Annotated in this window: 48 protein-coding genes and 1 pseudogene; 41 read left to right on the top strand and 8 right to left on the bottom strand. The window is 53.8% G+C overall.

The window, feature by feature from the left end; translation table 11 throughout:
• Positions 1-1,439: 1,439 nt before the first annotated feature.
• Positions 1,440-2,369, bottom strand: coding sequence for a RepB family plasmid replication initiator protein (locus VH86_RS03765; protein WP_034822338.1), 930 nt, complete (start codon positions 2,367-2,369; stop codon positions 1,440-1,442).
• A 480-nt stretch (positions 2,370-2,849) separates the two neighbouring features.
• Here VH86_RS03765 and VH86_RS03760 point away from each other — a divergent pair, with 480 nt between their 5' ends.
• The 4 genes from VH86_RS03760 to VH86_RS03745 all read left to right on the top strand — a co-directional run bounded on the left by VH86_RS03760 (position 2,850) and on the right by VH86_RS03745 (position 7,679).
• Entirely contained in the window at positions 2,850-4,226 is a 1,377-nt protein-coding gene (locus VH86_RS03760) for an aldehyde dehydrogenase family protein (RefSeq protein WP_045831931.1), read from the top strand.
• Positions 4,227-4,397: 171 nt separating this feature from the next.
• Complete coding sequence (locus tag VH86_RS03755; protein WP_045831930.1) at positions 4,398-5,672, top strand: nucleoside permease; 1,275 nt, start codon at positions 4,398-4,400, stop codon at positions 5,670-5,672.
• Positions 5,673-5,683: 11 nt separating this feature from the next.
• Entirely contained in the window at positions 5,684-6,715 is a 1,032-nt protein-coding gene (locus VH86_RS03750) for an ADP-ribosylglycohydrolase family protein (RefSeq protein WP_045831936.1), read from the top strand.
• Positions 6,699-7,679, top strand: a complete 981-nt coding sequence (locus VH86_RS03745) for a PfkB family carbohydrate kinase (RefSeq protein WP_045831929.1) — start codon at positions 6,699-6,701, stop codon at positions 7,677-7,679. The genes VH86_RS03750 and VH86_RS03745 overlap by 17 nt, the downstream gene beginning before the upstream one ends.
• Here the strand turns inward: VH86_RS03745 and VH86_RS03740 are convergent.
• The gene (locus VH86_RS03740; RefSeq protein ID WP_045831928.1) at positions 7,666-8,406 is read right to left on the bottom strand and encodes a GntR family transcriptional regulator; all 741 of its coding nucleotides are present in this window, start codon (positions 8,404-8,406) and stop codon (positions 7,666-7,668) included. The two genes, VH86_RS03745 and VH86_RS03740, sit on opposite strands and share 14 nt — an antisense overlap.
• Positions 8,407-8,604: 198 nt before the next feature.
• Between VH86_RS03740 and VH86_RS03735 the strand changes: the two genes are divergently transcribed.
• The gene (locus VH86_RS03735) at positions 8,605-8,994 is read left to right on the top strand and encodes a type II toxin-antitoxin system RelE/ParE family toxin (RefSeq protein WP_045816787.1); all 390 of its coding nucleotides are present in this window, start codon (positions 8,605-8,607) and stop codon (positions 8,992-8,994) included.
• Positions 8,987-9,304, top strand: coding sequence for a DNA-binding transcriptional regulator (locus VH86_RS03730; protein WP_045831927.1), 318 nt, complete (start codon positions 8,987-8,989; stop codon positions 9,302-9,304). The genes VH86_RS03735 and VH86_RS03730 overlap by 8 nt, the downstream gene beginning before the upstream one ends.
• Before the next feature lie 42 nt (positions 9,305-9,346).
• Here VH86_RS03730 and VH86_RS03725 read toward each other — a convergent pair whose 3' ends face one another.
• The gene (locus tag VH86_RS03725) at positions 9,347-9,532 is read right to left on the bottom strand and encodes a tautomerase family protein (RefSeq protein ID WP_034822328.1); all 186 of its coding nucleotides are present in this window, start codon (positions 9,530-9,532) and stop codon (positions 9,347-9,349) included.
• A 190-nt stretch (positions 9,533-9,722) separates the two neighbouring features.
• Between VH86_RS03725 and VH86_RS03720 the strand changes: the two genes are divergently transcribed.
• The 4 genes and pseudogenes from VH86_RS03720 (at position 9,723) to VH86_RS03705 (ending at position 14,360) form a co-directional block, all read left to right on the top strand.
• A complete protein-coding gene (locus VH86_RS03720) occupies positions 9,723-11,249 on the top strand; it encodes an ABC transporter substrate-binding protein (RefSeq protein ID WP_045831926.1) in 1,527 nt (508 codons plus the stop codon).
• A 2-nt stretch (positions 11,250-11,251) separates the two neighbouring features.
• A complete protein-coding gene (locus VH86_RS03715; RefSeq protein ID WP_045831925.1) occupies positions 11,252-12,184 on the top strand; it encodes an ABC transporter permease in 933 nt (310 codons plus the stop codon).
• Complete coding sequence (locus VH86_RS03710) at positions 12,181-12,963, top strand: ABC transporter permease (RefSeq protein WP_045831924.1); 783 nt, start codon at positions 12,181-12,183, stop codon at positions 12,961-12,963. The genes VH86_RS03715 and VH86_RS03710 overlap by 4 nt, the downstream gene beginning before the upstream one ends.
• Positions 12,960-14,360: pseudogene (locus tag VH86_RS03705) on the top strand (ABC transporter ATP-binding protein). Before VH86_RS03710 ends, VH86_RS03705 begins: the two are co-directional and overlap by 4 nt.
• On the opposite strand, the gene VH86_RS03700 reads toward VH86_RS03705, so the two are convergent.
• Together VH86_RS03700 and VH86_RS03695 are read right to left on the bottom strand one after the other, a co-directional pair.
• Positions 14,357-14,878 carry a GNAT family N-acetyltransferase gene (locus VH86_RS03700; protein WP_045831935.1) on the bottom strand — a complete coding sequence of 174 codons (522 nt, stop codon included), beginning with the start codon at positions 14,876-14,878 and terminating at the stop codon, positions 14,357-14,359. The pseudogene VH86_RS03705 and the gene VH86_RS03700 sit on opposite strands and share 4 nt — an antisense overlap.
• A gap of 133 nt (positions 14,879-15,011) precedes the next feature.
• The gene (locus VH86_RS03695) at positions 15,012-15,560 is read right to left on the bottom strand and encodes a helix-turn-helix domain-containing protein (RefSeq protein WP_045831923.1); all 549 of its coding nucleotides are present in this window, start codon (positions 15,558-15,560) and stop codon (positions 15,012-15,014) included.
• A gap of 102 nt (positions 15,561-15,662) precedes the next feature.
• On the opposite strand from VH86_RS03695, the gene VH86_RS03690 reads away from it, so the two are divergent.
• The 12 genes from VH86_RS03690 (at position 15,663) to VH86_RS03635 (ending at position 26,601) form a co-directional block, all read left to right on the top strand.
• Positions 15,663-16,337, top strand: coding sequence for an AzlC family ABC transporter permease (locus VH86_RS03690; RefSeq protein ID WP_045831922.1), 675 nt, complete (start codon positions 15,663-15,665; stop codon positions 16,335-16,337).
• Positions 16,327-16,647 (top strand): AzlD domain-containing protein, encoded by a 321-nt coding sequence (locus VH86_RS03685; protein ID WP_045831921.1) that lies wholly within the window; start codon positions 16,327-16,329, stop codon positions 16,645-16,647. The genes VH86_RS03690 and VH86_RS03685 overlap by 11 nt, the downstream gene beginning before the upstream one ends.
• Before the next feature lie 74 nt (positions 16,648-16,721).
• Positions 16,722-17,192 (top strand): GNAT family N-acetyltransferase, encoded by a 471-nt coding sequence (locus tag VH86_RS03680; protein WP_045831920.1) that lies wholly within the window; start codon positions 16,722-16,724, stop codon positions 17,190-17,192.
• Between the two features lie 34 nt (positions 17,193-17,226).
• Complete coding sequence (gene corA / locus VH86_RS03675; RefSeq protein WP_045816797.1) at positions 17,227-18,195, top strand: magnesium/cobalt transporter CorA; 969 nt, start codon at positions 17,227-17,229, stop codon at positions 18,193-18,195.
• 308 nt (positions 18,196-18,503) lie between these two features.
• Positions 18,504-19,928 (top strand): amidase, encoded by a 1,425-nt coding sequence (locus VH86_RS03670; RefSeq protein ID WP_231647092.1) that lies wholly within the window; start codon positions 18,504-18,506, stop codon positions 19,926-19,928.
• 65 nt (positions 19,929-19,993) lie between these two features.
• Positions 19,994-20,791 carry a DeoR/GlpR family DNA-binding transcription regulator gene (locus tag VH86_RS03665; protein ID WP_045831919.1) on the top strand — a complete coding sequence of 266 codons (798 nt, stop codon included), beginning with the start codon at positions 19,994-19,996 and terminating at the stop codon, positions 20,789-20,791.
• Entirely contained in the window at positions 20,730-22,013 is a 1,284-nt protein-coding gene (locus VH86_RS03660) for a Zn-dependent hydrolase (protein WP_045831918.1), read from the top strand. Before VH86_RS03665 ends, VH86_RS03660 begins: the two co-directional genes overlap by 62 nt.
• On the top strand, positions 22,007-22,942 hold the full coding sequence (locus tag VH86_RS03655; RefSeq protein ID WP_045831917.1) for a phosphotransferase: 936 nt from the start codon (positions 22,007-22,009) through the stop codon (positions 22,940-22,942). The genes VH86_RS03660 and VH86_RS03655 overlap by 7 nt, the downstream gene beginning before the upstream one ends.
• Positions 22,939-23,877, top strand: coding sequence for a choline kinase family protein (locus VH86_RS03650; RefSeq protein WP_045816773.1), 939 nt, complete (start codon positions 22,939-22,941; stop codon positions 23,875-23,877). Before VH86_RS03655 ends, VH86_RS03650 begins: the two co-directional genes overlap by 4 nt.
• A 172-nt stretch (positions 23,878-24,049) precedes the next feature.
• A complete protein-coding gene (locus VH86_RS03645; RefSeq protein ID WP_034822302.1) occupies positions 24,050-24,319 on the top strand; it encodes a hypothetical protein in 270 nt (89 codons plus the stop codon).
• Positions 24,316-25,842 carry a sodium:solute symporter gene (locus tag VH86_RS03640; RefSeq protein ID WP_045816772.1) on the top strand — a complete coding sequence of 509 codons (1,527 nt, stop codon included), beginning with the start codon at positions 24,316-24,318 and terminating at the stop codon, positions 25,840-25,842. Before VH86_RS03645 ends, VH86_RS03640 begins: the two co-directional genes overlap by 4 nt.
• Positions 25,843-25,905: 63 nt before the next feature.
• Complete coding sequence (locus VH86_RS03635) at positions 25,906-26,601, top strand: DJ-1/PfpI family protein (protein WP_045816771.1); 696 nt, start codon at positions 25,906-25,908, stop codon at positions 26,599-26,601.
• A gap of 120 nt (positions 26,602-26,721) precedes the next feature.
• Here VH86_RS03635 and VH86_RS03630 read toward each other — a convergent pair whose 3' ends face one another.
• Positions 26,722-27,453 carry an SDR family oxidoreductase gene (locus VH86_RS03630; protein WP_045831916.1) on the bottom strand — a complete coding sequence of 244 codons (732 nt, stop codon included), beginning with the start codon at positions 27,451-27,453 and terminating at the stop codon, positions 26,722-26,724.
• A gap of 160 nt (positions 27,454-27,613) precedes the next feature.
• Here VH86_RS03630 and VH86_RS03625 point away from each other — a divergent pair, with 160 nt between their 5' ends.
• On the top strand, positions 27,614-28,546 hold the full coding sequence (locus VH86_RS03625; protein ID WP_045816769.1) for an AraC family transcriptional regulator: 933 nt from the start codon (positions 27,614-27,616) through the stop codon (positions 28,544-28,546).
• Between the two features lies 1 nt (position 28,547).
• Here VH86_RS03625 and VH86_RS26260 read toward each other — a convergent pair whose 3' ends face one another.
• Both VH86_RS26260 and VH86_RS03620 read right to left on the bottom strand, forming a co-directional pair.
• On the bottom strand, positions 28,548-28,679 hold the full coding sequence (locus VH86_RS26260) for a hypothetical protein (protein WP_255352456.1): 132 nt from the start codon (positions 28,677-28,679) through the stop codon (positions 28,548-28,550).
• Positions 28,680-28,871: 192 nt separating this feature from the next.
• Positions 28,872-29,576 (bottom strand): SDR family oxidoreductase, encoded by a 705-nt coding sequence (locus tag VH86_RS03620; RefSeq protein ID WP_045831915.1) that lies wholly within the window; start codon positions 29,574-29,576, stop codon positions 28,872-28,874.
• Positions 29,577-29,682: 106 nt separating this feature from the next.
• Between VH86_RS03620 and VH86_RS03615 the strand changes: the two genes are divergently transcribed.
• From VH86_RS03615 to VH86_RS03525, 18 genes are all read left to right on the top strand, one after another.
• A complete protein-coding gene (locus tag VH86_RS03615) occupies positions 29,683-30,570 on the top strand; it encodes a LysR substrate-binding domain-containing protein (protein WP_045831914.1) in 888 nt (295 codons plus the stop codon).
• 275 nt (positions 30,571-30,845) lie between these two features.
• Positions 30,846-32,033: a M20 family metallopeptidase gene (locus tag VH86_RS03610; protein ID WP_082082821.1), complete on the top strand. Its 1,188-nt coding sequence runs from the start codon at positions 30,846-30,848 to the stop codon at positions 32,031-32,033.
• Positions 32,034-32,054: 21 nt separating this feature from the next.
• Positions 32,055-32,903 (top strand): transporter substrate-binding domain-containing protein, encoded by an 849-nt coding sequence (locus tag VH86_RS03605; protein WP_231647090.1) that lies wholly within the window; start codon positions 32,055-32,057, stop codon positions 32,901-32,903.
• A gap of 12 nt (positions 32,904-32,915) precedes the next feature.
• Positions 32,916-33,635 carry an ABC transporter permease gene (locus tag VH86_RS03600; protein ID WP_045831913.1) on the top strand — a complete coding sequence of 240 codons (720 nt, stop codon included), beginning with the start codon at positions 32,916-32,918 and terminating at the stop codon, positions 33,633-33,635.
• Positions 33,636-33,644: 9 nt separating this feature from the next.
• Complete coding sequence (locus VH86_RS03595) at positions 33,645-34,331, top strand: ABC transporter permease (RefSeq protein ID WP_045816765.1); 687 nt, start codon at positions 33,645-33,647, stop codon at positions 34,329-34,331.
• Complete coding sequence (locus VH86_RS03590; protein ID WP_045831912.1) at positions 34,328-35,104, top strand: ABC transporter ATP-binding protein; 777 nt, start codon at positions 34,328-34,330, stop codon at positions 35,102-35,104. Before VH86_RS03595 ends, VH86_RS03590 begins: the two co-directional genes overlap by 4 nt.
• Positions 35,105-35,524: 420 nt before the next feature.
• Positions 35,525-36,022, top strand: a complete 498-nt coding sequence (gene tssB / locus VH86_RS03585; protein WP_045831911.1) for a type VI secretion system contractile sheath small subunit — start codon at positions 35,525-35,527, stop codon at positions 36,020-36,022.
• A 29-nt stretch (positions 36,023-36,051) separates the two neighbouring features.
• Positions 36,052-37,599, top strand: a complete 1,548-nt coding sequence (tssC, locus tag VH86_RS03580) for a type VI secretion system contractile sheath large subunit (protein WP_045831910.1) — start codon at positions 36,052-36,054, stop codon at positions 37,597-37,599.
• A 14-nt stretch (positions 37,600-37,613) separates the two neighbouring features.
• Entirely contained in the window at positions 37,614-38,951 is a 1,338-nt protein-coding gene (gene tssK / locus VH86_RS03575; protein WP_045831909.1) for a type VI secretion system baseplate subunit TssK, read from the top strand.
• Positions 38,948-39,598, top strand: coding sequence for a type VI secretion system protein TssL, short form (gene tssL / locus VH86_RS03570; RefSeq protein WP_045831908.1), 651 nt, complete (start codon positions 38,948-38,950; stop codon positions 39,596-39,598). Before tssK ends, tssL begins: the two co-directional genes overlap by 4 nt.
• Positions 39,598-41,259, top strand: coding sequence for an OmpA family protein (locus VH86_RS03565; protein ID WP_082082820.1), 1,662 nt, complete (start codon positions 39,598-39,600; stop codon positions 41,257-41,259). The genes tssL and VH86_RS03565 overlap by 1 nt, the downstream gene beginning before the upstream one ends.
• A gap of 4 nt (positions 41,260-41,263) precedes the next feature.
• On the top strand, positions 41,264-41,755 hold the full coding sequence (gene hcp, locus VH86_RS03560; protein ID WP_045816759.1) for a type VI secretion system effector Hcp: 492 nt from the start codon (positions 41,264-41,266) through the stop codon (positions 41,753-41,755).
• A 153-nt stretch (positions 41,756-41,908) separates the two neighbouring features.
• On the top strand, positions 41,909-44,548 hold the full coding sequence (gene tssH / locus VH86_RS03555) for a type VI secretion system ATPase TssH (protein ID WP_045831907.1): 2,640 nt from the start codon (positions 41,909-41,911) through the stop codon (positions 44,546-44,548).
• Positions 44,535-45,092: a hypothetical protein gene (locus VH86_RS03550; protein ID WP_045831906.1), complete on the top strand. Its 558-nt coding sequence runs from the start codon at positions 44,535-44,537 to the stop codon at positions 45,090-45,092. Before tssH ends, VH86_RS03550 begins: the two co-directional genes overlap by 14 nt.
• A gap of 35 nt (positions 45,093-45,127) precedes the next feature.
• Complete coding sequence (locus VH86_RS03545; RefSeq protein ID WP_156150552.1) at positions 45,128-45,532, top strand: putative T6SS immunity periplasmic lipoprotein; 405 nt, start codon at positions 45,128-45,130, stop codon at positions 45,530-45,532.
• 322 nt (positions 45,533-45,854) lie between these two features.
• Positions 45,855-46,313, top strand: coding sequence for a putative T6SS immunity periplasmic lipoprotein (locus VH86_RS03535; RefSeq protein ID WP_045831903.1), 459 nt, complete (start codon positions 45,855-45,857; stop codon positions 46,311-46,313).
• Between the two features lie 492 nt (positions 46,314-46,805).
• Positions 46,806-47,222, top strand: a complete 417-nt coding sequence (locus VH86_RS25870; RefSeq protein ID WP_045831902.1) for a putative T6SS immunity periplasmic lipoprotein — start codon at positions 46,806-46,808, stop codon at positions 47,220-47,222.
• A 119-nt stretch (positions 47,223-47,341) separates the two neighbouring features.
• Positions 47,342-47,910: contractile injection system protein, VgrG/Pvc8 family (locus tag VH86_RS03525; RefSeq protein ID WP_255352455.1), on the top strand; the 569-nt coding region annotated here is incomplete at its 3' end.

Raw genomic sequence — 47,910 nt, 5'->3', positions numbered from 1 at the left:
AGAACGTTCACTGTAATCAGTAAAGGAGTCAGGAGTCAGGAGTCAGGAGTCAGGAGTCAGGAGTCAGGAGTCAAGAGTCAGGAGTCAGGGATGTAAATACGGGCTGGAATGACTGTCAACATTCACTGTAATCAGTAACCCAATTTGCGTTTTTAGTTGTGATTTAAGGTTTGCGAATGCGGGTTTGCTGTTTGTGGGTGAGTGGGTGAGTGGGTGAGTGAGTGAGTGAGTGAGTGAGTGAGTGAGTGAGTGACGCTAAATCATCGGTGGCTTATGGCTGCCTGTACGTGGGTGAAAGCGGGTAGATACTCAGCGTTCAGCCATGGCAAGTGCGCGATAGCGGGTAAGCAGTAACTGGCGAGTTCTGGCGGGTACCCATGCTCTACAGGCGATATTGAAGAGTCTTCATCAAGTAAGGGCCAGAGCAAGAACGACTGGAGAGGCGTGCTCGGTGATATATGACCAATGGCAAATGACCAATTAAAGATAAGAAGAGAAGAGAGAAGAGAGAAGAGAGAAGAGAGAAGAGAGAAGAGCATTTTAGCTGCTCTTACTGGTGGAGTGTCCGGTTTGAACGGGGGTTATTACATGCTCCCATTGCCGGCTCACCCCGATACGCAATGTTTGTCTTTAAACTCCAACGTTCACTGTAATCAGCAAAGCAGGCGAAGACCGTCCTCCTGCCCCCCCCCTAATCCCGAGTCGTAACATTCACTGTAATCAGTAACTGCTGCTCGCTGGCAAAGTCATTTTCGTTCACTGTAATCAGTAAAGCGATCCTCAGTGACCATAACGATCAGGCAGAAAATGTATCGGAAGAGGGAAGGGCTGCTGAGCATTCACTGTAATCAGTGACAGCGTGACGCGCATGATTGAAGCCTCAAATCCATCCCCCAACCGCATTGGCATAACGTTCACTGCAATCTGCAATAAAGGGAAAAATTCACTGTAATCAGTGAAGGTGACCAACCCTGTCACTTTCACTGTTTATTTGTACAGACAATATACTGATTACAGTGAACGAATGCCGATCATTAAATATTACCTATAATATTCAGATGGTTATATTAAATCATTCACTATAATCTGTTTTCACCGCATCACCACCATTCACTGTAATCAGCATCCAAATGCGCTATGGCTAATGTTCACTGTAATCAGCAAACCCACTGCAAAAGAGGGCGTGCGAGTGTTAAACACCCACCTGGTAAGTACTCACTATCATATTTAAGCCCAATAAATCGTCGAATCTGATAACACCCTAAGTGGATGCAAGACTAACGTGTAGCTGAATACTGTTTACAGTGAACGTTACTGATTACAGTGAATACATGATGGGATGCAGATTACAGTGAACAGTGTGGAGAAGAAGTGTGTCACTTTTGGCGATTAAGTGACACACTCAAGGGAAGGGGGCTGATTACAGTGAACGTGAAAAATCAGTCTTCAAACTCAATATCATCGAGGGAATCAATGCTCTCAAGATTGCTGATACCGTCCAGCTTCGGCGTTCTGCTATGGATAATAAAGAACACAGAACGTCCACGCTTCACCTCTGAGTAGTCGAGGTAGCCAATCTCCTTAAGCTGCTCCATCGCGCGTCGGACCACGTGGTTTTGCGTGGTCGTCTTAGAGCCTAAGTTTAAACGCATGCGCAGACGCGCCAGCGATATAGGTGCAGGATTGGTTGGCAGGCTTTCCAGGTAGGTATATAACGCCTGAGCCGATTCCTTACGTTTGAGCCGTGAAATAGCACGCAGCTGTAGCAAAACTTTATGGTCAAAGTTATACAGCTCAAACAGTTTAGGATCGGCCTGAATGCGCACCAGATCCTTTTCACGATCGTAATACGCCGACTGCACAAGGTGGGTATGATACGCTTTGCCATTACCTTCAAAGGACAACGTATTGGTTGCGATGCGTCTTAAAGAGGCATCTAAACGCTTACGTAAGGCCGCTGACGAGTTTGCCGATGGGATCCCGCACATTTTCACGAAATCAATAAACGGCAGCGTCACGGTGTCGCCCTTTGAGGGATAACGCGAGAAAGACTGAATGATGCCAGCCCAGGTTTTGAAATCATTATCCATATCCAGCCTTGCGCCAGTAATGGTAATCTTTTCATAGCCTTCCGCTTTAACTAACGAAAGGTTCTTGAGCTCTTTAGTGGCGTCCGTTGAAGCCATCGCGCCCGATTTACCACGCGCAGTAGACTTTAGTGTCGGAACGAACAGACCCAGGCGCATCAACGCGACCGGTTGTACGGTGTTATTTTTATTAGGATGAAGCTGGATAACCTCACCGCTGTTTTTTGTCACCGACAGAAAAGGTTCTAGTAACGCCTTGTTTTCACTCTCTTTATCTGCCATAGCCTGAGATCTTCATTCTGTGGATGAAAAGGATCGATTTCTGATTACAGTGAACATTAACACTGTTTATAGTGAACATTCTACAGTCTATAGTGAATATTATGCTGATTGTAGTGAACGTTTTTCTGATTATAGTGAACACGATCACCTTCTCAGGCCTTGTGGGGTGCGGCTTGCAGCGATCGGGGATCTCTTAGGATCTCTTTAAGATCTCTCTATGATCTTTCTTTTAGATCTATTCACTGTATAACTGCATAACCCTATGAAGATTCAGCTTCTACCCTCAAAAACTGTCAGAAAATACAGGTCAGTAAGATTGATCCCACCAATGGCGAAAAAACATTAATTCTCTGCGAAGAAGATCCGCTTATTTCATCAGAAGAGAACAACTTCCTCATTATTATTCATTTTTCATCAACCTTCACCGAGCGTAAGGTGAAACTCATATTCATCCCCTACAACTCATGACGAAGGCATCTTATGACTGACAACGTTATTTCACGTAACCCAACCACTGGCGAAATCATCGCATCCTATCCATTGCAGAATGCCGCTGAGCTCGAAGCTGCGTTACAGAGTAGCGCCGATGCATTCGCACAATGGCGAGCCACCAGCATGGCGCAGCGCGTCATCGTATTACGCCAGTTAGCAGAACAGATCCGCCAGCGTCAGGATCAACTCGCCACCATGGCAACCCTGGAAATGGGTAAACCCATTGCACAGGCTCGTGCTGAAGTCCTTAAATGCGCAAATCTTTGTGACTGGTACGCTGAGCAGGGCCCAGCCATGTTGGCAGACAAGCCCACGCTGGTGGAAAATCAGCAAGCCTGGCAATCGTTTCGTCCATTAGGCGTGATTCTTGCGGTAATGCCGTGGAACTTCCCTTACTGGCAGGTGCTGCGCGGTGCAGTCAGCATGTTACTGGCAGGCAACACGTATGTGCTCAAACACGCGCCAAGCGTCATGGGTTCAGCCAATCTGATGACAGAGCTGTTTGATGCAACCGATCTGCCAAAAGGTGGCTTCACAGTGATTAACGTCGATAACGATGGCGTTTCGGCTGCAATTAAGGATCCGCGTATTGCGGCTGTTGCGGTGACAGGTAGTGTGCGGGCGGGCGGTGCTATTGCAGCACAAGCCGGTGCGGTATTGAAAAAAACCGTGCTGGAACTCGGCGGCGCAGATCCTTTTATTGTTCTGGCAGATGCCGATCTGGATGCAGCAGTAGCTTCAGCGGTCACTGGGCGCTACCAGAACACCGGACAGGTCTGTATGGCAGCCAAACGGTTCATCATTGAAGAAAGTGTCGCAGAAGCGTTTGAGGCGCGTTTTAGCGCTGCTGTGCAAGCATTAAAGATCGGTGATCCTCTGAGCGAAGAAACTTATATCGGTCCAATGGCGCGTTATGACCTGCGTGATGAATTGGATCAGCAAGTACAGCAGACCCTGAAGCAGGGAGCTCGCCTGGTCATCGGTGGCCACAAGATCGATGGTGTCGGTAACTACTATGCCCCAACGATCCTTGCTGACGTGACACCAGACATGACCGCTTTCCAGCAGGAGATCTTTGGCCCCGTGGCAGCGATTACCGTGGCACGTAATGCACAGCATGCTTTAGAGCTGGCGAATAACAGCGAATTTGGTTTGAGCGCTACCGTGTGGAGCGGTAACGAAGCGATAGCCAATGAGCTGGCAGAGAAGCTAGAAACGGGCGCAGTCTTTATCAATGGCAACGGTGCTTCCGACCCTCGCGTGGCCATTGGTGGCGTGAAGAAAAGCGGCTACGGTCGTGAACTTTCCAGCTTTGGTGTTCACGAATTCTGTAATATCCAGACCGTCTGGAAAAACCGTCGTTAAGACTTTTAGGGCGTGCGCTGCACGCCCTTATTCCTCGTATTTCATCCCGCCTTACTGTTAATTCCCCGTTAAAATTGTTGTGGAGTAGCTCAAAGAATCCGCTAATGGTATTATAAAGGTATTGTTAGTGGTGTTAGATTGGCCTCACCTACACCGGGGAGTCCTTTTTAAATGAAAACAACAATCCCAAAATTATCCTTCATGATGTTTCTTGAGTGGTTTATCTGGGGCGCATGGTTTGTACCGCTCTGGGCTTTTCTCAGCAAAAATGGTTTTTCGCCCGTTGAGATCGCCTGGTGCTATGCCTGCACGTCGATAGCCGCCATCCTGTCGCCGATCCTCGTTGGATCTTTGGCAGACCGCTTCTTCCAGGCACAAAAGGTATTGTCGCTGCTGATGATCGTCGGTTCCATTCTGATGTATTTTGCGGCACAGCAGACGCACTTCAGTGGTTTCTTCCCACTGCTGTTGTTGTATGCGCTCACCTACATGCCAACCATTGCGCTAACGAACAGCATTGCCTTTTCACATGTTGGCGATGTTGAACGTGATTATCCACGCGTGCGCGTGATGGGTACTTTAGGCTGGATTGCGTCAGGGATCGCCTGTGGTTTCTTGCCACCGTTAATGGGCTTTGGCGATATTTCAGCAAGTAATGTCCCGCTACTAATCACAGCTGCCAGTTCACTGTTGCTGGGGATCTTTTCGCTGATGCTGCCAGCCACTGAGCCGAAGAGCACTGGGAAATTCAGTCTGCGTGTGGCGCTGGGGCTGGATGCACTGCATCTCCTGAAAGATCGCAGTTTCCTGGTGTTCTTTGTTTGTTCCTTCCTGTTCAGTATGCCGCTGGCGTTTTACTACATCTTTGCCGAAGGCTATCTGACGGAAGTGGGCCTGCCGCACGCCACCGGTTGGATGACGCTGGGACAGGTATCGGAAATCTTCTTCCTGTTGGCATTGCCGTTCTTTATCAAGCGTTTTGGTATCGGCAAGGTGTTGCTGCTTGGCTTAACCACCGCAGCGTTGCGCTACATATTCTTCGTGTTCGGCGGAGATCAAAATGCCCTGACGATTGGCCTGTTGTTTATGGGCATCCTGTTGCACGGCGTCAGCTATGACTTCTACTTCATCACCGCTTATATCTACGTTGACAAAAAAGCACCGGTCGCGATGCGCAACGCGGCACAGGGCCTGATCACGCTCGCATGCCAGGGTATTGGCAGCTTACTGGGCTATCGTCTCGGCGGATATTTGATGCAGGAGATGTTCGCTTACGACCAGCCACGCAATGGCCAGACGTTCAACTGGGCGGGCATGTGGATGTTCGGCAGCGTGATGATCATCATTATCACTATCGCCTTCATCGTGCTGTTCCGCGATGGCAAAAAACGCAGTGAAGAATTAACCGCTTTCGAGCAATCAGCCACCGCTGATAGCCATAAATAAGAGATGTAATGATGACAATGACACTCCAGGAAAAACGGATTTTAGGCGCTTTTTATGGTCAGGCTCTGGGCGATGCGATGGGTATGCCATCGGAATTGTGGCCGCGCAGTCGCGTTAAGCAGCATTTTGGTTGGATTGATGGTTTTCTACCGGGACCTGCCGAAAACAATGCGGCCTGCTATTTTGGCCGCGCAGCATTTACTGACGATACGTCGATGGCGCTGGCGCTGGCCAATGCGATAGTCACCCATGATGGCGATATAAACGCCGAGACTATTGGAGCCAATATCCTGCGTTGGGCGGAGGAGTTTGATGCCTTTAACAAAAACGTGTTAGGGCCCACATCAAAGATAGCCCTGAATGCACTGAAAATGGGTACGCCAGTGACGCAACTGGATAACAACGGCATGACCAATGGTGCGGCAATGCGCGTTTCGCCACTCGGTTGTCTTTTGCCAGCCAAAGATCTGGACGCTTTTATTGACGCTGTCGCACTGGCTTCCAGTCCTACGCACAAATCTGATGTCGCTATCGCGGGGGCAACGGTGATTGCCTGGGCCGTCTCACGTGCTATTGACGGAGCAAGCTGGACATCCATCCGCGATGAGCTGCCTGCGATTGCACGCGCTGCGCAGGAAAAACGCATCACGACCTTCAGCGCTTCCATGGCCGCGCGTGTTGAGTTGGGGCTGAGCGTTGTGGCACAGGGCAGAGGTGTGGAATCAACGATGCAGCAAATTTATGATTTGGTGGGCACCGGGACGGCCACTATCGAATCGGTCCCGGCGGCTATTGCAATGGTTGAGTTGGCTAACACTGACCCGAATCGCTGCGCCATTCTGTGTGCCAATCTGGGGGGCGATACCGATACTATCGGCGCGATGGCTGTCGCCATTTGCGGTGCGCTGCATGGCATTGATGGGATTGATTCACAGCTCAAAGCGGAGCTGGATGCTGCCAACGCGCTTGATTTCACGCGCTACAGCAGCGCTTTTGTGCAGTTTCGTCAGCTGCGTGAGGCCGCTTATGCTGACGCCAGATGACCTGAATCGGTTGGAAGGCCGTTTGCCCGTTTGCGTCATTGGTGCAGCTGTGGTTGATGTGATTGCCGATGCGTATTCATTACCGCATCGGGGAAGTGACATTGAACTCCACCAGCAGGGCGTTAATGTGGGCGGATGTGCGTTGAATGTGGCGATCGCGTTGCATCGACTGGGCATTCCTTCCACCAATGCGCTGCCACTGGGTAACGGTATTTGGGCCAATATTGTGCGGCAGAAGCTGACGGAATATGGCATTACCAGCGTGATGGAAACCAGCAAAGGAGATAATGGCTGGTGTCTGGCACTGGTGGAGCCAGACGGCGAGCGCACGTTTCTGTCTGTTAGCGGTGTCGAAAATCTGTGGGATGCCGAACTGCTGGGCACATTGCCACAAGCCGCACACCGTTGGATCTACCTTTCTGGCTATCAACTCACCAGTAAAAGCGGCGATGTGCTGATTGAGTGGCTTGAGCAGCAGGCTCAGACCTATCATATGCTGGTGGATTTCGGTCCGCGTTTGGCTGATATCGGTGAGCGCCAATTTGCCCGCGTGATGGCGCTAAAACCACTGATTACAGTGAACAGACAGGAAGCGGAATTACTTTGGCAGGAGCGGTTAAATCAACATGAATCCTTCGATGCCCGCCACTTAATGAAGCAATGGCAACAACGCTTTGGATCGCCGCTGGTGGTGCGTTTGGACAGTGATGGCGCAGGTTATGTTGATGCGGACTCTCAGGGCTGGATCCCTGCTCTGGCGACGAAAGTGGTTGACACGATTGGCGCCGGTGACAGCCATGCGGGGGGACTTTTAGCGGGGCTCGCTTCAGGTTGGTCGCTGGCCGAGAGCGTGGCGTTGGGCAATGTTGTCGCGTCTTATGTGGTGTCGCAACGTGGAGGTGATTGCGCACCGGAACGCGCCACGCTGCAGGTATATTGGCAGCAAAGGCTCATTCAGCAATAAAGACGTACATATCGCTGCGACAGTAGCTGATGCTGTACTCCAGCGGATTGCCTTGAGCGTCAAGTGCCAGCTGTTTGATCACCAGCACAGGGACATTGGCGGGCAGAGCAATCTGCTGCTGGAGCGCCTCATCAGGCATGCGGGCACTCACTCTACTTTGCGACTTAACGGGTAAAATCTGATTCTTGTTAAAGTAATCATACAAAGAAATCCCAATATCATCGGCATCCGCAATAAAGCGTGCCGGCACCCAGGATTCTTCCACGGAGACCGCTTGCTGGTCGACATAACGAATACGCTTGAGCAAGTAGACCTCGCTATCTTTGCTTAATCCCAGTTTTTCACCGATCTCCGCGCTGCAAAGAATTTTGCTCTTATTAATCCACACCGTATCCGGCTTTTTACCGCGTAAAACGGCCTGCTGTGACAAACCTTTGGGCTCTTTCAGCGAATACTCAAACTGGCTACAAATCTGTGTACCGTAACCACGTGAACGGAATACCACTCCCTCTTTTTCCAGCTCATCCATTGCTTTACGCACCGTAATGCGCGAGATGCCTAGCAACTGGCTGAAATCTCGTTCACTGGGCAGGATCTCTTCATGCAGCAGAATACCATCGCGCACTGCTTCTTTGATGCCGGTGGCAAAGCGTTTGTACAACGGCGTGCGGCTCTCTTCAGCCAGTGTGGTGGTAAGCCGCGAAAACAGCGGATTCTGTTCAGTCATAGCGGGCTGAGACACTCAATAGGGTTAATCAAGGGAAGATATGATACTGAATTTTGACCGTTCGCGTAGAGACTTTAACCGCATGTTATTGCGGTTATTAGCACATAGGTTCAATCAATTCTTTCGCTTATAATTTGACCTGACCCGTAACGAAGACTATAGTCTTGCTTACGGATTTTTTAAGGCAGGGAGGGGTAAATGGGCATTTACCTGACGCCAGAATTTCAGGAAGAGAGACGTCATGCACGCATCAACGATAAAATTCTGTGTAAAGCTGCTAAGTCGATTTTTGCGGGATTATATGGCGACCCATTAGGACGTTACACGTTCAAAAAACGACTTGGGTTGCCCGGCGTGGGGGCATCTGACGGCGCGCGTAGTATTGTTTTCTTCAATTATGGCAACAACATTTATTTCTTTGATATGTACTTGAAAAGTCAGTTGTCAAAGAAGAAAGGCAAAGAACTGGAAGATGATGAAATTGATGTTTATTGCCGTATCGCTCGGGATTTTATTGCGATGTCAGATGAGAAGGTCAGGGAATTGATTAAGCTAAAAGAATTGATCGAGGTAACTTGTGATGACTGATCGCTTGAAGAAACTCCATGAAATGGCGCAGCGCTACAACAAACTAGGTGTCGTTCAGGACGAGACGGTTGCTGAAATCAGTGCGGCGATCGAAGCACGTAATATCCCTCCTGTGCGCGATATGTCTGGGATTGAGATTAAAGCGGTACGCTTAAGATGGAAGATGTCGCAGGCTGCTTTAGCTATGACCACCGGCATGTCAGTTGAGAGTGTTTCAAAGTGGGAACGTAACGAAAGTAAACCCAATAAAGCGGCTTTACGTATCCTCAACACCATTGAGGATAAAGGCCCAGCGGTTTTCATCCTTTAAAACATAAAAGCCCATCCGGGCTTTTATGCATCAAATCTTCAATCACCGCTCATCAAACGGCACGCCGCCTTTGGATTTGTGATGCTTAGGTGTTTCGATGATTGAGACCGTCACCGAATTGGCATCAATCTCAAACGAGTCTGCGACTGCGGCAGTGACTGCTTTCAACAACTTCTTCTTCTGCTCAACCGTGCGGCCTTCCGCAGCATAAACAACGATCTCTGGCATTTCTGTTTCTCCTACAGGGTTCAGATTCGGTTTCAGCATAACCCAGTCACGCCCGAGCATGCAGCGCCAATTTGTCATAAACACCCCCGCAACCGTTTATCCCTGCAGGCGATCTGTGTTTAAATGTGTATTGTTATGTTATAACGTAATTTCTCTGGGTTTTTTGTAGCGGTATTTTTCGGAAACTATAATGAAATCAATGAAAAAAATGCTGATCGCCACGGCGCTCGGCCTGGCTTCGTGCGCCTCATTCGCGGCGCAGCATCAGGAAAACACGGTGCGCATTGCCGCTCCGTTTGAAATTAAAGGAGCCGATCCGGCGCTTTCTGGCGACATTCTCCTGCGTATGGATGTGGTGGAAACGCTGGTGGAAGTGAACGAACGCGGTGAGCCCATCCCAGCATTAGCTAAAAGTTGGCAGGTATCGGAAGACGGTTTGCGCTGGCAATTACAGCTGCGCGAGAACGTGCATTTTCATGATGGTTCGCGACTCGATGCGGAAGCGGTGGTGAAATCACTTAATACGGCACGCAGTAAAGCGGGATTATTGGACAAGACACCGATCAGTGAGATCAGAGGGGCAGGGCAAGTGGTGACCATCACACTGCGCGAGCCTTTCACCCCGTTGCTTTCCGTTCTGGCGGAAAGCCGCTCCCAAATTTTGGCGTTATCCAGTTGGGATGCACAGGGCAACATCACACGCATCATCGGCTCTGGACCGTTTATGCTGACGGCATTTCAACCGCCGCAGTCGTTAGCGGTGCAACGTTTTGAAGAGTACTGGGGAGAGAAACCGCATATCGCCGCTGCCAGTTATCTCTCTTCTGGCCGGGCAGAAACCCGCGCGCTATTAGCAGAAAGCGGTGATGCGGATTATGTGTTCAATCTTGATGCGGCCAGCCGTCAGCGTCTGGCACGCAAGCCGACGCTGCAGCTTCCCGCCATTCCAGTGCCGCGCACGCTCATGCTGAAGCTTAATCTGGGGGATCCCCTGTTAGCGGAACAGCCGGTGCGCGAAGCGATTAGCATGGCCATTGATCGCAATGCGTTGGCGATGGCGGTGTTGCGTTATCCAGGTGCTGCCAGCCAGTTGTTCCCGCCAAACATGGGCGAATGGCATAACGCGACGCTGCAACCATTGGCCTATCAGCCCGATTTGGCCGTTACCCTGCTGCAAAAAGCCGGCTGGCAATCAGGATCAGACGGAGTGCTAACGCGCAACGGCCAGCGTTTCAGCCTGACACTGCTGACCTTCCCGGATCGCCCGGAACTGCCGTTGATGGCAATGGTTATCCAGCAACAGCTGCGCAAAGTCGGTATTGAAGTGAAGATCAACTCAACTAATGCCAGCGAAATTCCCGCCCAGCATCACAGCGGGAAATTACAAATGGCGCTGTTCTCACGTAATTTCGCCCTGACACCCGATCCTACCGGCACCTTGCTGCAAGATTATGCCGAGAAAGGTGGTGACTGGGGGGCGATGAACTGGCATCCAACAGGATTCAGTGACGCACTGCATACTCTGACGCAATCCACCGATGCGCCCGCGCGTGCCCAAGCTCGAACGCTCATCACTACGGCACTGCAACAGGATCTCCCGGTGATTCCCATCGCCTGGTATCAACAATCTGCAGCGATCAACAGTCAGTTGCAAAACGTCGCGCTCGATCCGTTTGAGCGTCATTTCGGCCTGCGCCAACTGCGTTGGGAGCCGTGAGGATGAGACAATTATGCTGGCGTCTAATGCAGGCGTTTTTTGTGATGCTCTCAGTGGGCTTACTCACCTGGTTTCTGGTGCGGTCATTGCCCGGTGACATGGCGTGGCGCATTGCCAGCGGTCGCTACGGCTATGACCGGGTTGATGCCGATGCTGTCGCACGCGTACAGCAGGAGTTAAGCGGGGCTGCTGAGCAAGGCAGTGCGTTACTGCACTGGTTGTTGGACCTGCTGCAATTTAACTTTGGCCGTTCACTGGTCTCCGGCGAACCGGTGATGGATGAACTGCGCTGGCAACTGAGTCAGACGCTGGCGTTAGCCGGGGCATCCTTGCTGCTGGCGCTGGCTATCACACTGCCGTTGGGTATCTGGGCCGGTTGCCACGCCAATGGCAAACTGGATCGTCTGCTGTTTTGGCTGTCATCACTGCTTAAGTCGGTGCCGCATTTTGCGCTGGGTATGCTGCTGATTGTGCTGTTCGCGCTGCAACTCGACTGGCTGCCGAGTGCGGGACACGGTGAATTACGGCATTTCCTGTTACCGGCGATGACGCTGGCCTTGTCGCTGAGCGCGGTGGGCGTACGCGTGGTGCGTGAAGCCACCTGGCAGGTGGTGAATGCGGGCTATTACCAGTGGGGGGCGCAAAAAGGTCTGACACCCGCCATCTTGCTGCAACGTCACGGTCTACGTAACCTCGGCACCCCGGTACTCACCTGGTTTGGCATGCAGTTTGTCTGGCTGGTGGAAGGCGTGGTGGTGGTGGAAACGTTGTTTGCCTGGCCGGGCATTGGTCATGCATTAGTTCATGCCATCTTTGCCCGCGATGTGCCGGTGATTCAGGCCAGTGCGATGACGCTCGGCCTGCTGTTTGTCCTGCTGAATATGCTGGTAGATGCAGGTTGTCATCTGCTTGATCCGCGAGGGACGCGCCCATGAAATTGACTTCACGCCACGTCGGTGGGTTGTTGCTGGCTCTACTGCTGAGCTACGCCTTTTTGCTGCCTCTGTTTCATCATGGTGATCCTCTGCAACAAGAACTGCTCAACATGTTACAGCCTCCCAGCCAGGCCAATTTACTAGGTTTCGATCACCTGGGGCGTGACATGCTACCGCGCCTGAGTGCGGCGTTGCGCCTGTCACTGGGCCTGGCAGCGCTGTGCGTGATCAGTGCAATGCTGGTCGGAGTGCTGGCAGGTGTCCTCAGCGCGCTCTATGGCGGTGTGATCGACCGTGTAGTCAGTATGCTGGGGGATATGTGCCTGGCGCTGCCAGGGCTACTGCTGGTGTTGTTACTCGCCGCAATTGCACCTGACTCGCCGCAGATGTTGTGGTTAGGGATCTCATTGGTGCTTTGGGTGGAATTCTTCCGCGTCACGCGTGCCACCTTGCGTCCTATTGTGCATTCGCCGGGCATGCAGGCCGCCAGCATGCTGGGTTTCAACCCAATCTATTGTTTTCGTCGTCATCTGTGGCCAGCCCTCGCACCGGTGCTGCTCACGCTTGCGCTGTTCTCGTTCAGCAGCGCCATTATGGCGGTATCGGCGCTTGGATTTATCAGCGTGGGTGTCCGTCCACCCACACCGGAGCTAGGCCTGATGATGACCGAGCTGCTGCCCTTTGCCTGGGAAGCCCCGTGGTTGCTGCTGCAGCCTGTCGTCACCCTGTTTTTATTGCTGATTAGCCTCAACCTGATGATGAAAAAGGAGCGTGTATGAAAGGATTACAGGCCATCGGCATTACGATAACAACGGCGGATGCCACGCTGGTGGAACCCGTCGATTTTCAGCTGCAACCTGGCCAGCCGCTCACCTTATTGGGTGAGACAGGCTCAGGAAAAAGCCTGTTGGCGCAAGCGGTGATGGGAATCTTGCCGAAGGCCTTGCAGGCTAGCGGAACTTTAATTATTAACGGTCAACGTTATCAGTTACCGCAGGATCGCGATGCGTTACGCAGCTTATGGGGAAGCACCCTGGCCTCCCTGCCACAAGAACCCTGGCTGGCGCTGGATCCCACCATGGCAATTCAGCAGCAGGTCGCGGAAGGTTATCGCTATATCCGAGGACATTCAGCGCCGCGTAGTGTGGCAGCTGCGCAGGATGACCTCACACAATTAGGGTTACAGGCTGCGGCACAGAAATTCCCGTGGCAATTATCCGGCGGCATGGCACAGCGCGCGGCATTTGCCGCCGCGCGCGCAGGCGGTGCAGAAATCCTGATAGCAGATGAACCGACCAAGGGGTTGGATGCCTCCCGACGCGATGACGTTTCTGCATTGCTGCGTCGTGAAGTGGCGGAAGGTGGGACGTTGCTGACCATCACTCACGATATCGCGCTAGCACGTCAGCTGGGCGGAAATGTCATCGTCATGCACAAAGGCAAAGTGATCGAGCAAGGCCAAGCACAGCTAGTGCTGCACACCCCGCAGCAGGGTTATACCCGCGAATTGCTGGCCGCCGATCCCGTTGCCTGGCCGCAACGGCAAACCACGGTGATCCGCAGCAAACCCGTGGTGAGTGCGCAGGGTATAAAACTGCAGCGCGGCGGAAATACGTTGGGCGTGCCAGAGAATTTCGTCCTGCATGCTGGGGAAATGGTCGGTTTACATGGTGCCAGCGGCAGTGGGAAAAGCAGCTTTGGCGACGTATTGCTGGGGTTACTCACACCGCAACAGGGCAGCATCACACGTCATGTTGCGGCGAGTGCGTTGAAGTATCAGAAGATCTATCAGGATCCCTCGGCGCTGTTTCCCCCCACACGCACGCTGTCACAAAGCCTGGAGGATGTGCTGCGCCGTCATTGCATTGAACGGTCAAAACGCGACAGGCTAATGGAGCAATTGGCTTTAGATCCTTCATAGCTCACGCGCTGCCCGGATTCGCTCTCGGGCGGCGAATTACAGCGCTTTTCTCTGCTACGCGTCATGCTGCTTGAACCGGTTTTCCTGTTCGCTGATGAGCCGACATCGCGACTCGATCCGCTGGTACAGCAGCAAACCCTGCAGCTGATCACCCAGATGGCGCGTCAGCAGCAGTGCGGCGTGCTGCTGGTGAGTCACGATCGCGAACTGCTGGAGAAGGGGACAGATCGCGTGATCGCGATGCAGGCGGCTTAACGCTCTGGCGGCTGGCTATCACCGACACCCAGTGAGCGCTGCATCACGACGGTGTCGAGCCAGCGGCCATGTTTGAAGCCCACCGATTTCATCACACCGGTGTGCTCAAAGCCGAGCGCCCGGTGTAAACCCAGCGATCCCTGATTGGCGCTATCCCCGACGATGGCGATGATCTGACGAAAACCAGCTGCTTCTGCCAGCGCAATCGCTTTTTGCAATAACGCCCGTCCTACGCCACGTCCGGTTTGCTCGCAGTCGAGATAAATCGAATCCTCCAGCGTAAAGCGATAGGCATAGCGTGGTCGATAAGGCGCCAGATAACAGTAACCCAGCACCTGTTCATCCTCCTGCGCCACCAGCCAGAAGCCACCGCGCTGCTGGACATCCTTGATACGGTTTAGCATTTCACTTTCGCTGGGAGGCTCTGTCTCAAAGGTGGCGGTGCCGTGTAACACATGCCAGGCATAGATTTTTTGAATGGCGGCGGCGTGGTGCGGTCGGGCGGGAATAATATCCATATGTTCCTGATAATCGGCTAGCGAAAAACACAGCATGCCACTGCGCTGCGTGGCGATCATCGGGTTTTATCAGAGGAAATTATTATGGGTAACGGCTCCCCGCCCGAGTGGGCGAGGGTATACGGGACCGTTGCTAGTTTTGCTCGGAAAGCTGCACCGCCATGGTATTCGCTTCCAGCGCTTCGAAGATGTGCGGTTCATCGGCCGGATAGCAGATGTAGTCACCGGGATGCAACTCAACGGGCGCATCAGTCGGGCCGACTAATGCGCGGCCCTGAGCAATGATAATGTGCTCTACGGAACCCGGTGGATGCGGATGCGAGGCGCGCGGTGCGCCTGGCTGGCTGGTGATCAGGTAGAGATCGCGGCGTCCACCCGGCGGGCAGCTGGCCAGAAGTGCTGCCTGATAATCCGCTAATTCAGCTGACACCATCATGCCCTCGCCGCGACGGATCACTTGTAAACGCTTCACTTCCGGCTCCATCAAACGGGCGAAAGGAATATTCAGCGCCACGCACAATGACCATAGCGTCTCAATGCTGGGATTGCCGTTGCCCGCTTCCAACTGGGATAGCGTGGATTTCGCGATACCGGCGCGACGAGCGACTTCGGTTAACGAGAGTCCGGCACGCTGACGTTCACGCACTAATCCAGCAGAGATAAGATCGATAGGCGGCGTCACAATTACTCCTGTTCTTTATATCGAACGTTTTGTTCATCTTGTAAAACACTCAGGGTGCGTTCATTATAACGGCTTTCCTGTTCGATATGAGATCAAATTGTGATGCGTCTGGGTGCAGTTCCGCTTGATCGCGGCATATTAAAAGCGATTTTTCTGGTATGTCTGGCCGACGGTATTGTTGGACTCTCTTACGGTTCGCTGGCAGCGGCAGATGGTTTTCCGCTGTGGGTGCCGATCGCGCTCTCCACGATGGTGTTGGCAGGCGCATCTGAATTTCTCTTTATCGGTATTGTAGCTGGGGGTGGGAGCCCGCTTACGGCAGCGGCGGCAGGTTTGCTGGTCAATGCGCGTCACTTACCGTTTGGTATTGCGGTGAAAGATCTGGTCGGGCAGGGCGGACGCAGTTTGCTGGGTTGCCATATCATGAATGATGAAAGCGTGGTGTTTGGCATTTCGCAAAAGACGCACTCTCAGCGACGTGCCGCATATTGGGTATGTGGTTTGGGCATTTTTGCAATCTGGCCACTCAGCGTGGTGTGCGGCGCGTTTATCGGGCGCTTCATCCCCGACGTCTCAGCGATGGGTCTCGATGCGGTTTTTCCCGCTATTTTGATCGCACTGATCTTTCCCGCCCTGCGCCAACGTCGCACGCGTATTCCGGCTACGCTCGGCACCGCATTGTCAGTGCTCGCCACGCCGTTTGTTCCGGCGGGAATGCCGGTATTGTTCTCGTTACTGGGTTTACTTAGCTGGCGGGAGCGCAAAAATGCACAATAATCTCGTGATCGCCGGTATCGCGCTGCTGGCCGTTGGCACTTACGTGATGCGCTTTGCGGGCTACCGTTTGGGAAGTCGTATGCAGATGTCGGATTCCGTGCGCAATATGCTCTCGGATGCTGCGACGGTGCTGTTGCTGGCGGTTGCCGTCACCACGGCATTATTTGAAGGGAACCATTTTGCGGGTATCGCGCGGATAGCCGGCGTGTTATTTGCTGTGTTTCTCGCCTGGCGTCGTACGCCGCTGATTTTGGTGATAATTGGCGCGGCCACAATGACCGCCTTGCTGCGTTATCTTGGCGTGCCCTGAACCAAAAAGAACACACGCGCGGCAAGCGTTTTGCTACTGTGGGATATCCGTCATCATCGCACAGAGAAAAATCCATGACACCGCGCTTAGCTCATCCACATGAAGCAGCCGACTTGTGGCGCATCCGCAATCTCGCGATTCGCTATGGCTGCCAGTCAGTTTATCCGCCTGAAGTGATTGCTGCATGGACGCCTGATGCGTTGCCGTCAGGTTACTTTGAGGCGATCAAGGGTAATCCCTTCTTCGTGATTGACGATCCTGAACTGGGTGTCGCAGCCACGGGTTTTCTTGATCTCAAAAGCGGCAGCGTAGAAGCGATATTTACCCTGCCAGCGTGCAACGGCAAAGGCTATGCCAGCGCCATTATGATCGCGATTATCGCGGAAGCCCGCAAGCGCGGTTTCCGTCAACTGACCCTGGCCGCAACCCCCAATGCCAGCGGTTTTTATCTGCGGCATGGCTTTAGCACCGTGCGTGAGGCCTTGTATCCTTCCGCATTAGCCAAAGCCGATCTCCCCTGCGTCGAAATGATACTGACACTATGATTAAGTAAGTGAAAACAACATGGACAGCGCCAAAATGGTGATTAATTGCGTGGCCTATCGCCACGGAAAACGTGAAGAGCATGTCGATGTCGCCGACATTAGCGAAGTACTCAAAGACGAGAGTGCGTTTATCTGGCTGGGTTTGAATCAGCCTGAACCGGCTTTTATGCAGACGTTGCAGGAAGAGTTCGGCTTACATGAGTTAGCCATTGAGGATGCGCTGGTAGCCCATCAGCGCCCGAAGATTGAGCAGTATGGTGAATCGGTTTTTATCGTGGTGAAAACGGCACATCTTGATGATCAGCAGCGTATCAGCTTTGGTGAAACCCACTTTTTCCTCGGTAAAAACTTCCTGATCACCGTGCGTCACGGATCATCAGAAGGCTATGCGGCGATTCGCGCCAGAGCAGAAAAAAACCACACCATGTTGTGCCAGGGACCGGGTTACGCGTTTTACTGCATCCTCGACTTTATCGTCGACCACTACAGCAAAATCACCGAATCACTCAGCGAACGCATTGGTACGCTGGAAGAGGGCATGTTTACCACGCGCTTTGACAGTAAAACCCTCGAAGATGTCTATCATCTGCGGCGCGAACTGCTGGCGCTGCGTAATGCCGCGATGCCGGTGACTGAAATCTGCGCCCAGCTGGCGCGTTTTCACGAAGACATTATCCCGAAGAATTTGCGCGCCTACCTGCGTGACGTCCAGGATCATGCTCACCATGTGATGATCGATGCCGAAGACATGCGCGAAATGCTGACCAGTGCGATGCAGGTTAATCTGGCGCTGGTGTCGGTTCAGCAGAGTGAGGTGAATAAGAAGCTGGCTGGCTGGGGTGCGGTGCTGATCGTCCCGACCATTGTCTTCAGTATGTACGGCATGAACTTCTCTGATATGCCCGAACTAAAAACCCACTTCGGCTACCCTGCGGTGCTGGTTGTCACGTTGGCGATTTGTGGCGTGATGTGGTCACGACTGAAAAAAGCGGGCTGGTTGTAATCTTTTTATCAGATGACTTTATTATCACTGCGCTGGTGATAGCGGCGCAGTGAGTTGAGATTTCCTTTCCGCATATTTCCCCGAGCGAATTTCCAGCATCTGAGTCGCTGCGCGTGTTGTCACGCAAAACCTTCACCGAATTGCCATGGATTCGTCATCTTGCTGCTTTTTCCATCATCATCTTTTCCTATAATAACGGCAGATTAAATACAACATATCCCACATTAACCACATAACCCGGTCTTGCTTCATTCGCCAACAGTTGCCACTATCGCTTCATAGTGATGCCAGAAACACAGGGTGTAACAATGGCGAAAGACCCGGCTTTATCTCATTCAATGCCTGATGTCATTAATGCGGCGCAACAGATACGTTGCGGCGAGGTGAGCAGCGAAACGCTGGTGGGAAATTGCCTTAAGCAAATCAAAACCCACAATCCCACATTGAATGCCTTTGGCGATGTTTACGATGAGCAGGCGTTGGAAGAGGCTATAAGCTGCGACCGCGAACGTCAGTCAGGCAAGATTCGTGGCCCACTGCACGGTGTGCCGTTCGGCGTGAAAGATTTGTTCTCAACGGCAGGCTTGCGCACGACCAAAGGATCACTGACCTCACTGGATAACGTGCCAGAAAGTGACGCCCCCATTATTGAGCGACTGAAGGCGGCGGGAGCAATCATTGTCGGTAAAACCGCAACCACCGAGTTTGGCTGGACCGGATCAAGCTATTCACGGGTATTTGGCCATGGGCGCAATCCGTGGAACCCGGCGCTAACCAGTGGTGGATCCAGTTCGGGATCGGCAATCAGTGTTGCGGCGCGCATGGTGCCTGCGGCGCTGGGCTCTGACGGTGGTGGCTCGGTGCGTATTCCCGGTGCATATTGCGGCATTTTCGCCCTTAAAGCCTCGCTGGGACGCATCCCGACCTGGCCGTGGTCTGCGACTGAAATGCTCAGCCATGCCGGACCGATGACGCGCACCGTTCGTGATAGCGCGCTGCTGTTTGATCTGCTTTCGGGACCGGATGCGCGCGACCACCAGGCGCTGCCAGCCAAAAGTGAATCCTGGCTGGCACGCTGCGACCAGCCGCTGCCTTCACTGCGTGTGCATTACAGTCCAACGCTGTTCAACACCCCGGTCGACGAGCAGATTGCGCGTTGCGTTGAACAGGCGGTAGAGCAGATTGCTCATTCTTTGCCAGTGACGCTAATGGCACGCCCGCTGGACTGGTCATCACCGTTCGATGCGTTTGACACCTTATGGAGCGGCGGGCGCGGTGTGGCTTATGGCGCCGCACTGCAGCAGCAGCTTGACCAGCTCGATCCGGGCTTTGCCGCGCTGATTGAACGCGCGCAAAGCCTGAATCTGGCCGACTACCTGGCGGCACAAAAACAGCGTGCGGCCTTTGCCGGACAGGTACACGCCTTGTTTGACAGCGTGGATCTACTGATCACGCCTACGCTGCCGGTTCTGCCGTTCGCGGCCGATCGCCATGTGCCGGAAAATCAGTCGCCGGGCGATAGCGGAGTAGAGTGGGCGCGCTGGACACCTTTCACCTGGCCATTCAATTTGAGTGGTAATCCGGCGGCGACGATTCCCTGTGGTTTTACCCCGCAGGGGTTGCCGGTGGGTTTGCAGGTGATTGGCCGACGTTATGCGGAAGGCGACGTTTTGCAGTTCTGCGCGGCGCTCGAAGCGCTGATGCCGTGGGATCAACATCAACCTTCTCTGTAGGGCGCGGCCTTGAGACCGCCCTAAAGGTATACTGCGGTTTTGGTCGATCAAAACAGAAGGTAAGCATGATTAATCAGCCACGACTGGATGAAATAAAACGGATTTTACACCACGAAAAGCGGGTACGCGTGACGGAGCTGGCGCAGAAATTCGTGGTATCAGAAGAGACGATTCGACGCGATCTTAAATATCTGGAAGAGCAAAGCGTATTACGGCGCGTGCACGGCGGTGCCATTTTACCGGTGCCCAGCGAAGAGCAGCCGTTACAGATCCGCAGCCGTATCAAGCCACGTGCTAAAGCGCGAATCGGTCAGCTGGCAAGCGAATTGGTGGAAGAGGGGATGGCGCTGTTTCTGGATACCGGCACCTCAACGCTGGCACTGGCGCAGCAGCTGACCCGCTTCTCACGTTTGAAGGTCGTCACTAACTCAATGGATATCGCCGCGCTGCTGACGCAGCAAAGCGACAACGCTGTCACGCTAACACCAGGGCGCGTTCGGCGAAATGATAACGCACTCATTGGCCCCCATACGCTGGAGTTCGCACGTCAATTCCACTACGACATTGCCTTTATGGGCATAGGTGCAGTGGATCGGGACAACGGTTTTATGGATTACGAAGAGCCTGAGGCGTTATTAAGGCGCGTGCTGAGCACGCACTGTCGCCAGAGTGTGATTCTGGCAGATGAAGGCAAATTTGGACTGCGAACCTTTGTGAACACGCTGTCGTTTAGCGCGGTCGACATCTTAGTGACCAATGCGCGACCTGCGGCAGCTTTTGTAGCGAGTCTGGAGAGTGCCCATGTCAACATCCTCCATCCCGGCAATGCCGCGGATGACACCGCAAGATTATCAGGCGTTTGATGCGCTGTTCGCCCTCAGCAGCAGCATCGGTGCGACACCCGCAGGCGGCTTACATCGCCTGACGGCGTCCGCTGCGGATAAGCAAATGCGCGATGCCTTTTGTACCTGGCTGACGCAACAGGGTTTTCACGTTCACGTGGATGAAATTGGCAATATCTTTGGCTTGATGACGCTTTGTGAAGGCGCGCCGTGGGTGCTGTGCGGTTCGCATCTGGATAGCCAACCGCAGGGAGGACGCTTCGATGGCGCCTACGGCGTCACCGGTGCAGCGGTGACCATTGCAACCTTGGCTCGCCAGCTGCGCGACCAGGCGCACACCGCGCAGCGTAATCTGGCGGTGGTGAACTGGACCAATGAGGAAGGGGCGCGCTTTCAACCCAGTCTGACCGGTAGTTCGGTGTTCACCGGCGCACTCTCGCTGGAGCAGGCGCTCGCATGCCGTGATGGCGAAGGCATCTCGCTGGAAACAGCGTTACAAAGTATTGGCTATTGCGGAACGGCGTTAGCGGATCTGCCGGTGGCGGCCTATTGCGAACTGCATGTTGAGCAAGGTCCACATCTTGAGTTGCAGCAGAAGCAGATTGGTGTGGTGACAGAAACCTGGGCGGCGCTGAAGTGGCAGGTGACGTTTCGCGGCGAGCAAAACCATACTGGCCCCGCCTTAATGGAGCGTCGGCGGGACGCGCTGTTGGCGGCCGCGCACACCATTGTGGCGGTGCGTGCCGAGGCCGAACGTTGTGGCGACGCGCTGCACAGCTCAGTGGGTCGCCTGGAAACTGCGCCTAATTCGCCGAATGTCGTGACTTCTGAGGCCACCTTATTTATAGAGTTTCGTTCTGCTGATGAAGCACTGTTGAGCCAATTGCGCGACAGCTTCAGCCAGCAAATGCAATCGATTGCGCAGTTAACCGCAACGGATGTCAGTCTCGACAGATCGCAGTATCGTCCACGGCAGCAGTTACATTCGGCACTCAGTGAACTGGCCTTAGCACAGGCGGAAAACCTTGGGTTGAAGGCGATGCCGATGCGTTCGGTGGCCGGTCACGATGCGATAAGCATGAGCTATCACTGCCCAACTGCATTGCTGTTTGTGCCTAGCGTGGGCGGTCTCTCGCACAATGAACGTGAATTCACCGCCGTCGCCGACCTGCATCGCGGTCTCGATCTGCTGATGGCGCTGCTGAGTGAGCTATGCCTGAACGGGGAGGGTGCCCTATGTTGATACGTTTGCAGCAAGCGCTGGCGGATTGGCAGCCAACGCAATCCTTTGATATTCAGCCCGGTACCGCTGGCGTGGCGTCGCCGCATCGGCTGGCGACGGAATGGGCCGGATTTCGCTTGCAGTCGGCGGGCCAGGGTTATTACGCCAAGGTGCTGTTCGATGATCAGAAAGCCTTGATCGATTTCCAGCGCAGTGCCGAAATCAGCCGTCAGGCGGGCGAGTTGGGCATCGCGCCCGCGCTGTGCCACGCCGATCCGCACACTGGCGTACTGATCTTTGCGGCGCTGGATGACGGTTTCCGCTGGGCGCGACTGGATGCGTTACGCGATCCGCATCACTTTGCCAGCCTGACGTGCACGCTGGATAAACTACACCACTCTGGTTTGCCACTGCCCTCACACAGTCGCCAACAGGATATGTTGCAGCTACGTCTGCAAGTGGAAACGCATGGTGTGCAATTGCCAGAGGAGCTGCAGTGGATGGGGGAATGTGTCGATCTGGCGTGGGAGGCCCTCAGCGCCGCATCGTTTACACCCGTGTTGATCCACGGCGATAACATTGCCAGCAACTGGATGGTCAACGCTCAGGGTGAATGGCGCTTACTGGACTTTGACTACGCTGCACGGGGCGATGCCTGGCACGATATCGCCACGCTCATCCACGAACAATTGCCTACCGACGACCGCTGGCGTGATGCTATTCGGGCGTGGCGCGGGGACTGCAGCGAGGCCGATGTGGCGCGTTGCCGCTTGTATGCGCTGGTTGATGACTATCACTGGACGCTATGGGGCATGCTGAACGGCGCCACCAGCTCGCGCGGTCTGGAGTTTGCCAAGCTTGGTCAGTGGATGCTGTTACGTTGCCGTCAAAGCCTGAGCGATCCCCGTTTTGAACGTTGGTTAAACCTGACTGCGGAGCAGGCAAAATGAGCAAATCTCTGGGTGAAGCACAAAGCTGGCAGGAACAGCGGGTCGAACAAGCCATCACGGCGATGCCGGAATGGCAGGGCAGGGCGGTGCAGTATCGTCCAGTGAGCGGCGGTATTTCTAACGCCAACTGGCATGTCGCAGTAGAAGGCGCGCCTTGTGCTTATTTCGTCAAAATTCCCGGCGAAGGCACCGAACGCTTTATCAATCGTGACACCGCACATGAAGCGAGCCTGAAAGCCGCGCAAACCGGCTACGGCGTGCCGGTGGTGGCGTATCTGCGCGATCTGGGTGTGGAAGTGTTTGAGTTCATTGATGGCTGGCGCGCATCGTCTAATCTCGATTTTCAGCAATCTGCGATTCGCCATCGTGCGTTGCAGGGCTTGAAAAGCTTCAACGACCAGCCGTTGCTCAAGCAGAACAAAACCGTATTCGACATGCTAAACGAACACATTGAGCAGGTCAGTGCACTCAATGTCGCGTTCTCTGCCGATGCCGCCTGGTTGCACAAACAGGCACAGCGCGCGCAGCAGGCGTTAGAAGCAGCGGGAATAGATTTGGTGCCATGCATGAATGACACTTTGGCCGGTAATTTTATGCTTAACGCGCAGAATGATATTCGCTTGGTTGATTTTGAATATGCATCAAATAATGATCGCTGTTATGAGTTAGCGCTATGGTTTGGTGAAATGTTTTTCACTCCGAAAATTGAACAGGAATTACTGGAGGACTATTTCGGCAAAGTGGATGCCGCATTATTTGCGCGCGTGCAAGTCCATAAATACCTGGCCGATATGAAATGGTCAACCTGGGCCATTATTCAACATCATGTGGCTGATATCGATTTTGATTTTTCGAAATATGGTGCCTGGAAACATTTACGGGCGCGCAGCGTGCTAAATCATCCCGATTGGGAAAACTGGCTGCGCGCATTGTAAGTTCAACCCAGAGTCCTTAACTCCTTGTTCGTCAGGTTATAACATTATCGGTCCGTTGTACCTTCGGGCAGCGCTTTTGCTTTTTATCGTTGAGGTTACACCAAAGGGGAAATGCTGATATTCAGCAGGTAAAGGAGTGCGCACACCGTCAAGTAATATTGAGGAGGTTATTATGAGTTCGATGGTCATGGCGCAGCAATTACGCGCCCGCATAAGTATTAAAAATAAAATATTCGCCCTATACCTGTTGGCATTATTGCTGCTGGCACTTTGTCCACCGCTTTATTTAAGCGTTAGCGGGAGTAGTGCATTATTGCTGGGAATACCTCTGCCGATCGTTTATTGGCTCGCGATTGCGGTATTCCTCGGTGTGGGATTATGGGTTATGTATCTGGCGGAATGCGCGTTTGGCGAAATTCCGGATGATGAGGAAGTCGCATGAAAATCAACGCAGCAGAACCCCATTATTTAATTACCTTTGGCATGATTGGCCTGTTTTTGGCAATCATGATTGCCGTGCTGTACGCCACCAATCGTAAAAGCACCTCCTTTTCCGATTACGCCGTCGGTGGCCGTTCTTATGGGCCGTGGTATATCGCCATGAGTTATACCAACTCGTGGTGGCCGGGGGCGACCTTCACCGCTTTCTTCTCACTGTCGGTGAGCGGGGTCATCGGCTTCTACGGTGCGGTGTACTCGACGCTCGGCGTGACGGCCATGTATCTGATGGCGCGCCGCGCGTGGAAATGGGGCCAGCACTTTAACCTGACCACGCAACCCGATCTGCTCGGCATGCGTTTTAATAGCCCGGCGGTAAAGCGTGTGGCGTCAATTATCGGCATCATCTGTGTATTTCCGTGGGTGGTGATGGGCATTCAGGCGTTGGCGTTGTTGGTGGAATTTGCCAGCTTTGGTCGTTGGGGTGTCACCACCTGCCTGATCGCTGGCGTATTGTTGATTTTGGTGCGTCAGTACTGGACCGTCAGCATGGGCATGCGTGGGTTGATCATGACGGATATGTATCAGGGCATCATCGCCTATGGTTTGGGCGCGCTGGTGTGCGTGGTGCTGCTGTTTGGTGGCGATCATGGTTTCGGCCAACTGGCGACATTGCCGCCCGCAATGCTACAGATTCCGGGCGCGGAAGGTTCGCACTATGGTCCATGGTATATGTTCAGCCTGATCTTCACTGGCGTGATTGGGTCAATGTGCTGGCCAATGAGCTTCCAGCGTATTTATACCGCCAGCGGCATCCGTGCTGTGAAGAAAGGCACCCTGCTGACGATTCTGCTGGTGGGCGGTTTCTATGCCATTCTGATGCTGTTTGCCACGGCAGTCAGCCAGGATCCTAACGTACAGGCGAATCCACAAAATGGCTTCTTCACTGCGCTGTTTGATCAAGGCGGTCCGTGGTTGCTGGCACTGGCGCTGGTGATTGTTCTTGCTGCCAGTATTGGTCATGTTGATGGTTGCGTGCAGGTGTGCGGTACCCAGTTCGCCAACGATCTGGCGACCTGGAATAAACCGCGTAGCGATCGTCAACTAACGGTGCTGGCGAAGTCGGGCATGGTGGTGTTTATCGTGGCTGCGGCGCTGCTGGCATACTTCACCTTCAACTATTCCCGTTTACAGCTGCTGGCACAGATCTCTTATCAGGGGATCATTCAGCTGGCTGTGCCGCTGTTCTTTGGCATCTTTAGCCGTTTTGGAAACAAACAAGGCGCGCTGATGGGCATGATGACCGGGATTATCATCGCTATCGTGCTCACCGTGTTCTTCCCGGATGACATCCCGGCGCTCGGCTCGCTCACCAGCGGCATTGTTGGTCTGGCGGGTAACGTGGCAGTGTTTGTGGTGTGTGGTGTGCTGATCCCGGTTGACGACAAGGAGAAAGCCCGTGTCGAAGCGTTGTTCGCGCTGGCTGATGGCGTGAAAGCGCCGGTGGCAAAACCGCTGATGAACTAACCGGTTGCATTCCTTTTCGTATCAAGGCCATGATAACGCTCTGACCCCTAATCGGAGCCTATCATGGCCGTCTCTTCGCCGTTCAATATTGGTCTGCTGCTGTTCCCCGATCTCACCCAACTCGATCTCACCGGTCCGTGGGAAGTCTTTGCCCGCATGCCCGGCGTGAGTAACTTTCTTATCTGGAAAGACCGGCAACCGGTGATGTCCGACCGTGGTTTAGCCATCCTGCCGACGACAACGTTTTCCGAGTGTCCGCCGCTCGATCTGATCTGCATTCCTGGCGGTCCGGGACAAATTGCGCTGATGGAGGATGAAGAGACGCTGGATTTTGTGCGGCAGAAGGCACAACAGGCGCAATGGGTGACCTCGGTTTGTACCGGTTCACTGGTGCTGGGGGCCGCCGGTTTGTTACAGGGATATCGTGCCACTTCGCATTGGGGATCGCTGGATCAGCTCAGCCTGTTGGGCGCAACGCCCGTGGCTGAACGCGTGGTGCGCGATCGTAATCGGATAACCGGTGCGGGAGTGACGTCAGGGATCGATTTTGCACTCACCGTGGCTGAGGAACTGTTTGGGCGCGACGTGGCGGAGAACATTCAACTGCAGATGGAATACGATCCCGCGCCACCGTTTCATGCAGGTTCACCACGCAGCGCCTCGCCGCAACGACTGACGCAGGCGCAAAATCAAATGCACGACTTTCTTGCTCGCCGCCGGATAGCGACAGAAGCGGCGGCTGCGAAACTTAAGCGCTAACGAGTGGCTCATTCACCCATTGTAAACGCCGATTATCAAGGTGAAATTGATTATCGCTGCGGAGTTAATTCGCAGCGATTTCTGCGAATTTCAGCCTGAAATCGCCAGGGATATTTCCCCTCAATGTCCACTGGCAGTAGGGCGCACGGTGATTTCGTTAACGTCTACTTCGCCAGGCTGATCGATGGCCCAGCTTACCGCCCTGGCGATAGCATCAGGCTTGAGTGCAATCTGTCGATAGCTTTTCATCGCCTCGCGCGCCACGCTATCGCTGATGCTGTCCGCCAATTCAGATTCCACCACTCCGGGGTTGATTACCGTGACGCGCAGCTCACGCGATTCCTGGCGCAGACCATCGGAAATGGCGCGAACCGCATATTTGGTTGCGCAGTAAACAGCGGCGGTGGGGGAAACCGTCAGCGCACCCACGGAAGCGATATTAATAATGTGCCCCATACGCTGTGCCTGCATGGTGGGCAGTACCGCAGCGATACCGTACAACACGCCGCGAACGTTGACGTCCAGCATCAAATCCCACTCTTCAACTTTCATTGAACTCATAGGCGAAAGCGGCATGACGCCAGCGTTGTTGATCATCACATCAATGCGCCCGTATTTTTCCAGAGCGAAATCAGCCAACTTTTGGGTATCACCTCGTTGCGTCACATCGGTTGCGAGAAAGTCGACGCTGGCACCTTCGCGGAGCAAGGCATCACACAGGGTGGACAGACGATCGCTACGGCGTGCGCCGAGCACCAGTTTATGCCCTTGATGCGCAAGATGACGGGCGATGCCTTCACCAATCCCGCTGCTGGCACCGGTTAACAGGATAACTTTTTCGTTGAAGTTCATGATAGGTTCCTCGTGTAGTTGACGAGGTCATTGTTGAAAAAGTCAGTCAGACATAACAGACCGAATTGTTGCGAATGTTTGCCTGATTCTCTCGCCGCCATTGTGCATGACAGAACGAAATGGCTATGCTTTGCCTGAACCTCTCCCTGGAACGCTATCTATGTCGAACACGGTAAAACAGCAAACCTGCCATCTGTTGCGCCAACTGGCGTGCCAGGAAGGCTATACCGAATCCTTACTGGAGAATGTGCGCTTTATGCGTGCTGATCAGCAGTGGGCGCGTACGCCGGTACTTTATGAGCCGAGCATTATCATTATTTGCCAGGGATCAAAACGCGCCTTTCTCGCCGATAAAATGTATCGCTACGATGCGCAGCATTATCTGGTGCTGTCAGTGCCGTTGCCCTTTTCCGCCGAGACCGAAGCGACCTCTGAAGAGCCGCTGCTGGGGATAGCGATTCGTCTGGATGCTACGATGGTCGCGCGTTTGGTCGCGCAACTTGCCGAAGTTGAAACAGCGGTCACAGTACCGCCGGCAGGGATCATCTCCACGCCGATTAATGAGGTGCTGGCCGAAAGTACGTTGCGATTACTGGAAGCACTCAGCGATCCACTGGAGGCTAAAGTGCTGGGACCGGCGCGCGTAGAGGAGATCTGTTTCCGTATTTTGATGGGTGAGCAGGGCGGGGCAGTGCGTGCGGCGTTAACCTATCAAGGCCATTTTGGTCGTATTGCCCGTGCACTGCAGCGCATCCATGCCGACTGGCAACAGCCACTGGATGTACCGCATCTGGCGAACGAAGCGGGGATGAGCGTGCCCCGTTTCCATCTGCATTTCAAAACAGTGACGCAGACGTCTCCGATTCAATATCTTAAATCGCTGCGTTTGCATCAGGCACGATTAATGATGATTCGCGATAATCTCACCGCAGCCGGTGCCGCAGCGCGTGTGGGTTATGAAAGCGACTCCCAGTTTAATCGCGAATTCAAACGGATGTTTGGCCGCAGTCCGGCGGAGGAAGCCAGAGTGATGAAAAGAGCATTTGAGCTGTTGCCACCTGCGCAATTAACCGGGCGACTGCAGGCGCACTGATTCAGCGAATTCCCATGACGGCGATGACCGCCACAATCCAAAACAGGGCACAGCCTGTCAGCATCCATTGCCAGATCTGATGGCGTTCAGGATTGAAAAGCGCATGAATTCGCGCACGTAAAATCGTTTGCATAGTCACCTCGGGTCAAAATGTTTAATCGGATATTGCGTGGCTGCGTTCAGAAATATCTTGCAGCGGATAGGAACATTCTGACTATTTCTTAAGCAGCGATCGACGAGACCAGTCTTGTTTATGCGAGGGGAGAAGCGAGAGAGGTGCCCCAGCCGCGCAAAATGGGACTTTACGTGGCTGGAGGCGTCGATTTTATACGCTGTGGGTGACCCCCCCATCAACCCGGATATTCTGAGCAGTGATGTAAGCCGCACCGGGTGAGGCGAGAAACGCGATGGTGGCGGCGACTTCTTCTGCAGTGCCATAGCGTTTTAGTGGCACACTCTCACGACGCTCATCACTTTTCGGCAGACTGTCGATCCAGCCCGGTAACACGTTGTTGATGCGAATGTTATCCGCTGCGTAAGCATCAGCGAAAATTTTGGTGAATGAGGCGAGTCCGGCGCGGAAAACCGCTGAAGTCGGGAACATGTCGGTGGGTTCGAACGTCCAGGCCGAAGAGATATTGATAATGCTGCCGCCGCCCTGTTTCTGCATGATAGGCGTCACCAGACGTGCTGCGCGCACCACGTTCAGGAAATAAGTCTCCATGCCGCGCTGCCAGTCATCATCACTCAGTTCCAGTATCGGCGCACGCGGCCCATGTCCGGCGCTATTGACCAGCACATCAATGCGGCCCCAACGCGCCATTGTCGCCTCAACCAGTTTTTGTAAGTCATCCACTGACTGATTGGATCCGGTGATACCTAATCCGCCTAAACGGTCAGCCAGCGTTTCCCCTTTGCCAGAGGAGGAAAGGATCGCAACGTTATAGCCTTCCGCCGCCAGTTTTTCTGCTGCTGCGGCACCCATGCCGCTGCCGCCAGCCACAATGACTGCGACTTTTTCTACTGTCATAATTCGTATCCTTATTAGATTAGAAGTCGATTTATTGCAGTATAGGGGCTAAATTCGGCTGCAGAGAGTCAGTCTGATTCGCAATTGACGATAGGAAAACTACAGGATGAGTCAGGGGTTCCCCACGCTACCGCCGCTTAATGCATTGAAAGTATTCGAAGCGGTGACGCGTCATCTCAATTTTCGCCTCGCTGCTGAAGAGCTTGGTGTCACTCAGGGCGCGGTGGCACAGCAAATTCGTGGACTGGAGAGCAGTCTGGGGCTGAAATTGTTCGAACGGCTGCCGCGGACTTTGGCGTTAACCGCAGCGGGTGCAGGTTATGCGGTGAGTGTCCGTCAGGCGTTTGAGTTGATCGATGAGGCCACTCGTGCTTTGCGACCCGAACCGGACCGCTTGACCTTGAGTGTCACGCCGACTTTTGCCAGCCGCTGGATGCTACCTCGCTTACCGGCCTTTACCGCCGCGTGGCCGGATATTGACCTTCGCGTACTGGCCTCAGAAAGATTGGTGCAGTTTCATCATGAAGGGGTTGATCTGGCGGTGCGTTATGGCCGCCCTCCGTTTGGGGCAGGGCTGGATGCCACGCTGCTGTTTCGTCAAAGTGTATTGGCAGTGGTGAGTCCGGATTTATTGGCTGGGTTGGGCGACCCGCAGGATCGGGATAGCTTTGAGCGCTATGTTTTACTGCATGACGGGCACCATTTGTGGCCAGTGTTTCTCTCTAATCTTTTCCCGCACAACACGCTACATCATCAGCATCATTTGCGTTTTAACCAGACTGCGCTGGCCTTAGAGGCAGCGATCAGCGGGCAAGGCATTGCGCTTACCAGTCCGCACTTTGTCGAAAACGATCTCGCACACGGTCGTCTGGTGCCCGCCTTTCCTCAGCAAATGAACGTTGATGCGGGCTGGTATCTGGTCTCTCCCCATCGTCCACGTGAACACACGAGCGTAAATGCCGTGCGTGCGTGGTTGCTTGAACAGATAAATTAGCGGTAAAGGGCCGAAAATTGCTCCGTTTTTGTTCAATCACAAAATCAGTAAATCTGATGATCTTATGTGGATTATGAATGTTATAACTGACTGAAGATGCGAACCCGGGCTTTTATCCTGCAAACGCAGTGGATTAGCAAAATATCACGATATTTCAGCAAGTAACCATTAGCAATGCGCGTTGCAATCCTGCTATGGCTGTGAATAAATACGAGGTCAACCATCATAAAAATGCCATAAAGGCCAGGCGTCAGCCTGAAAAGATCAATGCCATCATGACAGACCTTAAAGATGTTTTAGCCAGGGACATCAGCGCCAAAAGCGAAAGCATGGAAGCGCACCTCATTGCCATCCGCCGTGATATTCACGCGCATCCCGAACTGGGGTTCGACACGATTCGTACCGCTCATATCGTCGAGCAGGAATTGCTGCGCCTTGGTCTTTCGCCACAAACAGGCGTCGGCAAAACCGGCGTGGTCGTGGACATTGTGGGCGAACAGCCGGGCAATACCCTCCTGATCCGCGCCGATATGGACGCGCTGCCGATACAGGAACAAACCGGATTACCTTTTAGCAGCACCTATCCCGGTAAGATGCATGCCTGCGGCCACGACATCCACACGGCGACGCTGCTGGGTGTGGCGGCGATTGTTGCGCAATATCGCGGCCAGTTAAAAGGCACCGCGCGGCTGATCTTCCAGCCAGCAGAAGAGACGCCAGAGAGTGGCGCCGAGGCGATGATTGCTGATGGCGTGGCAGAGGGTGTAGATGTGGCGATCACCCTGCATAACAAGCCTGAGCTGGCGGCAGGTGAAATTGCCTTGACGCGCGGCGCCAGCACGGCTTCCAGCGACGAATTCGATGTCGTCGTCCACGGCAAATCCACTCATGCTGCGCGCCCGCACATGGGAACCGATCCGATTATTGCGGCGGCGAACCTCATCAGCCAACTGCAAACCATCATTTCACGTGAACTCGATCCGGCACATTCCGCCGTATTGACCATCGGCCATATTCACGGTGGCTCGACGCACAACATCATTTCCGATAGCTGCCTGATTCAGGGCACCGTGCGGGCGAAGTCACCTGAGTCACGCACGCATATTGAGCACGCATTTAAACGTATCTGTGCCGGTGTGGCGCTGTCGCTGAATACACGCATTGATGTCAACTATCAGCGCGGCGTGCCCCCGTTAATGAATGATGATGCGCTGATTGATGCGCTCGAACCGATTTTGTCGCATCAGTTTGGTAAGCCGATTGTGGCGAAACCGAGTGCCAGTTTTGGCGCGGAGGACTTCTCCCTGTTTACTGAGCGAGCGCCGGGTTGCCAGATCCACATTGGATCCGGTGCGCCAGGACGCGACGACCATCTGCATAATTCGGATTACCAACCCGATGAACGCAGCATTCATGCAGGCACTCAGGCATTAGCCCGTTTAGCCATCGATTTACTCTCCTAAAATAATGAACTCTGAGGTTTTATGATGATGCGTAAAGGGCTGTTTACCGCTTCCGCTGGCCTGTTGTTGCTGGCTGCTTCTGCATTGGTGCAGGCAAAAGATTTTGGCACGCTGAAATTCGCGACTGAAGCGGCTTATCCTCCGTTCAACCAGTCTACGCCGAGCGGCAAAATTGTTGGCTATGAGCCCGATATGGTGGCGGAACTGGCTAAGCGTGCGGGCTTCAAATATGAAATCGTGGCGCAGAAATGGTCTGGCATGATCCCAGGCCTGGTCGATGGCAAATATGATGCTGTCATTGATGCGGTTACCGTGACACCTAAGCGTGAAGAAGTGGTGGATTTCACCCATCAGTACACCGTGAGCGTGTCTGGTTTTGTGACCCTGAAAGGCAGCGCTGTAGATACCTTGCCGGGTAACGGTGAAGTCGTTCAGGCGGGTGACGAGGCGGGCATGACGAAGGCCATCGATGCGCTGAAAGCAAAATTCAAAGGTAAAACTATCGCCGTGCAGGTCGCGACTATTCAGGCTGACTTCCTCAACAAATATCTGGCTGATGTTGCCACCATCCGCACCTATCAGGCTGGCCCGGAAACGTTTGCTGACCTGCTTAACGGTCGCGTTGATGCGGTGATGGCGTCACGCACCAACCTGAATGCCTATGTGAAAAAACACACCGATACCGTGAACAGCACCGGTTACGGCTTCTCCGGCGGCGTGTTAGGGCAGGGTTCCGCGATTGCCATTCAGAAGAACAACCCGGAGCTCAAAGCGGCGCTGGATACGGCTTTAGTTTCAATGATCAAAGATGGCACGTTGAAGCAGCTGTCAGAGAAATGGTTCGGCGAGAACGTCGCGCCTGCGGAGTAATGCTGAGCGCTTATGACTATTGACTGGCAACTGTTAGGTTTTGGTGACGAAGGCTGGGGCGGCGTGTTGCTTGACGCCGCCACGGTGACCGTCACCGTTTCGTTGTGTGCATGGCTGTTGGGCGCGGTGCTCGGTAGCCTACTCTGTTGGATGCAAATTGGTGGTGCGCGCTGGCAACAGCGCCTCGCTAATGGCTATATCACGCTGTTTCGCGGTGTCCCTGAGCTGCTGGTGATCTATTTGTTTTACTTCGGCGGACGTCAGGTGGTCTCCTTCGTCGGGGAAACATTGGGCATGCAGGGGCCATTTGATGTTAACGGCTTTGTCGCCGGGGCTATCGCCATCGGATTGATCTCTGGCGCTTACCAGAGTGGTGTGTTTCGTGGCGCATTTTACGCCATCCCGAAAGGCACGCTGGAAGCGGCTACGGTGACGGGTATGGGACGACTGATGTTGTTTCGCCGCATGATCGTGCCGCAGGCGCTACGCACCGCGCTGCCAGGCATGGGGAATCAATGGCAATCAGTGATCAAAGAGTCTGCACTGGTTTCCGTCACAGGCTTAGTGGAAACCATGAACCAGATTTCCACTGCATCCAACTCCACGCAAATGCCGTTTTTCTTTTACAGCGTTGGCGCGGTGATCTACCTGATCATCACCACCTGTTCCGATTTTATTTTCCGCTATGTGGAAAAAGTGGCCATGCGCGGGCAACAACGCGCGCGGTTGTAAGGAGCCACGATGGATTTCACCTTTTTACAGCATACGCTGGCCGCGTTGCTGCGCGGTTTACCACTGACCCTTAATCTGGCCGTTTTGTCACTGCTGGGTGGGGGGATTTTAGCGTTATTGCTCAACCTGCTGCGCCAGAATCGCTATGGTAGCGTCTTTGCCCGCTTTTACGTTTGGCTGTTCCGCGGCACACCCTTGTTAATCCAGATTTTTATGATCTATTACGGTTTGGGGAGTTTACCGGCAGTGCGCGAGAGCGTGCTGTGGCCGCTGTTGCGCGATCCCTACTGGTGCGGGCTCATTGCACTGGTGCTTAACGATGCGGCTTACACCTCGGAGATTCTTCGTGGTGGTCTTAATGCCGTTAGCGTGCAGTCGCTTGAGGCAGCCAAAGTCAGCGGTATGTCGCGCTTCACGACGCTGCGCCGCATCACCTTGCCGCTCGCCGTGCGTCAGGCGTTGCCTGCTTACAGCAATGAAATTATCTCGATGATCAAATCCACTTCACTGGTCAGCACCATCAGCTTGATGGAAATGACCGGTATTGCGGACTCGATTGTGTCGGAGACGTTCCGCGCGCTGGAGGTGTTTATCAGTGCGGCGATCATCTATCTGCTGCTGACTGTGCTGGTCAGTAAAGCGGTGGCGCTGCTGGAGCGCCGTTTGTCACCTTATCATGTTGGAGCACGTCAATGAGTAAACCCACTATCGCCCTGAGTCATCTCAGAAAAAGTTATAGCGGGCATGAGGTGCTTCATGACATCAGCCTGACGGCGCAGGATGGCGACGTGATATCGCTGATTGGCGCCAGTGGTTCCGGAAAAAGTACGCTATTGCGCTGTATTCCGTTTCTTGAAGTGCCGCAAGGCGGGGAAATCGCGGTCGGGGATGAGGTGGTCACCATTGACAATCCCAACGAGAAACTGAGCCGGGAGCAACTGAGCCGTATCAAACTGATGCGCATGCAATTGGGATTCGTGTTTCAGAGTTTCAATTTGTGGCCGCACAAAACGGTGCTGCAGAACATTATTGAAGCGCCCGTGCATGTACAAAAACGCGGCCATAAAGAGGTGATTGAGGAAGCTGAAGCCCTGCTGCATAAAGTCGGCCTGTATGAAAAGCGCAACGCGTGGCCATCGCAGCTGTCAGGTGGGCAGCAGCAGCGTGTGGCGATAGCGCGTGCGTTGGCACAGCAGCCCAAAGCGCTTCTTTTTGATGAACCCACCTCCGCACTCGACCCTGAACTGGTGGGCGAAGTGTTACGGGTGATCCGCAGCCTGGCTGAAGAGGGACGTACGATGATCATCGTCACCCACGAAATGGGCTTCGCGCGTGATGTCTCCAACAAAGCGGTGTTTCTGCATCAGGGCAAAATCGAAGAGTCGGGGCCACCACAGCAGGTATTCACTGATCCGCTCTCAGATCGATGTCGCGCATTTGTGAGTAGTCATTTACACCGCAACAGTTAATCCTGACAAACCCGCTTCTTAACGTGAACCCCGAAAGTTGGATAACCAACTTTCGGGGTTTTTCGTTTCAATGGGCAGAGAAAAAATAGACGGCAGAATGTCACATTCCGACTAATGTACCTTATCGACCATTTCATCATGAAATATATTAATGATTGAGATGTTTCTTACGATAAATCTTAAGAAAATAAGGCGTATAAGAACACTCATAAAAAATAAATCAGCTCCATTCCACACATTAATCCTGGATTAACTTCAACGACTTAAAGCCAAGTATCAGAAATTTCCTATATAAATCAGATCGCAAAGTTCATCTTCATCTGTTGCTAACTCAAATTAGCCTGTTATATATTCGCCTCGAATCACACAAGGAAAGTGTGCATAAAGCGTGCTTTCCGCGCTTGTCTAACAGGAGGTTGTATGAGTAATTCTTATCAAAACGAAATACCCAAAGCGCGCGTTAACATCAAACTCGACGTTCACACCGGCGGCGCTGCCCGCAAAATGGAGCTACCACTCAAACTGCTGGTGACCGGCGATTTCAGTAATGGCCAGGAAGATCGCGTGCTGAGCGAACGTGAAAAGGTCAACGTCAATAAAAACAATTTCGACAGCGTGCTCGCTGACTTTTCGCCATCAGTCCGACTCACCGTGCCGGATACCTTGTCAGCGGATGGCAGTGAACAGGCCATCAATCTGACATTCAGCAACATCAAAGACTTCGAACCTGAACAGGTCGCTCGTCAGATCCCGCAACTCAAAGCGATGCTCGCGATGCGTAATCTGCTGCGCGATCTCAAATCCAATCTGCTCGATAACGTCACTTTCCGCAAAGAACTGGAGATCATCCTGAAAGACCCGGCACTGAGTGACGAACTGCGTGCGGAACTTTCTGCGCTTGCCAGCGATAACGGCTGAACCCCTTTTAACGGACTAAATGAGAGACGATGCTGATGTCAGTTCAGAATGAAACCCGATCTTCCGGTGAAACCACTGTGCTTGAAAACCCTGCAGCGGAAGGCGTGTACGCCTCGCTGTTCGACAAAATTAATCTTAATCCGGTTAGCTCACTGAGTGACCTGAATGTCTGGCAAGACAATCAGGCAATGTCAGATGCCACTGCTGACGAGCGCGTGACGGCGGCGATGCAGGTGTTTCTTAATCGCTTGAAAATCAGCGGTGAGAAAGTCGAAAAGCTGGATAAAACCTTGTTGGATCATCACATTGCCGAGCTGGATTATCAGATCAGCCGACAGCTGGACGCGGTGATGCACCATGACGAATTCCAGAAAGTTGAATCGGTATGGCGTGGTTTGAAATCGTTGGTGGATAAGACCGATTTCCGCCAAAACGTCAAACTGGAAGTGCTTGATGTATCGAAAGAAGATTTGCGTCAGGACTTCGAAGACGCGCCGGAAATTATCCAAAGTGGCCTCTATCTGCAAACGTATGTCGCTGAGTACGACACGCCGGGTGGCGAGCCGATCGGTGCGGTGATTGCAGCCTATGAATTCGATGCTTCTGCGCAGGATATCGCACTGCTGCGTAATATCTCGAAAGTTGCGGCATCCGCTCATATGCCGTTTATCGGGTCAGCCGGTCCGGCGTTTTTCCTTAAGGAAACAATGGAAGAAGTGGCAGCCATCAAAGACATCGGCAACTACTTCGATCGTGCGGAATACATTAAGTGGAAATCGTTCCGTGATACCGATGATTCACGGTATATCGGTCTGACCATGCCGCGTGTGCTGGGACGTTTGCCGTACGGACCTGATACCGTGCCGGTGCGCAGTTTTAACTATGTTGAAGAGGTGAAAGGCCCGGATCACGAAAAATATCTCTGGACCAATTCGTCTTTCGCTTTCGCCGCCAATATGGTGAAAAGCTTTATCAACAACGGCTGGTGCGTGCAGATTCGTGGTCCACAGGCGGGCGGTGCAGTGCAGGATCTGCCGATTCACCTGTATGACCTCGGCACCGGTAATCAGGTGAAAATCCCCTCTGAAGTGATGATCCCTGAAACGCGCGAATTTGAATTCGCCAATCTGGGTTTCATTCCGCTTTCGTATTACAAAAACCGTGATTATGCCTGTTTCTTCTCTGCGAACTCGGCGCAGAAGCCCGCGATTTATGACACCACAGACGCCACCGCCAATAGCCGCATCAACGCGCGCTTGCCCTATATCTTCCTGCTGTCGCGCATCGCGCATTATCTGAAGCTGATTCAGCGCGAAAACATCGGCACCACTAAAGATCGCCGCTTGCTCGAACTCGAGCTAAACACCTGGGTGAAGAGCCTGGTGACCGAGATGACCGATCCGGGTGACGCGTTGCAGGCCTCACACCCGCTGCGCGATGCGAAGGTGGTGGTGGAAGATATCGAAGACAACCCTGGTTTCTTCCGCGTGAAACTCTTCGCAGTGCCGCATTTCCAGGTGGAAGGCATGGACGTCAATCTGTCGCTGGTATCGCAGATGCCAAAAGCGAAAGCGTAAGGCGGCTATCCGTAATGAAAATTTACCGTCCGTTATGGGAAGACGGCGCGTTTCTGACGCCGCAACAGTTTCAGCAGCAGGCCATGTGGGACGCGCATGTGGCAGGCACCGTCGCAGGCATGACGCTGGCACACCCCTGGGGCGTGCTGTGTGTTGAGTTCGATGAGGGTGCGCTGGCACTGTCGAAGCTGAATGCGACGCGCATTGCCGTCCGCTTTGCGGATGGCACCCTGGTCGATACCCGTCTGGCTGACACATTGCCTCCTGTCTGTGAGTTAAGTGAGGTGACGGACCGGGACAGCGTAGAGGTGGTACTGGCGCTGCCGCTGATCAACGCCAACGGCGGTAATCTGGAAAACGGTGCGGACAGCGAACGCCCGCGCCGTTGGGTCGCCACCCGGGAGCGCGTGCAGGAGCTGGCAGGTCACGAGCGTACAGAGATTGCGGTACTGCGTTTTGCACTGCGCCTGCGGCTGGCGCATCAGGAAAACGCGGCATACCTGACCTGTCCGGTTGCCCGTCTGGTGCGCAACGCGCAGGGGCAGTGGATGCACGATGCCGCGTTTATTCCACCCCTGCTGTCACTGGCTGGCAGTCCGGCGCTGATCGCGGCGCTGGGTGACCTGCTTCATCGCCTGCAGGCACGCCGTCAGCGTCTGATGCAACTGCGTCGCGAGAGTAACGAACGCATGGCGGATTTTGCCGTGTCAGACGTTTCTCTGTTCTGGCTGCTCAATGCGCTGAACAGTGCGGAGCCGGTGCTGACAGAGTTGTACCAGTCACCGTCGCGCCATCCTGAACTGCTTTACCGTGAACTGGTGCGCCTTGCGGGCAGCCTGCTGACATTTTCCCTCGAGAATGTGCCGGAAGATATCCCGGCCTACCTGCACAACGCGCCAGAGCAGGTTTTCCCGCCGCTTTTCACGCTGCTGGATACGCTGTTGGAGGCGAGCCTGCCTTCCCGGGTTGTCACCATCGACCTGGAAAAACAGGGCGTGCTGTGGAGGGGAAAACTCCACGACGCACGACTGCGCGAAGGCGCGGACTTTTATCTGTCCGTTCGCTCTTCCCTGCCGAATCACGAGCTCCAGGCACGCTTCCCGCTGTTGTGTAAAGCCGGCAGCCAGGACGATGTTTCTGAGGTGGTGAATATTGCGCTGAGCGGAATGGTCATCCGCCCACTGCCTCACGTCCCTGCGGCCATCCCGCTGCGCCTTGAGAACCAGTATTTTGCGCTGGACCTCTCAACGGATGCGGCCAGGGCGATGCTGGCCTCCGGTGGCTGCACTTTCTATACGCCAGAATCGCTCGGTGAGCTGAAACTGGAACTCTACGCGGTGCTGCGCTCATGAATAATCCCAACAAACTGACAGAAAAACTGTTTTTTCAGGGCTGGCTGATGGTGAGCCAGTTGCGCTGCGGACAGCAAATTGAGAACGGTGACGCGCTTTATCGCCGGGCGGCAGGCTGGGTGAAGTCAGCCCGCGAGGCGCTGACAGAGGCTGGCTTCAGTGACGCCAGCCGCGACCACATGCTGTATGCCTTCTGCGTACTGCTGGATGAGGCGGTCCTGAACAGAGGGAGCCAGGACGATGGCTGGCTGCGCTGGACCCGTGATCCACTGCAGGTGCGCTTCTTTGGTTCACTGAACGGCGGCGAAGCGCTCTGGGATCGCATCCGCACTGTATTGAACGAGCCTGCAGCAGACGTTACGGTGCTGACCTGTTTCTACCGCACGCTGCAGTTGGGTTTCGTCGGGCATTACCGCGCGCAGGATGATGAACGTCGTGAGGACGTGGTGAATGCATTGGCTGCGCGGGTGCCGCCATTTGCGTTGCCGGAAGATGCGCCGCTGGTGGTGCGACCTAAAGGTCTGCACACCGGCCGCCGCTTTTACTGGCTGAGCTGGGCGATGGCCGTCGTGCTGCTTGGCGGTCTCTGGTTCGTGCTGGAATCAGCGCTGGCAGACATGGTATCGCGCATGGCGGGTGCACAGTAATGTTACGACCCAATTCACGCCAGGGCCTGACGCTGCTGGGGACCGTGTTCGCCATCCTGCTGGTGACGGGCTTTTCGGGACTGACGGCGATGAATGCGGCAGTGCTCTGCGCACTGGTGCTGCTGGTGACCGGTTTTATTCTGTGGCGTCTTCAGCGTAATGCCCCTGGTGATCGACCAACCATGGATGCCTGCCTGCCGCCGGAAACCTATCATGGCCCTGTGATTCTGGTGACAGGGGATACATCGCCGTTGTTTGGTGATCAGACTCACCGCGAGACCCGGCATGGGTGGTACCTGAACGTGCGTCAGCCTGCTGAATTGCCCACGCTGGCAGAACGGCTGGCACAGCAGTATCCGGCACTGGTACCTCAGCTTTCGGTGATGCTGGCGATCATCCCCGGGCAGCACACCTCCGCAGACCTATTAACGCAACAGCAGAGTGGGTGGCTGCGTGCCTTTTCACAGTGTCGGCATGTGTTGAATGGGTTGCCGCCATTGTGGACGGTGATATGGGGCTCGTCAGTGGATGAGGGTATGCACTGGTTCAGCCTTACGCCAGATCATCCGCAGTTTCAGTTTCATCCGGAAAATGACGCCCGCCTTTCGCTGGCGGAGTGGGTCACCCGGGAGCCCCTTCATTTTCATCACGCGCTCAGACTGCAAAGCCTGATGCAGTGGTATGTCGATCAGGCTGCCGTGCCGCATGCTGCGAACCCGTGCCAGTTTGGCATCTGCCTGACGCCATCGCCTTCGCAACCGGGCAACCTCTGGCAGCAACATCTCGCTGGGCTGACCACGCTGTCGTCTGAAAACAGCCCGTCTCAGCTTTCACTGCCGCTGCCGGATGTCCTGCTGTCCGATATCCCGCAGCAGCAGGGTATTAGCCGCTGGCTGCGCACGGCGAGAATAGCTGGACTGACTTTCGGCCTGTTTCTGACGCTGGCGATGCTTGCTTCCTTCATTCATAACCAGCGCCTCGTGCGCAGCGTGGCCGATCACCTTGCCCTGTGGCGCCGCCTGCCGGAGGACGCTATCGCGGCCAAAACGCTTGCGCGCGATGCGCTTATCCATGATCGCTCGCTGCTGGATGCCTGGCAGCGTAGCGGTGAGCCACTGCGGTTCGGCATGGGACTTTATCAGGGCATGCGGCTTATTGCGCCGGTAAACACAGCCATCCACCGCTGGTCACCCCCGCCTGCGCCTGCTCCTGTGATTCAGCAGGTTGTGCAGGGCCCACAGACGGTGCGCCTTGACAGTCTGTCCCTTTTTGAATCGGGCAAAGCGGCGCTGAGAGCGGGGTCTGACAAAGTGCTGATTAATGCGCTGGTGGGCATCAAAGCCCGGCCCGGCTGGCTGATTGTGGTCGCCGGCCACACCGATAGCACCGGCCATCCGCAGTTGAACCAGGTGCTCTCCCGGCAGCGTGCCGAAGCGGTGCGCGACTGGATGCGTGACACGGGCGACGTGCCAGAGAGTTGCTTTGCGGTGCAGGGCTACGGTCAGGATCGTCCGGTAGCAACAAACGAGTCGGCGGAGGGGCGTGCGCTCAACCGCCGGGTCGAAATCAGTCTGGTACCGCAGGCCGATGCCTGCCGCGTGCCGGGCGTTCAAACCCGGTCATCACAGGATGATGGCCATTCTCAGTCTGAAAAGGAGTAACAACATGGCAATTCCAGTTTATCTGTGGCTCAAGGACGACGGCGGCGCAGACATCAAGGGTTCAGTGGACGTGCAGGATCGTGAAGGCAGCATTGAGGTGGTAGCGCAGGAGCATAACCTGTACATCCCGACCGACAACAATACCGGAAAACTAACCGGCACGCGTATCCACACGCCGTTCTTCCTGACTAAAGAAATCGATTCGTCCAGTCCGTATCTTTATAAGGCCGTGACCACTGGCCAGACCCTGAAGTCGGCGGAGTTCAAATGGTACCGCATCAGCGACGCGGGCCAGGAAGTCGAGTACTTCAACACCAAGCTTGAGAACGTGAAGGTGGTGAAGGTTAACCCGGTGATGCACGACATTAAGGACCCTTCCAAAGAGAAGCACAATCATCTGGAGATGATTGAGTTGCGCTACGAAAAAATCACCTGGACCTACAAGGACGGCAACATCATTCATTCCGATTCCTGGAACGAGCGCGCCACCGCGTAAGCCCGTGCGGACGGTTCGCCGTCCGCTTTTTCAGGCGTGCGCCTGCGCGCGGGTGCACGCCTGAAAAACACACTGATGTGCAGATACTACAGACCTTATGGGCCTCGGTTTACGGCCAGGGGCGGTAGCGTGCCAGCAACGGAGAGAACACCAATGGAACACCAGTCTGCAGCGCTGCTGCGCCGTCTTAACCCCTTCTGCGCCCGCGCGCTGGAGGCTGCCGCTTCGCTGTGTCAGACCCGCGCACACGCGGAAATCATGCCCGAGCACTGGCTGCTGAAGGTGCTGGAGCAGGGTGAGGGCGATATCACGGTCATGGCGCGCCGCTATGAGTGGGATATGGACGGCGTCTGGCAGGGGCTGCTGAGCTTTCTGGAGGGTCAGCCTCGCCTGGTGCGCAGCCGCCCGGATCTTTCGACTCGCCTGCACCACCTGCTGAAGGAAGCCTGGCTGGTGGCCTCGGTAGACGGTGAGGAGCGCATCCGTAGCGTGCACTTGCTGACAGCCATGGTTGGCAACCACTCGCTGACACGTTGCGACGCGCTCTGGCCCATCCTCACCCTGAGCCCGCGCCAGATGATGGCGCTGCGACCGCTGCTGGATGCGCAGTCGGACGAAAGGCCGGAAATGCTGCAGCCGAACGAACCTCTGCGTAGCCTGAACGCAGAGGAGGGCGAGTCACCTACGCTGGCGGGCGCTGCGCCTGCTGCAGGCGCTGAAGCGCTGTCCCGCTTCACACGCGACGTCACTGCCGACGCGCGGAACGGGAAGATTGACCCGGTGTACGGGCGCGACAATGAAATCCGCCAGATGGTGGACATCCTCTCGCGTCGCCGCAAGAACAACCCGATTCTGGTGGGCGAGCCGGGCGTGGGCAAAACCGCACTGGTCGAGGGACTGGCGCTGCGCATTGCGGAAGGCAACGTGCCTGCCAGCCTGAGCACAGTCAGCGTGCGCACCCTTGACCTTGGCATGTTGCAGGCAGGCGCGGGCGTGAAGGGCGAGTTTGAGCAGCGCCTGAAGAACATCATTACGGAGGTGCAGCAGGCCGAGCAGCCGGTGCTGTTGTTCATAGACGAGGCGCACACCATTATCGGCGCAGGTAATCAGGCAGGTGGCGCGGATGCGGCTAACCTGCTGAAGCCCGCACTGGCGCGCGGCGAGCTGCGCACCATCGCCGCCACGACCTGGAGCGAGTACAAGCAGTATTTTGAAAAGGACGCCGCACTGGAGCGCCGCTTCCAGCTGGTTAAAGTCGATGAGCCGGACGACGAGACCGCCTGCCTGATGCTGCGGGGCCTGAAGTCGCGCTACGCTCAACACCACGGCGTGCACATCACCGATGAAGCCGTGCGCGCCGCTGTCACGCTGTCTCGCCGCTACCTGACCGGGCGCCAGCTGCCGGACAAGGCGGTAGACCTGCTTGATACCGCGAGTGCGCGAGTGCGCATGAGCCAGGACGCGGTGCCGGAAGCCATCACGCAACTGCGCGCCCGCACGGATGCCCTGAATATGGAGAAGCGCGCCATCCTGGATGATGAAGCGCTGGGCGGCCTCATACAGGAAGCGCGCATGCATGACATTTTGAGAGAGCTGGCCAGCGCTGATGAACGTCTGGAACAGCTGGAGCTGAGGTGGGTGGCCGAGCGCGAGCTGACGGATAGGCTGCTGGCCTGCCGTCAGGACGCCAGTCAGCAGGCGCATCGTGCTGAACTTCAGTCTGCGCTGCACGCGCTGCAACAGGGCGAGCCGCTGATGACGCTGGATGTAGACGCACGCACGGTGGCGGGCGTCATTGCCGACTGGACCGGCGTGCCGCTCTCTTCCTTGATGAAGGACGAACAGACGGAGCTGCTGACGCTGGAAAAAGCGCTGGAAGCGCGCGTTGTAGGGCAGCCAGCGGCGCTAAACGCGATTGCACAGCGCCTGCGCGCTTCAAAAACCGGACTGACCGCAGAAAACGGCCCACAGGGTGTGTTCTTGCTGGTCGGCACCAGCGGTACGGGCAAGACTGAAACCGCATTGGCGTTGGCCGACACTCTGTACGGCGGTGAAAAGTCGCTGATCACCATTAACCTCTCCGAGTACCAGGAAGCGCAGACGGTAAGCCAGCTTAAGGGCTCACCGCCGGGCTACGTCGGTTACGGGCAGGGCGGCGTGTTGACCGAAGCGGTGCGCAAACGCCCGTACAGCGTGGTTTTGCTCGATGAGGTTGAGAAGGCGCACCGCGATGTGATTAACCTGTTCTATCAGGTCTTTGACCGGGGCTTTATGCGCGACGGCGAGGGCCGTGAAATTGACTTCCGTAACACAGTTATCCTGATGACCTCCAACCTCGGCAGTGACATGCTGATGCAGAAAATGGACGAGCAGCCGGACGCCAGCGAAGCTGAGCTGCAGGAACTGCTGCGTCCGGTTATCCGTGACCACTTCCAGCCCGCACTGCTGGCACGTTTCCAGACGGTGATTTACCGTCCGCTGGGTGCTGAGGCGATGCGTATCATCGTCGAAATGAAGCTCGGTCAGGTGAGTCAGCGGCTGCAACGCCACTACGGCCTGCACACGGATATTTCGGACGCGCTATACGAGGCTCTAACCGCTGCCTGCCTGCTGCCGGACACCGGCGCGCGCAACGTCGACAGCCTGCTCAACCAGCAGATTTTACCGGTGCTTAGTCAGCAGCTTTTGCAATATCAGGCCGGCGGGCAGTTGCCTGGCACTCTCAGCCTGGACTGGAACGAAGAGGACGGTGTGCTGATGGCATTTGAGAATCTCATTCATGAACAAAACTGAAAGAGATGCGGCAGCCAAAGAAGGTAGCCTGCGGCTGATGAGTAAAGGGGAAATCGTGCTTGCCAGGACGGTGTTCCGGGACAAAATTGATTATCACAAGGTATGGATCCATAAAGACAGCTATCTCCCGTTTGGTTTGCAAAATGAAGCTGTTGCTATGACGCCGAAGGGAGAAATATTTTACCCTCCGCCACTTTACCGGAACGATTTTGCTGACCTGGCTCAGAGTGACCTTGCCGACAGACATACTTTTATACACGAGCTCAGCCATGTATGGCAGCGCCAAAAGGGAATGTGCGTGATATGCAGGGGGCTCATAAGCTGGCTGGCGAGCTATCGCTATGAACTGGATGGACGGCTACTGAGTGAGTATCCGATGGAGCAACAGGCACAAATTATTGCAGATAATTTTCTACTGGCGAGTGAGGGGTATAATACATTTATGGAGTACCGGCGTCGTAGTTATGTCACGCTGGACGGAAACCTGGATGAGTCAATTATTTCGCAGAAATATAAACATGCGTTGAGAGGATTCCCTTGGTGAATGTATCTCAGAGGATAATTAGTTACAGGTTGGCTTTGTCAGTAATCGTATTTCTCCTGGCAGGATGTCTAGGAGACAGATTCACACTTTCAGAAAAAGCCCCTCTCAGCATAGATGCTGACCGCATCTGCTTCACTGTATTAAAACCTGATGATTATTCACTTTCATATTTTGACCTTTTTGAAAGAGGAAATCGGAACTCTGTTAAGCACCCAGAAATAGCAGAATACAAAACCGATAAAAGCCTGCTTCTTTGCTTGGCTGAGGACACAGTAAGCGATTCAGAAATTGTTTATGTTGCGCAGTTTGGTCTGAAGACACAGACCAAACGTAAACCGATTCGGAAGTTTTCTGTGGCTTTTAAAGCTGAAAAAACGGGATTTATCACTGTTCCGCTGCTGCAAAACGAAATCAGTTATTACATGGGGCGGGGATATTAGCGGTTCAGTTTATCAACGGACTGACCCGCACTAATTTCATACAGAGGACGTTTCTTCGTCTTATGTGTAATCAGGCTATGTGCGTTATCTGTCGCGGCATGCTCAGTTTTATGGCTACTTATGCATATGATCTTGACGGCCGACTATTGAGTGAATACTCGATGGAGCAACAGGCTCAAATAATTGCTGATAACTATATTCTTACCGAGTGGGGATTTGGTCGATGGAATGAGTTAAGGTTGTATGACCATGTCAAATCTGTCAGAGCGATGAGTGAGCCTGAAGCCTGTTTAGCTTATATGAGAGCGTTAAGAGGTTTTTCATGGTGAAATCTATCAAATTATATTTCATCATCATATTCACTTGCTTTGTTATAGTTGGGTGTACTTTGGGAGAAGATCCTATCGGATTTGAACGCGATGCCGACATGGTTGTTATTAATGATAAGCTATGTATAAACATACCCCAGAATAAAGCGTATTATTTAAGTGTGGTTTCAGTAAAAAATAAAGATGGTTCAGGGCTTAGGAAGACAATTGATGGGAGCGAGCTAATGGCAGTAAATAATAAGCGTTGCATGCCATTATCCCTGCTACCAGCATCAGAAAAAAAAGAATATGTTATTCATTATGGTCTATTGTCCAGAATAGAAAAACTCCCATCCTTTAGAAAAGTGGCGTCCATAAGGTTGAGTAATGGTCGGGTTTATAATCTGTCATTAAAAACATGGATTACTTCCCGAGGTTTCTCTCTGAGTGATATTATGTTGACGGAAAAATGACTTATAAATATCGTTAGCAAAAGAATTCATCAACCTGTTCTCTATGAAAGGTCTAAAGATGTTCTCAGGTTTTTTTATGTTGAATGATGATTTTTCCCTAAGTGTAATATAGTTGCATGTGATTGTTGCATTTATGATGACGGGGTGTATTGGAGATAAGATAACGTTTTCTGAAGTTGCTGAGGCTGAAGGAGAAGAAAATAAAGAATATTTTACAGTCAGGCACGTCTATGATTTTATGCTAAAAATATGGCAATTTTTAAACGGGGAAAAGCGAAAGTAGAGAGTTTGTGGGGAGTTCTCCACTGCGAATGAATTTAAAGGTAGGGTTTTTGTTAACACTCCATTGCAGCAGGATGAGGTTGTACATTACCTTAGGGATGAGTCTGATTAATTTTCTTGTTTGATTTTTAATGCTTAATTTTATGTGATTTGGTTTAATGTTCTTGTTTGATTAAGGGTAAAAGATTATTTCCAGGCGTCTTAATAATAATGAAAATGTGCTCCCTGCTCATGGTTTTTGTATTGTCAGGATGTATTGGCGATAAATTCACTCCTTCTAAGCAAACATTGGTTAGCAAAGTTGATGGCTGCATATGTTTCACTGTATTGCAACCGGGTGGTTATTCACTTTCATATTTTTACCTTTTTAAAAGAGGACGTCGGGACTCTGCTCAGCAGCCAGACATAGCAGGATACAGAACCGATAACGGCCTGCTCCTCTGCATGGCTGAGGACATAACCAGCAGTTCAGAAAATGTTTATGTTGCTCAGTTTGGTCTGATGACGCAGACCAGGCGTAAGCCGATCAGAAACTTCTCCGTGGCTTTTAAAGCTTACAATACGGGCGTTATCAGCGTTCCCCTGCAGCGAAACGAAATCACTTATTACATAGGTCGGGGATATTAACGTTTCATTAAATGACTTACCTGTGCAACTCAATACATAGAATTCTTAACTGAACCTCATCCCTGTATGGGATTGGACCATCCGTCATCACGGAGCGAATGACAATGACCCCGAGTGATATGCTACAAAGCGCAGAATCGATTTTATCCTCTACCCTGAATCGCTACTCTCTTCAAATTCCCAACTGTAATTCTGTTATTGATGTTGAGAGTCTGAACGGTACGGAAGCGCTGAGCGCGAATTATCAATATGACGTGCTTTTCACCAGCCCCGATAAGGACATCTCGCCAGAGAAGATGCTGCGCAAAGCGGTAACGCTGACCATGAGAACCGGCTCTCTGCTGGAACCCGAATCGCAGAAAATTGTTCACGGTTATATCACTGACTTCCGCCGTCTGACGGGTTCCGCAGACCAGGTTAGTTATCTCATTATTATTGAGCCCCGCTTTGCGCTTCTGGATAAGCAATATCGCACACATCGCTTCTTTGTGAATAAATCCGTACCGGAAGTCGTCGGCCAGATACTGGATGAGCATGGTTTTCACGGGTGGGAATATGAGTTCAGCCTGAAGCATGACTATCCCCGAAGGGAACAGATTAACCAGTATCAGGAAAGTGACCTGAAGTTTGTTCAGCGTCTGCTGTCTGAAATCGGCATCTTCTACTATTTCACGCTTCAGCCCGATAC

The sequence above is a fragment of the Pantoea sp. BL1 genome (genome assembly GCF_000963985.1).
GTDB classification, from domain to species: Bacteria; Pseudomonadota; Gammaproteobacteria; order Enterobacterales; family Enterobacteriaceae; genus Pantoea; species Pantoea rwandensis_B.
Note: the sequence above shows the minus strand (reverse complement) of the source record. Positions and strands in the feature narration are given on the sequence as shown.

Excerpts from the sequence above, each read along its gene's own strand:
- VH86_RS03615 (WP_045831914.1), top strand. The coding sequence starts at position 29,683 with ATGAGTCAGGGGTTCCCCACGCTACCGCCGCTTAATGCATTGAAAGTA.
- VH86_RS03655 (WP_045831917.1), top strand. The coding sequence starts at position 22,007 with ATGTTGATACGTTTGCAGCAAGCGCTGGCGGATTGGCAGCCAACGCAA.
- tssB (WP_045831911.1), top strand. The coding sequence starts at position 35,525 with ATGAGTAATTCTTATCAAAACGAAATACCCAAAGCGCGCGTTAACATC.
- VH86_RS03750 (WP_045831936.1), top strand. The coding sequence starts at position 5,684 with ATGACAATGACACTCCAGGAAAAACGGATTTTAGGCGCTTTTTATGGT.
- VH86_RS03680 (WP_045831920.1), top strand. The coding sequence starts at position 16,722 with ATGACACCGCGCTTAGCTCATCCACATGAAGCAGCCGACTTGTGGCGC.
- VH86_RS03650 (WP_045816773.1), top strand. The coding sequence starts at position 22,939 with ATGAGCAAATCTCTGGGTGAAGCACAAAGCTGGCAGGAACAGCGGGTC.
- VH86_RS03660 (WP_045831918.1), top strand. The coding sequence starts at position 20,730 with ATGTCAACATCCTCCATCCCGGCAATGCCGCGGATGACACCGCAAGAT.
- VH86_RS03640 (WP_045816772.1), top strand. The coding sequence starts at position 24,316 with ATGAAAATCAACGCAGCAGAACCCCATTATTTAATTACCTTTGGCATG.
- VH86_RS26260 (WP_255352456.1), bottom strand. The coding sequence starts at position 28,679 with ATGCAAACGATTTTACGTGCGCGAATTCATGCGCTTTTCAATCCTGAA.
- VH86_RS03665 (WP_045831919.1), top strand. The coding sequence starts at position 19,994 with ATGATTAATCAGCCACGACTGGATGAAATAAAACGGATTTTACACCAC.
- VH86_RS03620 (WP_045831915.1), bottom strand. The coding sequence starts at position 29,576 with ATGACAGTAGAAAAAGTCGCAGTCATTGTGGCTGGCGGCAGCGGCATG.
- VH86_RS03610 (WP_082082821.1), top strand. The coding sequence starts at position 30,846 with ATGACAGACCTTAAAGATGTTTTAGCCAGGGACATCAGCGCCAAAAGC.
- VH86_RS03735 (WP_045816787.1), top strand. The coding sequence starts at position 8,605 with ATGGGCATTTACCTGACGCCAGAATTTCAGGAAGAGAGACGTCATGCA.
- hcp (WP_045816759.1), top strand. The coding sequence starts at position 41,264 with ATGGCAATTCCAGTTTATCTGTGGCTCAAGGACGACGGCGGCGCAGAC.
- VH86_RS03595 (WP_045816765.1), top strand. The coding sequence starts at position 33,645 with ATGGATTTCACCTTTTTACAGCATACGCTGGCCGCGTTGCTGCGCGGT.
- VH86_RS03550 (WP_045831906.1), top strand. The coding sequence starts at position 44,535 with ATGAACAAAACTGAAAGAGATGCGGCAGCCAAAGAAGGTAGCCTGCGG.
- VH86_RS03710 (WP_045831924.1), top strand. The coding sequence starts at position 12,181 with ATGAAATTGACTTCACGCCACGTCGGTGGGTTGTTGCTGGCTCTACTG.
- VH86_RS03760 (WP_045831931.1), top strand. The coding sequence starts at position 2,850 with ATGACTGACAACGTTATTTCACGTAACCCAACCACTGGCGAAATCATC.
- corA (WP_045816797.1), top strand. The coding sequence starts at position 17,227 with ATGGTGATTAATTGCGTGGCCTATCGCCACGGAAAACGTGAAGAGCAT.
- VH86_RS03605 (WP_231647090.1), top strand. The coding sequence starts at position 32,055 with ATGATGATGCGTAAAGGGCTGTTTACCGCTTCCGCTGGCCTGTTGTTG.
- VH86_RS03765 (WP_034822338.1), bottom strand. The coding sequence starts at position 2,369 with ATGGCAGATAAAGAGAGTGAAAACAAGGCGTTACTAGAACCTTTTCTG.
- VH86_RS03625 (WP_045816769.1), top strand. The coding sequence starts at position 27,614 with ATGTCGAACACGGTAAAACAGCAAACCTGCCATCTGTTGCGCCAACTG.
- VH86_RS03670 (WP_231647092.1), top strand. The coding sequence starts at position 18,504 with ATGGCGAAAGACCCGGCTTTATCTCATTCAATGCCTGATGTCATTAAT.
- VH86_RS03730 (WP_045831927.1), top strand. The coding sequence starts at position 8,987 with ATGACTGATCGCTTGAAGAAACTCCATGAAATGGCGCAGCGCTACAAC.
- VH86_RS03590 (WP_045831912.1), top strand. The coding sequence starts at position 34,328 with ATGAGTAAACCCACTATCGCCCTGAGTCATCTCAGAAAAAGTTATAGC.
- VH86_RS03690 (WP_045831922.1), top strand. The coding sequence starts at position 15,663 with ATGCGTCTGGGTGCAGTTCCGCTTGATCGCGGCATATTAAAAGCGATT.
- VH86_RS03645 (WP_034822302.1), top strand. The coding sequence starts at position 24,050 with ATGAGTTCGATGGTCATGGCGCAGCAATTACGCGCCCGCATAAGTATT.
- tssL (WP_045831908.1), top strand. The coding sequence starts at position 38,948 with ATGAATAATCCCAACAAACTGACAGAAAAACTGTTTTTTCAGGGCTGG.
- VH86_RS03630 (WP_045831916.1), bottom strand. The coding sequence starts at position 27,453 with ATGAACTTCAACGAAAAAGTTATCCTGTTAACCGGTGCCAGCAGCGGG.
- tssH (WP_045831907.1), top strand. The coding sequence starts at position 41,909 with ATGGAACACCAGTCTGCAGCGCTGCTGCGCCGTCTTAACCCCTTCTGC.
- VH86_RS25870 (WP_045831902.1), top strand. The coding sequence starts at position 46,806 with ATGAAAATGTGCTCCCTGCTCATGGTTTTTGTATTGTCAGGATGTATT.
- VH86_RS03600 (WP_045831913.1), top strand. The coding sequence starts at position 32,916 with ATGACTATTGACTGGCAACTGTTAGGTTTTGGTGACGAAGGCTGGGGC.
- VH86_RS03685 (WP_045831921.1), top strand. The coding sequence starts at position 16,327 with ATGCACAATAATCTCGTGATCGCCGGTATCGCGCTGCTGGCCGTTGGC.
- VH86_RS03720 (WP_045831926.1), top strand. The coding sequence starts at position 9,723 with ATGAAATCAATGAAAAAAATGCTGATCGCCACGGCGCTCGGCCTGGCT.
- VH86_RS03715 (WP_045831925.1), top strand. The coding sequence starts at position 11,252 with ATGAGACAATTATGCTGGCGTCTAATGCAGGCGTTTTTTGTGATGCTC.
- VH86_RS03755 (WP_045831930.1), top strand. The coding sequence starts at position 4,398 with ATGAAAACAACAATCCCAAAATTATCCTTCATGATGTTTCTTGAGTGG.
- VH86_RS03635 (WP_045816771.1), top strand. The coding sequence starts at position 25,906 with ATGGCCGTCTCTTCGCCGTTCAATATTGGTCTGCTGCTGTTCCCCGAT.
- tssC (WP_045831910.1), top strand. The coding sequence starts at position 36,052 with ATGCTGATGTCAGTTCAGAATGAAACCCGATCTTCCGGTGAAACCACT.
- VH86_RS03725 (WP_034822328.1), bottom strand. The coding sequence starts at position 9,532 with ATGCCAGAGATCGTTGTTTATGCTGCGGAAGGCCGCACGGTTGAGCAG.
- VH86_RS03565 (WP_082082820.1), top strand. The coding sequence starts at position 39,598 with ATGTTACGACCCAATTCACGCCAGGGCCTGACGCTGCTGGGGACCGTG.
- VH86_RS03535 (WP_045831903.1), top strand. The coding sequence starts at position 45,855 with ATGGTGAAATCTATCAAATTATATTTCATCATCATATTCACTTGCTTT.
- VH86_RS03745 (WP_045831929.1), top strand. The coding sequence starts at position 6,699 with ATGCTGACGCCAGATGACCTGAATCGGTTGGAAGGCCGTTTGCCCGTT.
- VH86_RS03740 (WP_045831928.1), bottom strand. The coding sequence starts at position 8,406 with ATGACTGAACAGAATCCGCTGTTTTCGCGGCTTACCACCACACTGGCT.
- VH86_RS03700 (WP_045831935.1), bottom strand. The coding sequence starts at position 14,878 with ATGGATATTATTCCCGCCCGACCGCACCACGCCGCCGCCATTCAAAAA.
- tssK (WP_045831909.1), top strand. The coding sequence starts at position 37,614 with ATGAAAATTTACCGTCCGTTATGGGAAGACGGCGCGTTTCTGACGCCG.